Origin of the sequence: Paenibacillus sp. GYB004 (genome assembly GCF_036577605.1) — a bacterium.
Classification (GTDB): Bacteria; Bacillota; Bacilli; order Paenibacillales; family NBRC-103111; genus Paenibacillus_AB; species Paenibacillus_AB oceani.
The window spans coordinates 57672-115342 of record NZ_JARBDB010000030.1 but is presented as its reverse complement, the minus strand read 5'-3'; the positions used below and the strand labels follow the sequence as shown (position 1 = coordinate 115342).

The 57671-nt window shown below is 53.7% G+C and carries 54 protein-coding genes and 1 riboswitch; of the genes, 48 read left to right on the top strand and 6 right to left on the bottom strand.

The annotated features are described in order from the left end of the window. Positions 1-67: 67 nt before the first annotated feature. The 40 genes from PV433_RS12595 (at position 68) to PV433_RS12400 (ending at position 42347) form a co-directional block, all read left to right on the top strand. The gene (locus PV433_RS12595; RefSeq protein ID WP_223837244.1) at positions 68-1288 is read left to right on the top strand and encodes a M16 family metallopeptidase; all 1221 of its coding nucleotides are present in this window, start codon (positions 68-70) and stop codon (positions 1286-1288) included. Then, complete coding sequence (gene dut / locus PV433_RS12590) at positions 1272-1721, top strand: dUTP diphosphatase (protein ID WP_332072476.1); 450 nt, start codon at positions 1272-1274, stop codon at positions 1719-1721. The genes PV433_RS12595 and dut overlap by 17 nt, the downstream gene beginning before the upstream one ends. A 163-nt stretch (positions 1722-1884) precedes the next feature. After that, the gene (dpsA, locus tag PV433_RS12585; RefSeq protein ID WP_190932425.1) at positions 1885-2781 is read left to right on the top strand and encodes a dipicolinate synthase subunit DpsA; all 897 of its coding nucleotides are present in this window, start codon (positions 1885-1887) and stop codon (positions 2779-2781) included. Beyond that, positions 2781-3383: a dipicolinate synthase subunit B gene (locus PV433_RS12580; RefSeq protein WP_332072628.1), complete on the top strand. Its 603-nt coding sequence runs from the start codon at positions 2781-2783 to the stop codon at positions 3381-3383. Before dpsA ends, PV433_RS12580 begins: the two co-directional genes overlap by 1 nt. A 43-nt stretch (positions 3384-3426) precedes the next feature. Further along, entirely contained in the window at positions 3427-4467 is a 1041-nt protein-coding gene (locus PV433_RS12575) for an aspartate-semialdehyde dehydrogenase (RefSeq protein WP_332072475.1), read from the top strand. 83 nt (positions 4468-4550) lie between these two features. Then, positions 4551-5771 (top strand): aspartate kinase, encoded by a 1221-nt coding sequence (gene dapG, locus PV433_RS12570; RefSeq protein ID WP_332072474.1) that lies wholly within the window; start codon positions 4551-4553, stop codon positions 5769-5771. A 342-nt stretch (positions 5772-6113) separates the two neighbouring features. Further along, complete coding sequence (gene dapA, locus PV433_RS12565) at positions 6114-6992, top strand: 4-hydroxy-tetrahydrodipicolinate synthase (protein WP_332072473.1); 879 nt, start codon at positions 6114-6116, stop codon at positions 6990-6992. An 882-nt stretch (positions 6993-7874) separates the two neighbouring features. Next, complete coding sequence (locus PV433_RS12560; protein WP_332072472.1) at positions 7875-9551, top strand: ribonuclease J; 1677 nt, start codon at positions 7875-7877, stop codon at positions 9549-9551. 208 nt (positions 9552-9759) lie between these two features. Continuing rightward, complete coding sequence (locus tag PV433_RS12555) at positions 9760-10497, top strand: ClpP family protease (protein ID WP_332072471.1); 738 nt, start codon at positions 9760-9762, stop codon at positions 10495-10497. Beyond that, complete coding sequence (locus PV433_RS12550; RefSeq protein ID WP_190932432.1) at positions 10494-10712, top strand: YlzJ-like family protein; 219 nt, start codon at positions 10494-10496, stop codon at positions 10710-10712. Before PV433_RS12555 ends, PV433_RS12550 begins: the two co-directional genes overlap by 4 nt. A 227-nt stretch (positions 10713-10939) precedes the next feature. Continuing rightward, on the top strand, positions 10940-13504 hold the full coding sequence (locus tag PV433_RS12545; protein WP_332072627.1) for an FtsK/SpoIIIE family DNA translocase: 2565 nt from the start codon (positions 10940-10942) through the stop codon (positions 13502-13504). 231 nt (positions 13505-13735) lie between these two features. After that, positions 13736-14536, top strand: a complete 801-nt coding sequence (gene sleB, locus PV433_RS12540; protein WP_332072470.1) for a spore cortex-lytic enzyme — start codon at positions 13736-13738, stop codon at positions 14534-14536. A 138-nt stretch (positions 14537-14674) separates the two neighbouring features. Continuing rightward, the gene (gene yfmF / locus PV433_RS12535) at positions 14675-15955 is read left to right on the top strand and encodes an EF-P 5-aminopentanol modification-associated protein YfmF (protein WP_332072469.1); all 1281 of its coding nucleotides are present in this window, start codon (positions 14675-14677) and stop codon (positions 15953-15955) included. 3 nt (positions 15956-15958) lie between these two features. Continuing rightward, positions 15959-17245, top strand: coding sequence for an EF-P 5-aminopentanol modification-associated protein YfmH (yfmH, locus tag PV433_RS12530; protein WP_332072468.1), 1287 nt, complete (start codon positions 15959-15961; stop codon positions 17243-17245). Continuing rightward, positions 17242-17991, top strand: coding sequence for an elongation factor P 5-aminopentanone reductase (gene ymfI, locus PV433_RS12525; RefSeq protein WP_332072467.1), 750 nt, complete (start codon positions 17242-17244; stop codon positions 17989-17991). Before yfmH ends, ymfI begins: the two co-directional genes overlap by 4 nt. A 110-nt stretch (positions 17992-18101) precedes the next feature. Further along, the gene (locus PV433_RS12520; RefSeq protein ID WP_190926529.1) at positions 18102-18350 is read left to right on the top strand and encodes a DUF3243 domain-containing protein; all 249 of its coding nucleotides are present in this window, start codon (positions 18102-18104) and stop codon (positions 18348-18350) included. 151 nt (positions 18351-18501) lie between these two features. Continuing rightward, positions 18502-19269 (top strand): DUF3388 domain-containing protein, encoded by a 768-nt coding sequence (locus PV433_RS12515; RefSeq protein WP_190926531.1) that lies wholly within the window; start codon positions 18502-18504, stop codon positions 19267-19269. A gap of 52 nt (positions 19270-19321) precedes the next feature. Further along, positions 19322-20221: a helix-turn-helix domain-containing protein gene (locus PV433_RS12510; RefSeq protein WP_332072466.1), complete on the top strand. Its 900-nt coding sequence runs from the start codon at positions 19322-19324 to the stop codon at positions 20219-20221. 89 nt (positions 20222-20310) lie between these two features. Beyond that, complete coding sequence (locus tag PV433_RS12505) at positions 20311-20472, top strand: hypothetical protein (protein WP_190926535.1); 162 nt, start codon at positions 20311-20313, stop codon at positions 20470-20472. Positions 20473-20580: 108 nt separating this feature from the next. Beyond that, a complete protein-coding gene (locus PV433_RS12500; protein ID WP_332072465.1) occupies positions 20581-21072 on the top strand; it encodes a YajQ family cyclic di-GMP-binding protein in 492 nt (163 codons plus the stop codon). A gap of 260 nt (positions 21073-21332) precedes the next feature. Further along, positions 21333-22661 carry a 30S ribosomal protein S12 methylthiotransferase RimO gene (gene rimO / locus PV433_RS12495; RefSeq protein WP_190926538.1) on the top strand — a complete coding sequence of 443 codons (1329 nt, stop codon included), beginning with the start codon at positions 21333-21335 and terminating at the stop codon, positions 22659-22661. Next, on the top strand, positions 22658-23236 hold the full coding sequence (gene pgsA / locus PV433_RS12490) for a CDP-diacylglycerol--glycerol-3-phosphate 3-phosphatidyltransferase (protein WP_190926540.1): 579 nt from the start codon (positions 22658-22660) through the stop codon (positions 23234-23236). Before rimO ends, pgsA begins: the two co-directional genes overlap by 4 nt. 106 nt (positions 23237-23342) lie before the next feature. Beyond that, a complete protein-coding gene (locus PV433_RS12485) occupies positions 23343-24593 on the top strand; it encodes a competence/damage-inducible protein A (protein ID WP_332072464.1) in 1251 nt (416 codons plus the stop codon). 315 nt (positions 24594-24908) lie between these two features. After that, on the top strand, positions 24909-25961 hold the full coding sequence (gene recA / locus PV433_RS12480; protein ID WP_332072463.1) for a recombinase RecA: 1053 nt from the start codon (positions 24909-24911) through the stop codon (positions 25959-25961). Between the two features lie 96 nt (positions 25962-26057). Next, positions 26058-26750 carry a RecX family transcriptional regulator gene (locus PV433_RS12475; protein ID WP_332072462.1) on the top strand — a complete coding sequence of 231 codons (693 nt, stop codon included), beginning with the start codon at positions 26058-26060 and terminating at the stop codon, positions 26748-26750. Between the two features lie 78 nt (positions 26751-26828). Continuing rightward, the gene (locus PV433_RS12470) at positions 26829-27800 is read left to right on the top strand and encodes a Gfo/Idh/MocA family protein (protein ID WP_332072461.1); all 972 of its coding nucleotides are present in this window, start codon (positions 26829-26831) and stop codon (positions 27798-27800) included. Positions 27801-28133: 333 nt separating this feature from the next. Beyond that, on the top strand, positions 28134-28760 hold the full coding sequence (locus tag PV433_RS12465) for a chromate transporter (RefSeq protein ID WP_332072460.1): 627 nt from the start codon (positions 28134-28136) through the stop codon (positions 28758-28760). Positions 28761-28787: 27 nt separating this feature from the next. Beyond that, the gene (locus PV433_RS12460; protein WP_332072459.1) at positions 28788-29324 is read left to right on the top strand and encodes a chromate transporter; all 537 of its coding nucleotides are present in this window, start codon (positions 28788-28790) and stop codon (positions 29322-29324) included. After that, on the top strand, positions 29317-30522 hold the full coding sequence (locus PV433_RS12455; protein ID WP_332072458.1) for an ROK family protein: 1206 nt from the start codon (positions 29317-29319) through the stop codon (positions 30520-30522). Before PV433_RS12460 ends, PV433_RS12455 begins: the two co-directional genes overlap by 8 nt. Positions 30523-30795: 273 nt before the next feature. Beyond that, complete coding sequence (gene rny / locus PV433_RS12450; protein ID WP_190926556.1) at positions 30796-32337, top strand: ribonuclease Y; 1542 nt, start codon at positions 30796-30798, stop codon at positions 32335-32337. Positions 32338-32472: 135 nt separating this feature from the next. Further along, the gene (locus tag PV433_RS12445; RefSeq protein ID WP_332072626.1) at positions 32473-33270 is read left to right on the top strand and encodes a TIGR00282 family metallophosphoesterase; all 798 of its coding nucleotides are present in this window, start codon (positions 32473-32475) and stop codon (positions 33268-33270) included. Positions 33271-33550: 280 nt separating this feature from the next. Beyond that, positions 33551-33811, top strand: coding sequence for a stage V sporulation protein S (locus PV433_RS12440; protein ID WP_006211249.1), 261 nt, complete (start codon positions 33551-33553; stop codon positions 33809-33811). A 139-nt stretch (positions 33812-33950) separates the two neighbouring features. Then, positions 33951-34901 carry a dipeptidase gene (locus PV433_RS12435; RefSeq protein ID WP_190926558.1) on the top strand — a complete coding sequence of 317 codons (951 nt, stop codon included), beginning with the start codon at positions 33951-33953 and terminating at the stop codon, positions 34899-34901. A gap of 215 nt (positions 34902-35116) precedes the next feature. Beyond that, complete coding sequence (locus PV433_RS12430; protein ID WP_190926560.1) at positions 35117-36847, top strand: 2-oxoacid:acceptor oxidoreductase subunit alpha; 1731 nt, start codon at positions 35117-35119, stop codon at positions 36845-36847. A gap of 1 nt (position 36848) precedes the next feature. Next, the gene (locus PV433_RS12425) at positions 36849-37718 is read left to right on the top strand and encodes a 2-oxoacid:ferredoxin oxidoreductase subunit beta (protein WP_190926561.1); all 870 of its coding nucleotides are present in this window, start codon (positions 36849-36851) and stop codon (positions 37716-37718) included. A 138-nt stretch (positions 37719-37856) separates the two neighbouring features. Beyond that, positions 37857-38429: a phosphate propanoyltransferase gene (pduL, locus tag PV433_RS12420; protein ID WP_332072625.1), complete on the top strand. Its 573-nt coding sequence runs from the start codon at positions 37857-37859 to the stop codon at positions 38427-38429. A gap of 100 nt (positions 38430-38529) precedes the next feature. Next, on the top strand, positions 38530-40065 hold the full coding sequence (miaB, locus tag PV433_RS12415) for a tRNA (N6-isopentenyl adenosine(37)-C2)-methylthiotransferase MiaB (protein ID WP_442951512.1): 1536 nt from the start codon (positions 38530-38532) through the stop codon (positions 40063-40065). Between the two features lie 41 nt (positions 40066-40106). Next, positions 40107-40607, top strand: a complete 501-nt coding sequence (locus PV433_RS12410; protein WP_442951511.1) for a YlbF family regulator — start codon at positions 40107-40109, stop codon at positions 40605-40607. Positions 40608-40897: 290 nt separating this feature from the next. Continuing rightward, positions 40898-41797 carry a diacylglycerol/lipid kinase family protein gene (locus tag PV433_RS12405; RefSeq protein WP_332072457.1) on the top strand — a complete coding sequence of 300 codons (900 nt, stop codon included), beginning with the start codon at positions 40898-40900 and terminating at the stop codon, positions 41795-41797. Between the two features lie 37 nt (positions 41798-41834). Continuing rightward, entirely contained in the window at positions 41835-42347 is a 513-nt protein-coding gene (locus tag PV433_RS12400; RefSeq protein WP_332072456.1) for a low molecular weight protein-tyrosine-phosphatase, read from the top strand. A gap of 67 nt (positions 42348-42414) precedes the next feature. On the opposite strand, the gene PV433_RS12395 is transcribed toward PV433_RS12400, so the two are convergent. After that, a complete protein-coding gene (locus tag PV433_RS12395; protein WP_332072455.1) occupies positions 42415-43818 on the bottom strand; it encodes a hypothetical protein in 1404 nt (467 codons plus the stop codon). A gap of 210 nt (positions 43819-44028) precedes the next feature. Here PV433_RS12395 and PV433_RS12390 point away from each other — a divergent pair, with 210 nt between their 5' ends. Continuing rightward, the gene (locus PV433_RS12390; RefSeq protein ID WP_332072454.1) at positions 44029-45531 is read left to right on the top strand and encodes an FAD-dependent oxidoreductase; all 1503 of its coding nucleotides are present in this window, start codon (positions 44029-44031) and stop codon (positions 45529-45531) included. A gap of 70 nt (positions 45532-45601) precedes the next feature. Here PV433_RS12390 and PV433_RS12385 read toward each other — a convergent pair whose 3' ends face one another. Beyond that, complete coding sequence (locus tag PV433_RS12385) at positions 45602-46465, bottom strand: helix-turn-helix transcriptional regulator (RefSeq protein ID WP_332072453.1); 864 nt, start codon at positions 46463-46465, stop codon at positions 45602-45604. Between the two features lie 309 nt (positions 46466-46774). Between PV433_RS12385 and PV433_RS12380 the strand changes: the two genes are divergently transcribed. Then, positions 46775-48112 carry an ABC transporter substrate-binding protein gene (locus PV433_RS12380; protein ID WP_332072452.1) on the top strand — a complete coding sequence of 446 codons (1338 nt, stop codon included), beginning with the start codon at positions 46775-46777 and terminating at the stop codon, positions 48110-48112. A gap of 125 nt (positions 48113-48237) precedes the next feature. Beyond that, positions 48238-50661 (top strand): glycosyl hydrolase family 28-related protein, encoded by a 2424-nt coding sequence (locus PV433_RS12375; RefSeq protein WP_332072450.1) that lies wholly within the window; start codon positions 48238-48240, stop codon positions 50659-50661. A 62-nt stretch (positions 50662-50723) separates the two neighbouring features. On the opposite strand, the gene PV433_RS12370 is transcribed toward PV433_RS12375, so the two are convergent. Then, a complete protein-coding gene (locus PV433_RS12370) occupies positions 50724-51590 on the bottom strand; it encodes a helix-turn-helix transcriptional regulator (RefSeq protein ID WP_332072448.1) in 867 nt (288 codons plus the stop codon). Between the two features lie 224 nt (positions 51591-51814). On the opposite strand from PV433_RS12370, the gene PV433_RS12365 reads away from it, so the two are divergent. After that, positions 51815-53182 (top strand): ABC transporter substrate-binding protein, encoded by a 1368-nt coding sequence (locus PV433_RS12365; protein WP_332072447.1) that lies wholly within the window; start codon positions 51815-51817, stop codon positions 53180-53182. A 75-nt stretch (positions 53183-53257) separates the two neighbouring features. On the opposite strand, the gene PV433_RS12360 is transcribed toward PV433_RS12365, so the two are convergent. Together PV433_RS12360 and PV433_RS12355 are read right to left on the bottom strand one after the other, a co-directional pair. Further along, a complete protein-coding gene (locus PV433_RS12360; protein ID WP_332072446.1) occupies positions 53258-53572 on the bottom strand; it encodes a DMT family transporter in 315 nt (104 codons plus the stop codon). After that, positions 53569-53913 carry a DMT family transporter gene (locus PV433_RS12355; RefSeq protein WP_332072445.1) on the bottom strand — a complete coding sequence of 115 codons (345 nt, stop codon included), beginning with the start codon at positions 53911-53913 and terminating at the stop codon, positions 53569-53571. The genes PV433_RS12360 and PV433_RS12355 overlap by 4 nt, the downstream gene beginning before the upstream one ends. A gap of 82 nt (positions 53914-53995) precedes the next feature. Continuing rightward, positions 53996-54094, bottom strand: a riboswitch (guanidine-I (ykkC/yxkD leader). A gap of 210 nt (positions 54095-54304) precedes the next feature. Between PV433_RS12355 and PV433_RS12350 the strand changes: the two genes are divergently transcribed. The 4 genes from PV433_RS12350 to PV433_RS12335 are packed head-to-tail and all read left to right on the top strand — an operon-like array spanning position 54305 to position 56614. Then, positions 54305-54820, top strand: a complete 516-nt coding sequence (locus PV433_RS12350; RefSeq protein ID WP_332072444.1) for a mismatch-specific DNA-glycosylase — start codon at positions 54305-54307, stop codon at positions 54818-54820. Between the two features lie 17 nt (positions 54821-54837). After that, positions 54838-55332, top strand: coding sequence for a metallophosphoesterase family protein (locus PV433_RS12345; protein WP_332072443.1), 495 nt, complete (start codon positions 54838-54840; stop codon positions 55330-55332). A 38-nt stretch (positions 55333-55370) separates the two neighbouring features. Continuing rightward, positions 55371-56174: a PP2C family serine/threonine-protein phosphatase gene (locus tag PV433_RS12340; RefSeq protein ID WP_332072442.1), complete on the top strand. Its 804-nt coding sequence runs from the start codon at positions 55371-55373 to the stop codon at positions 56172-56174. A gap of 41 nt (positions 56175-56215) precedes the next feature. Beyond that, positions 56216-56614, top strand: coding sequence for a hypothetical protein (locus PV433_RS12335; protein WP_332072441.1), 399 nt, complete (start codon positions 56216-56218; stop codon positions 56612-56614). A 50-nt stretch (positions 56615-56664) separates the two neighbouring features. Here PV433_RS12335 and yiaK read toward each other — a convergent pair whose 3' ends face one another. Further along, on the bottom strand, positions 56665-57669 hold the full coding sequence (gene yiaK, locus PV433_RS12330; RefSeq protein ID WP_332072440.1) for a 3-dehydro-L-gulonate 2-dehydrogenase: 1005 nt from the start codon (positions 57667-57669) through the stop codon (positions 56665-56667). Positions 57670-57671 lie beyond the last annotated feature (2 nt).

Here is a 57671-nt window from a genome sequence, read left to right as displayed (position 1 = left end):
CGTTTCCATATTAAGGGGGAGCCCCATCTTGATCAAAAAGACGCTGAGCAACGGTTTGCGGGTCGTCATGGAACAAATCCCGACCTACCGTTCCGTATCGTTCGGAGTATGGGTAAAGACCGGGTCGCGTTATGAAGACGGACCGAACAACGGAATTTCCCATTTTATCGAACATATGCTGTTTAAAGGAACGGAGCGGTATACGGCTAAAGATATCGCAGAAATTTTCGACGGGATCGGCGGCAACGTGAACGCCTTTACGGCGAAGGAGTACACGTGTTATTATGCGAAAGTTCTCGATACGCATCTGCCTATCGCCGTGGATGTACTTTCCGACATGTTCTTCAATTCGAAGTTCGATCAAGCCGAGCTCGATAAGGAGCGGAACGTCATCCTGGAAGAAATCTCGATGTACGACGATACGCCGGACGATCTGGTTCACGACCTGATTGCAAAAGCCGCGTACGGCGATCATGCGCTCGCCTATTCGATTCTCGGCACGGAAGCCAACTTGAAGGCGATTCAGCCCGCTCATCTGCGGCAGTATATGAAGGAACATTACTCGATTCCGAATACGGTCATCGGAATGGCTGGAAATATCGACGACAGCGTTACCGATTTGCTGGAAAAGCATTTCGGATCGTTTCACAATAAGGGGACCGCTTATGAGCTGGACGTTCCCCAATTTGTCGGCCAATCTTTATTTCACGCCAAAAAAACCGAACAAAATCATATCTGTCTCGCATTGCCGGGCTGCTCGCTGCACGATCCGATGCTGTACCCGATGATTCTGCTTAACAATATGATCGGCGGCGGAATGAGCTCGTACTTGTTCCAGGAAATTCGCGAGAAGCGCGGGCTTGCTTATTCGGTCTATTCGTACCATACGGCGCATGTCGACAGCGGCATGTTTACCATTTATATGGGGACGGCGCCGAAGCAGACCCAGGAAGTGCTGAATGTTACGATGGAAGTACTGCGAGGCGTCGCGCAGAACGGTTTGTCCGACGAGGAGCTTCGCAAAGGAAAAGAGCAGCTGAAAGGAAGCTTTATTCTAAGTCTGGAGAGCACGAGCAGCCGGATGAACCGACTCGGTAAAAACGAGCTCATGTTCGGCAAACATTACACGCTTGATGAAATTTTGGCCCGAATTGATTCCGTCTCGCAGGAAGATATCCGTACGCTGGTCAACCGGCTGTTCGGACAACCGTTCGCCTTGGCGATGGTCGGCAAATCGGACAAACCGATCCAGTCGTTCAGGAGGGATTCCCTTGTCATACCTAGTTAATGTCAAACGCCAACCCGACTGCGAAGATGTACAGCTGCCTCAGAAAATGTCCGAGCTCGCCAGCGGCTTCGATCTGTATGCCGCCGTAGCCGAACCAGTAACGCTTCAGCCAGGGGAGCGGTCTCTTATACCGACCGGCATCGCCATTGCTATGCCGCCGGAACTCGAAGCGCAAATTCGTCCGCGCAGCGGACTTGCCTATAAGCACGGCATCACATGCCTGAATACGCCGGGAACGATCGATGCGGACTATCGCGGGGAAATTAAAGTGTTGCTGATTAATCTTGGACAAGTACCGTTTACAATCGAACGGAACGAAAGGATCGCCCAAATGGTGTTTCAGACCGTGCCCGCCGTCAAGCTGGAAGTGGTGGACGATCTGGATGATACGGCGCGCGGGGCCGGCGGATTCGGTCATACCGGAACAAAATAACGCATTCCAGATGTAACGATCGTCGCTCCTGAACAAGGAAGCGGCGATTTTTTTGTTGGCGGCGGGCGGAAGCGCGAAACGTCAGTAGGCAGCTTGGGCTGTAACCCATTCCTGTGTCCGCGCATAAGATGTTCTATACTTGCGGCACGAAAGGGGTGTAAATATGCTGACCGGCATTCAAGTCACCTTGATCGGCGGGGATGCGCGCCAATTGGAAGTGATTCATAAGTTTTCCGAGCTGGACGCGTCCGTCACCCTGATCGGATTTGACAACTTGCAGCATCTGCACAGTGGAGTTACAAGATCGGCCCTAACGGTAGAAGCGTTGGAAAAATCCGACGCGGTCATTTTACCGGTAGTGGGAACTGACGATAACGGCGTTGTCGATTCGATTTTCTCGACGTCCGAACTTTTATTGGCCGATGAACATATCGCGGCGCTGCCCAAGCATGCGAAAGTGTACACCGGTATGGCAAAGCGTTATTTGAAGGAGCTGTGCTCCAAGCAGGGCATCGAACTGGTCGAACTGCTGGACAGAGACGATGTGGCGATCTACAATTCGATTCCGACGGCGGAAGGCGCCCTGATGATGGCAATTCAGAACACCGATATTACGATCCACGGTTCGATCTGTATGGTGCTCGGAATCGGACGGACCGGGATGACGATGGCGCGGACGTTGAAGGGACTAGGCGCTACCGTCAAGGTGGGAATCCGCAAACCGGAGCATTTTGCACGGGCGTGGGAGATGGGTTTTACCCCGTTTTACTTGTCTGAATTGTCACATCAGGTGACGAATATCGACTTGCTTTTTAATACGATTCCGACTATGATAGTCACAGCGCAGATTATTGCCAACATTCCGCACCGCGCGGTCATTATCGACCTTGCGTCGAAGCCTGGCGGGACCGATTTTCGATTCGCCGAAAAACGGGGCGTGAAGGCAATGCTCGCACCCGGACTTCCCGGAATCGTCGCACCGAAAACAGCTGGACGCATCATTGCGAACACCGTAAGTCAGCTGATCATGGATGACGTATACTCCGGGAGGAATGCGTGATGGAATGGAATGGGAGAACGGTCGGCTTCGCCTTGACCGGGTCGCATTGTACGTTTGCCGAAACGATGCCGCATATTCAACGGTTCGTTGATGCGGGAGCGAAGGTCGTACCGATTGCGTCCAATACTTTAATGACGACAGATACCCGATTTGGCACATCGGAAAATTGGCAGAAACAATTGAAAGAAATAACCGGAAATGATATTATCTCTTCGATTGTCGATGCCGAGCCTCTGGGTCCGTCGAAGCTGCTGGATGTTATGCTGATTGCGCCTTGTACGGGCAATACGACGAGCCGGCTCGCCAATGCGATGACGGACAGCGCGGTTCTGATGGCCGCCAAAGCGCAAATGCGCAACCAAAGGCCGTTAGTGCTTGCGATATCGACCAATGACGGACTTGGATTAAACGCGGCGAATATCGCCAAGCTGCTGGTCGCCAAAAATATTTATTTCGTCCCGTTCGGTCAGGACAATCCCGTGCAGAAACCGAATTCGCTTGTGGCGCGCATGGATCTGATTATGGATACGTGTGCGGCTGCGATGCAGGGCAAACAGTTGCAACCGTTATTGATCGAAAGGTTCCAGGACATTATTTCTTGATCATCCTGTCTTCCCAACACTGCCCAAGGAGAGAAATCAGGTCATGTCGAGCCAAAAACGATTCAATGTCGCTGTAGTCGGATCTACCGGTGCGGTAGGCGAGCAAATTATCCGCCTGCTGGACGAACGTAATTTCCCGCTTCATGAGCTGAAACTGCTCTCGTCCGCGCGTTCCGCCGGAAAGAAGGTCCGGTTCAAAGAACGTGAAATTACGATCGAGGGAGCGACTCCGGAAAGTTTTGAAGGAATCGACATCGCTTTGTTCAGCGCTGGCGGAGACGTCAGTCGCGAGCTCATTCCTCATGCGGTAGAGCATGGAGCGGTATGTATCGATAATACTAGCGCATACCGGATGGACCCGGATACCCCGCTAATCGTCCCGGAAGTCAATATCGATAAAATCAGCGATCATCGGGGCATTATCGCCAATCCGAACTGTTCGACGATCCAGATGGTGGCCGCCTTGAAACCGCTGTACGATCGATATGGCATCTCGCGCATTATCGTTTCGACGTATCAGGCCGTATCGGGGGCCGGAGCGAAAGCGATTCAGGAAATGCTGCGCCAGTCCAAGGAAGTGCTGGAAGGCCGCGAGGCGGCTCCGGAGCTTTTACCGGTTGGTTCTTTGCCGGTTAAACATCAAATCGCTTTTAATGCCATTCCGCAAATCGACAAGTTTACGGAAAACGGCTTTACTTATGAAGAAATGAAAATGATCAACGAAACGAAAAAAATGTTGGATGACGAATCGCTTGAGGTAACGGCTACCTGTGTCCGTATTCCGGTTGTGTACGGTCACTCGGAGTCGGTTTATGTCGAACTTAAAAGCGATTTTGACGTGGAAGAAGTAAAATCGCTTCTTGCCGCCGCTCCGGGAATCGTACTGCAGGACAACTTGCAACAGCAGCAGTACCCGCTCGCTACGGAAGCGGCCGGCAAGCTCGACACATTCGTTGGCCGCGTTCGCCGCGATCTCTCCAATCCGCGTGGGCTGAACCTATGGATCGTGTCCGACAATTTATTGAAGGGCGCAGCTTGGAATGCGGTGCAGATTGCCGAATACATCGCCATCGAGCAGCATTAATGAAATAAATATGGAATACCGAAGCGAAATGTTTCGATCTGACTGTAAGCAGATCGAAACATTTCCGGCTTGGAGGGAAACCAATGCGCATATTGGTGCAGAAGTTCGGCGGAACTTCCCTCTCTGACGCCCGAGCCAGAAGCCATGCCATTCGGCATATCAGGCGAGCCTTAGCCGAATCGTTCCACTTGGTCGTAGTCGTATCCGCAATGGGCAGAAAAGGGGAACCTTACGCCACCGATTCATTGCTAGAGCTAGCCCGCAGTAATGGAAATTGCCTGCCCGCAAGGGAAAGGGATCTGTTAATGCACTGCGGCGAGATTATATCCGCAGCCGTATTATGCAGTCTGTTGGAAGCGGAAAACGTATCGTCCGTCGTATATACAGGAGCGCAAGCCGGAATTCGGACGAACGATCGGTTCGGCGACGCCCGGATCGATTCCATTCAGCCGTCCCGAATCGTTCAGGCATTGTCCGAAAACAGAGTGGTCATCGTCCCCGGTTTTCAAGGGGAGACGGCCCAGGGCGATATTACGACACTCGGAAGAGGCGGCAGCGATACGACGGCTACGGCGCTGGGCTCAGCGCTGCGAGCCGAACGAGTCGATATTTTTACCGACGTTGAAGGCGTGTTTACGGCGGACCCGAGGATCGTATCCGAGGCCAAGCCTATCGATAAAGTCACTTATGCCGAAATATGCAATATGGCTTATCAAGGTGCCAAAGTGATTCATCCGCGCGCCGTAGAGATCGCCATGGAAGCCGGCGTACCGATCCGGGTACGGTCGACGTTCTCTGAAGACGAAGGGACGCTTGTCACCCGGGCAGTCGAGACCGAGCTGTCGGATCGGAGGCTCCGGGACCGGTTCGTTACAGGGATCGCCCATGTCGCTCCGGTGACCCAGATCAAGGTTGCCGCGCAGGACGGACAATATGACTTGTCTCTGAACGTGTTCAAGGCGATGGCGTCGAATCAGATCAGCGTTGATTTTATTAACGTGAACGTCTCCGGCGTCACCTACACCGTATTTGAACACGAGGCCGGACGTGCGCTCGACGTTCTGGGCAAGATGGGATATTCGCCCGAGTTCTTTACCGGATGCGCGAAAGTGTCCGTAATCGGCGGAGGTATGAACGGCGTTCCGGGAGTGATGGCGAGAATTGTCGAGTCCTTGACGGAGCGTGACATACCGATTTTGCAATCGGCGGATTCGACCGCGACGATCTGGGTTCTTGTGAAAGAAACGGATATGGTCCAGGCGATCCAAGCTTTGCACCACGCTTTTATGCTTGATAAACCTTAAGTGTTCTTAGTATGCTTGAGATGCCGGCTTTGCTGAAGCGAAGTTTTGCAGATGCTTACGATGCCAACTTTGCTAAAGCAAAGTTCTGCTGATGCTTACGATGCCAACTTTGCTAAAGCAAAGTTCTGCTGATGCTTACGATGCCAACTTTGCTAAAGCAAAGTTCTGTTGATGCTTAAGATGCCAACTTTGCTAAAGCAAAGTTCTGTTGATGCTTACGATGCCAACTTTGCTAAAGCAAAGTTCTGTTGATGCTTACGATGCCAACTTTGCTAAAGCAAAGTTCTGCTGATGCTTACGATGCCAACTTTGCTAAAGCAAAGTTCTTAGGAGGAATATAAAGTGAACTTCGGAAGAGTCATTACCGCCATGGTGACCCCGTTCGATTCCGAGCTTCGAGTTGATTGGAATCAAGCGAGACGTCTGGTCGATTTTTTGATTGAGGAGCAGAAGTCCGACAGTCTGGTGGTATGCGGAACTACGGGCGAATCCCCGACCTTGACGGAGGAAGAGAAGCTGGAGTTGTTCCGTCTGGCTGTTGATCAAGCGAAGGGACGCTGCAAAATTATTGCAGGAACCGGCAGCTACGATACGGCCCATACGATTCATCTAACCCGCGAAGCGGAAAAAGCGGGCGTTGACGGGGTTTTGCTTGTCGCCCCTTATTACAATCGCCCATCCCAAGAGGGAATATACGAACATTTCAAAGCGGCTGCTCAAGCGACGAAGCTGCCGGTCATGCTGTACAACATTCCGTCCCGTACGGGCATCACCGTGTCAGCCGCAACAACCTTGAAGCTGGCGCAACTGCCGAACGTAGTGGCTACGAAAGAAGCGCATTCGGATTTCGATCTGATCTCGGAATTGACGGCCAATGCGCCGGAAAGCTTCCGGGTATACAGCGGTGACGATATTCTCACTCTCCCTATGCTGTCCGTAGGCGCTTACGGGATCGTCAGCGTCGCCAGTCATGTGATCGGCAAAGAGATGCAGGAGATGGTAGGAGCTTACGTCGAAGGAAATGTGTCGAAAGCTGCACAATTGCATGCGAAGCTGCGCCCCGTCTTCGGCGGTTTGTTCAGCTGTCCGCACCGCGTGCCGAATCCGGTTCCGGTCAAGTATGCGCTCAGCCTGTTTGGCATGCCGGTGGGCGAAGTCCGGCTGCCGCTCGTGTCTGCGACAGAGGATGAGCAGCGTTTCATTCGCGCGTTGTTCCAATAAATGTTCGAAAGTTCGACCGGTGCCGATACGCATCGGTTTTTTTATATGCCGGAAGTTCAAGTTCTTTACCGTGCTAAAGGGTAGGGAAGAGGTTTCTTTACTTAGCGTTTATGAAAGTATGCTACTCAGGTTCGATGACTAACGAATCGTATCGTGCTTATGGCTGGAAAACGACATTATTCCAGACGTAACGAATCCGAGGATCGTTATCGAACCGAAAGTGGAAAAAAACGATCCGATTTGCGGGAATAACCATACAAGAGTTCGTTGCAAATTCAAACGTCTGCATTCGGCTCTGATAACGATTGCTGGGTTCGTTAGCCACCATATCACCGCATGAAGATAAAGAAGCTAGCCAAAATCACACTGGGTGTGAATTTGGCATGAACCACGACCAAAATCACACTGGGTGTGAATTTGGCATGAACCACGACCAAAATCACACTGGGTGTGAATTTGGCATGAACCACGACCAAAATCACATTCGGGCCTCAATTGAAGTTGTGTTGTTACCGCCAAGTCTAAACAAGACAATACGACTGAGGCGAGCGGCTAAAGTGCGAGTGCTCATTATTTTCCACGCGCATACGTAAGGTTTCACGTCAAAATACCGTCCGGACGCTTCTTTTCCGGACGGCTTTTTCATTTTGGAGTAAGCTAAATATCGAGCCGAAAGGTGCCGCTCCAGGCTGCCCGGTCACGCCCGATCCTTGCCCGTCCGGCCTCCCGCACGGCTTGCGGCACTCCCCGTTGTATTCGTTTTCGCCTGACTTGTATTCCGCCATCCGGTTCATGTATAATAAATGACAAGTGACTGGTTCGGGTTATCTTTGGTTCGGGAATATAAAGATCGTCGTCAATATAAATTTAGGAGGTATAGTCTTGTCTAAGAAAAATATAGATAAATTATCGATTTTCGCTCTGGGCGGCGTGGGCGAAATCGGCAAAAATATGTATGTCGTGCAATATGCTAACGACATCGTCGTTATCGATTCCGGTTTGAAATTTCCGGAGGAGGATATGCTCGGCATTGATATCGTTATCCCCGATATCTCTTATTTAACGGAGAACCGCGATAAAGTCAGAGGGATCTTGATTACGCACGGCCATGAGGACCATATCGGCGGTTTGCCTTATGTACTCAAACATTTGAACGTACCTGTGTATGGGACGAAGCTTACGCTCGGACTGATCGAAGGCAAGCTGAAGGAAGCGAATCTGCTCGGTGAAACGAAACGAATTCTGATTAACTCGGATTCGGAAGTGCAGCTCGGCGCAATTAAAGCTACATTCTTCAGAGTGAATCACAGCATACCGGACTCGGTAGGCGTCTGCCTGGATACACCCGAAGGGCTCGTCGTTCATACCGGTGATTTCAAATTTGACCAGACTCCGGTCAACCAGCAATATGCCGATTTGCATAAGATGGCAGCGATCGGCAGCCGGGGCGTTTTGGCGCTTTTATCGGATAGCACGAATGCGGAGCGTCCTGGCTTTACGGGCTCCGAACGTACGGTCGGCATCGAACTGGAGGAAGTGTTCCGCAAGGCGAAGCAGCGCGTAGTCGTAGCGACTTTTGCTTCGAACGTGCATCGCCTCCAGCAAGTAGTCGACGCGGCGGAAGCTACCCGCCGGAAGCTGACGGTAATCGGAAGAAGCATGGTCAACGTCGTAAACATTGCAAGCGAACTCGGCTATTTAAATATTCCGGACGGCATGCTGATTGAGCCGGAAGAAGTGAACAAGCTTGCCGCAGACCGGGTCGTCATCTTGTCTACAGGCAGCCAAGGCGAGCCTATGTCCGCGCTTACGCGGATGGCGCGCGCCAATCACCGCAAGGTAGACATTTTGCCTGGGGATACCGTCGTGATCGCGGCGACACCGATCCCCGGCAACGAGCGGTATGTTGGACGGACCGTCGACGAATTGTTCCGTATCGGAGCAAACGTAATTTACGGTCCAGGATCGGTTTCCGGAGTACACGTTTCGGGACACGGCAGCCAAGAAGAGCTGAAGCTGATGCTGAACATTATGAAGCCGAAATATTTCATTCCGATTCACGGCGAATACCGGATGCTCCGTCAGCACGCTTTGCTTGCGGAATCGGTAGGCATTGATCGGGAAGATATCTTCATCGTGGATATTGGCGATACGATCGAAATTCAAAGCGGTGTCGCCCGGAGAGGGCCTCGCGTTTCCTGCGGAAACGTGCTTATCGACGGTCTTGGCGTCGGAGACGTGGGGAACATCGTACTCCGCGACCGGAAGCTGCTGTCGCAGGACGGAATTTTGGTTGTCGTCGTAACGCTCAGCAAGCAGGACGGTACGATCTTGTCCGGCCCCGATATTATTTCCAGAGGATTCGTGTACGTTCGCGAATCCGAAGGATTACTCGACGAAGCGAACCGTATTGTCAGCAGCACGTTGAACCGGCTGATGGTAGAGAATGTAAACGAATGGGCTTCGCTCAAAACCCATGTAAAAGATGCGCTTGGACGATTTTTATATGAACAAACCCGAAGAAGACCAATGATTTTGCCGATCATTATGGAAGTGTAATGACACGACAGATCTAGTCACTGAACCCGAAGATACCCGAAACACGAATTTTTTCGAAGCTATTCCGGCTTAAGACGGAATGGCTTTTCTTTTTTTATTCAACGGCTTCGATTGCAGGGAGACTCCGTAACAACAAGGTATTTTTTCCTTCGGATAAAAATCCCGGACCCAATCATACTATGAAGGACACGATAAGGGAGGGTTCGCCATGCCGGATAAGCCGATAAATGAGCAAGAGCAGCCGGACGTAGCCGAAGAGAAAAGAAGAAGTGCGACGGTCGAAACGATCCAGCAATTAGGGCAGACGACGACGCCTGCCGGGACAGAATCGAATATTTATTGTATGACGATCATCGGACAAGTAGAAGGGCATCTCGTGCTGCCGCCGCAAAATAAAACGACCAAATACGAGCATCTGATCCCGCAACTGGTCGCGGCGGAACAAAATCCGAAGATTGAAGGTATTCTGATCATATTAAATACCGTCGGCGGCGATGTGGAGGCCGGACTTGCGATAGCGGAAATGATAACGTCGATGTCCAAACCTACAGTAACCCTAGTGCTCGGCGGGGGACATAGTATCGGCGTTCCGATCGCGGTTTCGTCCAACTATTCCTTAATCGCGGAAACGGCGACGATGACGATTCATCCGATCCGACTGAACGGCCTCGTGATTGGAGTTCCGCAAACGTTCGAGTATCTGGACAAAATGCAGGAACGGGTTCTCCGCTTTATCACAAGTCATTCCAACATTACAGAACACAAGCTCAAAGAGTTAATGTTCAAAACCGGCGAGCTTACGCGCGACATCGGGACGACCGTGATCGGAATCGATGCGGTCAAGTACGGGCTGATCGATGCGGTCGGAGGCGTCGGTGAGGCGATCCGGCAATTAAATATGCGAATCGATCAATATCGCAGCATGAAAGGAAGGATCGTACAATGATCTTATACACGGAAGTTCCACTCGATACCGTGTTGGACGGCTTGAATGATTCCCGCCCCGCTTCCCAGGAAGTGACCGTCGGCGGTGTTTTGATGCAAGTGGAAGCCGTCTCGCCCTTCCAAGGAAAGATTGTGCGCCTGTTATCGCCGGACCCGATGCATTATTTAAATCCCGCTTACGCCCCCGGGCAATTGATCGAATTTAAACCGGTTTGAGACCGCCAGATAAGGAGCGCGTTATCATGCGCTTCTTTTTTTTTGTGCGAACAAGTGTTTTTATTTGCGCCGTTTTTTGGAAAGTATGATATAATAGCTACCGGAGAAGTTGTCTGATCCGTCTTGATTGCTTGTCCGCGGAGGGATCTTTTTGGCGTTGTCAGGATTATGACGATGACCGCTTGCTAGCTGCTGCCATCTGATGCTGATATACGGAGGTGTGGACACTGGCCAAAAGAAGAAAAAAGAGCGGCTCGCTCTCGACACAGCTGAAGTTCGAATTGTACGGCATCCTGATCCTCATCTTCTCGGTAATCGCTTTGTCTCACCAAGGCTCCGTCGCGAGGTCGCTTATGTATTTGTTTCGATTTTTCCTCGGAGTTCTCGATTGGGTCGTGCCGGTCATTTTCGTATACATAGGGTTGTATGTGATGATTCGCAGAAATTGGCCGCGCGGCTGGACGGCGCGCAAGTCGGGATTTTTGCTCGTGATTCTCGGCTTCCTGATCATGAACCATATTACGATGTTTCAATTGCTTAGTCCGAACGGGGACCAGCTCTCCTCCTCGTGGATCGTAAGCCAGACATGGGCCAGCTTGATCGACGGGCTAAGCCCGCAAAATGAAGCGGTGCTTGCCAATCAGGTGGGAGGCGGTATGGTCGGGGCCGTTCTGTACGCTTGCTTGTACTTTTTGTTCGATAATCTCGGAGCCCGGCTGATCGAGTACGCTTTATTCGCGATCGGCTTCGTGCTGATCACCGGTATCTCCTATGTCGATCTCGGAAGCAAGGCCAAGCGTCTGTTCCGCGGCAGCGGAGGCCGGCTGCGGGATACGTTCTCGCATATGTTTGAGTTGCTCAAAAGCCCGGAGAAACCGAAGCCGGTTCGTACCCGCAAGGCGGTCAGGCCGCAAATTCCGCTGGACGACGATTTCGACGACGAGATTACCGGACCTGTCGTGATCCGGGAGAAGAAAAAGCCGGTCTTTTTCCAAATGCTGCAGCGCAAGCAAACCGCACCTGCAGGACCGGATATCGACGAGGAGGATGACGGGCAGATCGTATATCCGGCCAATGGGAAAGAAGACGGGAACGTTCCCAAGCCGGACTATGATGACGATATGGATAACCGCGGGACGGAGGCGGATTCCTCGATTCCGTTAATCCGCGATTTTCAAGAGCATATTGCGGAGCAAGAAACGCCGGAGCGGCTTCCTCCAGCCATCCAGGAGCCCCCGGCGCTGCCGCAGCCTGCCGTCACGGCCATGCAGCCTCCTTCCAATCAGATCAAGATCAAACTGCCGGTGGAGGCAGACGAGGCCGGAGATATGACCTTCCACAAAGAACCGGAGCGGCCTCCGGCCAAGCCTTACGAACTGCCGGCTTTCTCGCTGCTTGCCAAGCCGAGCGGTTCGGGCAAAGGAGGGGACTCCGTCGACTTCAAGACGATCGCCCGCAAGCTGGAAACGACGCTCGAAAGCTTCGGAGTCCGCACGAAGGTGCTGGAGGTGGTCAGAGGGCCGTCGGTCACCCGTTATGAGATTCAGCCGGATGTCGGCGTCAAAGTAAGCAAGGTTGTCAGCTTAACCGATGATATCGCGCTTGCGCTCGCTGCCAAGGATATCCGGATGGAAGCGCCGATTCCCGGCAAATCAGCGATCGGCATCGAGGTTCCGAATCCGGAAATCGCCGTCGTTACGATGCGGGAAGTGATGGAGAGTCCGGTGTTTCAGGAATCGGCCTCGAAGCTGTCGATCGCTTTCGGCCGCGACATTTCCGGACAAGCGATCGTCGGCAATCTGGCCAAGATGCCTCACTTGCTCGTAGCGGGAGCGACAGGCTCCGGGAAGTCGGTCTGTATCAACGGGATCATAACGAGCATTTTGTACAAAGCGAAGCCGGACGAAGTGAAGTTTCTGATGATCGACCCGAAGATGGTCGAGCTGAATATGTACAACGGCATTCCACATTTGCTCGCACCGGTCGTAACTGATCCGAGAAGAGCGTCGCTGGCGCTGAAAAAAATCGTCGGCGAGATGGAGAAACGGTACGACCTGTTCTCCAAGTTCGGCACGCGGAACATCGAAGGTTATAACACGATGCCTGAGGAGAAAAGGGAAGGCGAGCCGCTGCCGTATATCGTCGTGATTCTGGACGAGCTCGCCGACCTGATGATGGTCGCCGCAAGTGATGTCGAGGATTCGATCTGCCGCCTCGCCCAGAAAGCGCGTGCCGCAGGCATCCATCTGATTATCGCGACCCAGCGGCCATCCGTAGACGTTATTACCGGTCTGATCAAGGCCAACATTCCTTCCCGGATCGCATTCGGCGTATCGTCGCAGGTTGACTCCAGAACGATTCTCGATATGGCGGGAGCGGAAAAGCTGCTAGGCCGCGGGGATATGCTGTTCCTGCCGGTCGGCGCATCCAAGCCGATTCGCGTGCAGGGAGCGTTTCTGTCTGACCAGGAGGTCGAGTCCGTCGTTACGTTCTGCAAAACCCAGGAAGAAGCGATCTACCGGGAAGAAATGGTTCCCGAGGTGGAAGAAGCGTCGGCGGAAGAGGAGCAGGTCGAGGATGAGTTGTACGATCAAGCGGTCCAGATCGTGCTTGAAGCCAAGCAAGCCTCGGTCTCGCTGCTGCAACGGCGGATGCGCGTAGGTTATACGCGGGCGGCCCGGCTGATCGACTCGATGGAGGCCAAAGGGATTGTCGGTCCTTATGAAGGCAGCAAGCCGAGAGAAGTGCTCGTCTCCTTGGAGCAGTATCAGCACAGCCGCATATCGTCCTAGATGCAAGAGGGCTGTTCTCCTAAGTCGTTTTACGATTTTGTAAGCCCCGCTTAGAACCGAGTTCCCTTAAGAAAAAGGACCTCAGCCTCCACGTTACCGTGGAAGTCTGAGGTCCTTTCGTTTGGATCATCGGGACGTTTTTAGACTCCTTTCATTGCATAATCCGGCACCAGCTTTGTCATAATAAGGCGTGAATCCGACTGCAATATGACAAAGGGAAGGTAGACGGACATGAACAAGCGACTTGTGGTCATAACGATATGTACCGTATTGTTTTTGCTGGCAGGCATGCAAATCAAGAGCAAATACTACTCCGAACAAACGTTTGGAAACTGGGAGATTCGGTACGGCGCCAAAGGAGGCGACGTCTACGAGCTTCAGGGCAGGCTGAAAATGCTCGGGTATTACCATGGCGATGTGGACGGCGACTTTGGCTACAGTACGCTGCAAGCGGTCAAAAACTTTCAGTACAAATTCGGAATGAAGGTAGACGGCCTGGTTGGCAGCAAGACCAAATTAAAACTGTGGGAAGCGACGAAGGAATGGTCGCCGGACCGCACTCCCCGCAAGGGCGGGGAACAAGCGGCTCCGGCAGCGCCGGCTCCGGGAACGGCGGCCGGAGGCGGCGCAGGTGCAGGCGCCGGACAAAAGCTGCCCAGCTCGAACAATCTCGGGTTGTCCGAGCAGGACCTGAACCTGATGGCAAACGCCGTATACGGGGAAGCGAGAGGCGAGCCGTATGTCGGGCAGATTGCCGTAGCCGCCGTTATTTTAAACCGGGTCCGGTCGGCGAGTTTTCCGAACACCGTATCAGGCGTTATTTTCCAGCCGGGGGCGTTTACGGCGGTAGCGGACGGACAGATCTGGCTAACACCGAACGATACAGCCAAAAAAGCGGTACAGGACGCTTTGAACGGCTACGATCCTTCCGGCGGGTGCCTCTATTACTTCAACCCGGAGACCGCCACCTCTAAATGGATCTGGACACGGGTGCAGGTCAAAAAAATCGGCAAACATATCTTTTGCAACTAGTCCGAAACGAGGAAGCTGGAGAAGAAGTAACCGGTCAGGTTGCTTCTTCTGTTTCTAGAAGAATATAATGGAAAAGAGGTCGATACAATGGCAGTAGATACACGGCATCCATCACAAGCGGAAGGGAGCAAGTTGCCTTTGAATAAGTCTGCATTCGAAAGGGATACCGTGGGAAACGTGAGATTGCACGTTCTGCCGACGGATCAGTTTAAGACGTACGCTATCTCGGTATACATAGGACGTCCGTTGAATGAATCGTCCGTAACGCCGGTAGCGCTCACGCCGTTCGTTCTTCGCAGGGGCACGTCCAGCTTGCCCGAAACCAAGCAGTTCCGGGAACGCCAGGACGACCTGTACGGAGCCGGCTTCGGCTTCGATATTTACAAAAGAGGCGGCTACCAGATCGTCCAGTTCCGCATGGATATGATTCATGACGACTTTGTCTCGGACTCCGGCTCGATGCTGGAGCAGGCTCTGCAATTCGTCGGTGAGGCGATTACCGATCCGGTATTGGAGAACGGCGCCTTCAGAACCAAATATGTGGAAGCGGAGAAAGATACGCTTCGCAAACGAATCGAAGCCATCATTAACGATAAAATCCGTTATGCCGCAGAGCGCTGCATGGAGGAGATGTGCAAAAACGAGCCGTACCGGCTCCACCCGCTCGGCAAAGTAGCCGATTTGGCGGCCATTACGCCCGAATCTTTGTACGCTTCCTACAAACAGTGGCTTGCGGAATCGCCGATCGACGTATACGTGGTGGGCAATACGACGCTGGCCGAGGTTAAACCGCTTGTCGAAGCGGCTTTTAAGTGGAATCGTCCGCAATCCGTCGCATATAACCAAAAGCCCGAGCACCGGCAGGTGGAGCAGGTCAACACGGTAGTCGAGCGTCTAGATGTAACGCAAGGCAAGCTGAATATGGGGCTTCGCACTTATGTAACTTATTCGGACGACGATTATCCGGCGATGCTGATGTATAACGGAATTTTAGGCGGTTATCCGCATTCCAAGCTGTTCTTAAACGTCAGGGAAAAGGAGAGTCTCGCTTATTACGCTTCTTCCCGTCTGGACGGCCACAAAGGCATTTTAACGATTCAGTCCGGGATCGAATTCGCCAACTATGAAAAAGCGGTAGACATTATTCAGAAGCAGATCGCCCAAATGAACGAAGGCCAATATAGCGACCTGGAGCTGTCGCAGACGCGCGCCATGATCTCGAACCAGCTGCGCGAAAGCCAAGATTCGGCGTATGAGACCATCTCGCTGGACTTCAACAATCAGCTCTCCGGCAAGGTGCGCTCGGCAGCCGAGTTGATCGAACAGATCGGGCGGGTGGACGTCGAAGCGATTCGCCGCGTAGCCCAAGGCGTTAAGCTCGACACTGTATACTTTTTGAGAGACCGGAAGGGGGAGTGACGCATGCAAACGATACCGTTTACCCGACTGAAAGAGACGCTTTATTACGAGCAACTGCCGAACGGACTCAAAGTATACGTCCTGCCGAAGCCCGGATTTCATAAAATTTACGCGACGTTTTCGACCAAGTACGGTTCGATCGACAACCATTTTCAAGTCGAGGGCAAGCAGGAAGTATCCGTTCCGGACGGAATCGCTCATTTTCTGGAACATAAGATGTTCGAAGAGCCGACCGGCGACATTTTCGCCACGTTCGCTTCCCAGGGCGCTTCGGCCAACGCGTTCACCAGTTTCGACCGAACGGTTTATTTGTTCTCGGCAACCGAGCAGGTAACCGAAAACCTGACGACATTGATCAATTTCGTGCAAAACCCGTACTTTACCGAGCAAAACGTCGAGAAAGAAAAAGGAATCATCGGCCAAGAGATCAACATGTACCGGGACAATCCCGATTGGCGCGTTTATTTCGGCCTGATCGAGGCGCTGTACAGCAAGCATCCGGTGCGGATCGACATTGCCGGGACGATCGATTCGATTGCGCAGATTACTAAGGATACGTTGTACGAGTGTTACCATACGTTTTATCATCCGAGCAACATGAGCCTGTTCGTTGTCGGAGGCGTCGAAGTCGAGCCGATTATGCAGCTGGTCCGCGACAACCAGGCAGCCAAAACGTTCCCGTCACAGGGCGACATCCGCCGCTTCTTCGAGGAAGAGCCGGGTCAGGTAAGCGAGCGCGAAAAAGTGATCGAGCTCCCCGTATCGCTCCCGAAATGCCTGTTCGGCTTTAAGGAGCTGAGCACTGAAGGGGAGAAAGGCGGGCCGCTGAAGCGGGAAATGACGACGAAGCTCGTGCTGGACGCCCTGCTTAGTCCGAGTTCCCAGCTGTACCGCGATTTGTACGACGACGGGCTGATCTCCGATACGTTCGGTCACGAATACAACTGCAATTCCAACTACGCGTTCTCCATTATCGGAGGCGATACGAAAAATCCCGACGAGCTTGTACAGCGGGTGAAGGCGGCTCTGGAACGCGCCAAGTCCGAAGGAATCAGTGCAGAGTCGTTTGAACGAAGTAGAAAAAAGAAAATCGGCGGATTTTTGCGCATGATGAACTCACCGGAAGCGATGGCCAACGAGTTTACGAAGTATGAATTTAAAAATACGAGCCTGTTTGACGTGCTTGGCGTATACGAGTCGGTTACGCTGGAAGAGGCCAATGAGAGACTGCGCGAGCATGCCGATTTCGACCGGTTTGCCATATCGATCGTGCGGAGCCCGCAAGGATGATTAAGCCGTTCTCTGAGACGACCGTGCTTATTACTGGCGCGAGCCGGGGCATTGGGGCAGCCATCGCCCAGCGCTTCGCCTCCGTCGGTATGAAGGTCGTCATCCATTACTTACATTCTCACGAAACGGCCAACGAAACGGCGCGGGCCTGTCTGAATCTCGGTGCGAACGTATTGACGGTAACGGCGGACGTACGCTCGAAGGAACAGCTGCAGCGGATGAAGGAAAAGATGGAGAAGCACGGAATGGTGCCGGATATACTGGTCAACAATGCGGGGGTCGCCCACTACGGACTGCTGCAGGACGTTTCCGAGGATGAATGGGTGCATGTGATGGACGTTAATTTGAAAGGAATGTTCATGTGCACCCAGCTGTTTATGGATTCGATGATCAAGCAAAAGTACGGGCGAATCATTAATGTTTCGTCCGTCTGGGGCATATCCGGCGCTTCCTGCGAGGTCGTCTATTCCACCGCCAAAGGCGGGGTGAACGCATTTACGAAAGCGCTGGCCAAAGAGCTGGCGCCTTCGGGCGTCACCGTCAACGCTGTCGCCCCGGGAGTCGTAGAGACATCAATGAACGACAAATGGAATACGGCCGAGAAAGAAGCGCTGCAAAACGACATTCCCGCCGGCAGATTTGCGCATCCCGATGAAATCGCTTCGCTGGTCTATTTTATCGCTCTTCCCGAATCGGGGTATATCACCGGGCAAATCATCAGTCCGAACGGCGGCTGGCTAACCTGAGCCGGACGTTTTCCTGAAGTTGGACAAGCAGCGTTCGTATACGGACTCCGCAATCGGCACATCCTACAATTGTTGCATCGTAACTTACAGCGACAAGGAGGAAACCGATCATGGCAACTGTATTGAAAAACTTCGAGCGCTGGAAAGAGTTTTTGTCCGAGCGGGTCGAGCAGGCGCACAGCGCAGGCATGAGCGACGAAACGATTGCCAAGCTCGCCGCCCAGCTTGGAGAATTTCTGGCCGACAAGATCGATCCGGAAAATAAAGAAGAACGCATGCTGAAGGAACTGTGGGACGTAGCGGACGATCAAGAGAAAACGACGCTTGCCCGCCTGATGGTAAAACTGGTTCGCGCCTAACAACCGAACAGCGGTTGGAAGTCCGAAGCCTCCTCTAGCAGGGGGCTTTTACCGCGTAACGGAACTTTTTAGACACAGGCTAGGAGGATAATGACGAATATTGTAGAATAGTTTTGATAAGGGTCGACAACTGGCGGAAAGGTGAGAGCAGATGGAAACGAAACAGTGGTACATGGAATACAAAATACATAAAAACCGTCCGGGTTTGCTTGGCGATATCGCATCTCTGATGGGGATGCTGGAGATCAATATATTAACCATCAACGGCGTCGAAGACCGGACCCGCGGTATGCTGCTGCAGACGAACGACGACGAAAAAATTGAATTGATGGGTAAGATGTTGAAAAAAGTGGATAATATTACTGTATCGGCACTTCGCGCACCGAAGCTGGTCGATATTTTGGCCGTTCGTCACGGCCGATACATCGAACGCGACTCCGACGACCGCAAGACGTTCCGGTTCACCCGCGACGAATTGGGACTATTGGTCGACTTTCTGGGCGAGCTGTGCAAGCAGGAGGGCAATCAGGTCATAGGGCTGCGGGGAATGCCGCGCGTCGGCAAAACGGAATCGATCATCGCCGGAAGCGTATGCGCCAAGAAGCGATGGACGTTCGTATCCTCGACGCTGCTCAGACAGACGGTACGCAGTCAAATGTCGGACGACGAAATGAATCCTTCCAACGTGTTCATCATCGACGGAATCGTATCAACGATGCGCTCCAACGAGAAGCATCATATGCTGCTCCGCGAGATTATGGCGATGCCTTCGACCAAAGTGATTGAACATCCGGATATATTCATTCGCGAATCGGAGTATACTTATGATACGTTTAATGTTATTGTAGAACTTCGGAATACGCCGGAAGAGGAAATATCGTACGAGTCGTTCACGAACTTCGACAACGACGGGTTTTAACACCCGCCCATTCTTTCCCGCACCATGACAAACCCCAGGAGGTGATTGAACAGTGTCGGATTTGGGACAGCTGCTGAAAAAAGCGCGTCTGGATAAAGGAATATCGCTCGACCAGCTTGAGGAAACGACAAAAATCCGAAAGCGGTATTTGGAAGCGATCGAGGAAGGCGATTACAAAGTATTGCCGGGCAATTTTTATGTTCGCGCCTTCATCAAAAGCTATGCCGAGACGGTCGGGCTGGACCCGAATGAAGTTCTCGAGCAATACGGGAAAGCGGTGCCGGCGACGGAGGTCGAACCGGCCGTAGAGCCGATCCGCCGGAAGCGGAGCAGTACGCGCAATACGGAGAAACTCAGCAAATGGGCGTCCAATATTTTGATGCTGTCGTTCATCCTGCTTATATTGGGCATCATTTACTACTTTATCGGGACGTCTTACAGTGGGAACGATCCTAAAAAACAAGTGGACCCGAGCGATAAAATTACGGACAAGCTTCCGGATAAGAATGCCCCGTCCGTACAAAATACGGGAGACGCTGCAGCCGGTGGCCAAACGGACACCGGCCAGCCTCCCGAAGGTTCGGTCACCCCGCCGCCTGTCAATCTCCCCGAGCCCGTCGTTACGTTTACCCGCTCTGTAGGCAATATCGACTACTATACGGTGACGAATGCCGATAAACTGAATGTGAAGCTGGTTATTAACGGAGAAGAGTGCTGGCTCAGCATCAGCAAGATTATCCCGGCCACCGCCGATCGTAAGCAGGAGCATCAATCGATCGAGTCGAAGCTTTACAAAAAAGGCGATACCCGCGATTGGACGTCCGATCAAAGCGTCTACTTGAATATCGGATTTCCTCCTGCTGCCGAGATTACCGTCAACGGAGTCCCGATCCAGCTCGGAACGGTCAAAGCCTCCAAAAAAGTGCAGATCGATTTGGAAAAACCGATGTAACGGGCAGCGCCCGGGGAAGAATAAACCGCTCTTATTCCGGCAACCCTACGATTACGTATCGACTTTATCGCGAAGCGAGGGAATCGACAATGGGAACAAGCTGGGTAGTCACCATCTTGGGCGTGATCGTAAGCCTGGTTGGCTGGTACTTGACCCCGAACGTATGGGGCTACGGAATATTAGGCTTTGGCGTCGCTCATATCATCCTCGGCGTATTGGATATGTTTCGAACGCCGGATCGAGCGCGTTAACGATCTTCATGCCGATCGGCATCCCCGGGGCACCTGCGAAGGTGTCTTTTTTTCGTAAGCACCGATTGTTATAATGGAGGAAACGATGGGAAGGCGGGATTGGATTAGATGAGCTCCGAGAATTCGTTCGACGTCGTCTCGGCGATCGACATGCAGGAATTGAACAATGCCATACAACAAGCCGAAAAGGAAATCGACAACCGCTTCGATTTTAAAGGCTCCAAAAGCAGCATCCAGCTTGACAAAAACGAACTGGTCGTCATCTCTGACGATGAGTACAAGCTGAACAGCGTGCTGGACGTTCTTCATTCGAAGATGGTCAAGAGAGGGATATCTCTTAAAAACTTGCAATACGGCAAACTGGAGCCGGCCGCTTCCTCCACCATCCGTCAGCGGATCGGGCTGAAGCAGGGGATCGGTCAGGAACATGCCAAAAAAATTAATGTGCTGCTGCGGGATTCCAAGCTGAAAGTCAAAAGCCAGATCCAGGGCGACCAAATCCGCGTTACCGGCAAAAACAAGGACGATCTGCAAAAAGCGATTCAACTGCTGAGGCAATCCGATATCGATCTCGACCTGCAGTTCGTCAACTTCAGATAAGTTTTGTGCATATGGCAGCCGGCCTTACTGTTACAAGTACGGCTTTTTGCCGTATATGCGATTTTTCGGCCTAAAACCGGCGTATCTTCTATTTTTGACACTTTCAAGCAGAGTGTATTATACTTGTGTGTATGTTATGCAGGGCACGTTACTGCTGCGCTCCGTAAAAGCACTGTCCGCTATAGCAGGCTTTCGATACGAGCGCGCGCACCGCAAAATGAAAGATTACGCTTTCGAATAGAGCTTGGGGGAACTAGTTCATGACAGAAAAAGTAAAAGTCGTTACGCTTGGCTGCGAAAAAAACTTGGTGGACTCGGAGATCATGTCCGGCCTCATTCATGAACGCGGCTACTCGCTGGTCGACGATAAGGAAGACGCAACCGTCATTATCGTCAATACGTGCGGATTTATTGACGCCGCCAAAGAAGAGTCCGTCAATACAATCCTTGACTTGGCCGAATTGAAAGATACGGCCAGTCTGAAGGCGCTGATCGTCTCCGGATGCCTGACCCAGCGTTACAAAAAAGAGCTGATGAACGAAATGCCGGAGATCGACGGGATTGTCGGAACCGGCGATTTCGATAAAATTAACGATATTATCGATGAAGCGCTTGCAGGGAGAAAACCGATTCTGATCGGCAATCCGGCATTTAATTACGAGAAGGCGTTGCCGCGCAGAGTGACCACTCCGCGTTATACGGCGTATGTCAAAATTGCCGAGGGCTGCGATAACGCCTGTACGTTCTGCAGCATTCCGATCATGCGTGGCAAGTTCCGCAGCCGCTCGATCGAATCGGTTGTCGCCGAAGCGCAATCGCTAGCGTCGCAGGGCGTTCGGGAGATCAGTCTGATCGCGCAGGATTCTACCAACTACGGAACCGACCTGTACGACAAGTTCATGCTCCCGGCCCTGCTGGACCGTGTCAGCGAAGTGCCCGGCATCGAGTGGGTACGGCTTCATTATGCGTATCCGGGCTTCTTTACAGACGAGTTGATCGAAACGATCGCATCCAATCCTAAAGTTTGCAAATATATCGACATGCCGCTTCAGCACAGCGAGGACACGATCCTGAAACGGATGCGCCGTCCGGGCCGTCAGCGCGACGCTCGGGAACTGGTCGCCAAAATCCGTGCCCGCATGCCCGACGTGGCGATCCGCACATCGGTAATCGTGGGATTCCCGGGCGAGACGGAAGAGGACTTCGCCAACTTGTGCGAGTTTGTCAAAGAGATGAAGTTCGACCGGCTCGGCGTATTCTCCTACTCGCAGGAGGAGGACACTCCGGCTTCCAGACTGCCGGATCAGCTTCCGGAGGACGTCAAGGAATTCCGGGCGACGACGCTGATGGAAATCCAGCGTGAAATATCCCGCGAAGAGAACGGCAAGCGGATCGGGCAAGAACTGAATGTGCTGATTGAACGGTACGACGGGCGCAACGACGTATACATCGGTCGCTCGGAATACGATGCTCCGGACGTGGACGGCGAAGTGTTCGTTTCAAAATGCTCCGCCGGGATCGGCGAGATGCAAAAGGTGCGGATTACGCACTCCTTCGAATTCGATTTGTCCGGGGAGGGGATCGCGTGAATCTGGCGAACCGCATAACAGTGGCGAGAATATTTCTCGTCCCTGTCATTATGTTTTTCCTGCTTGTGAATCTCGATCTGCCTCCTATCCGGATTGAACAGTTCAGCATTACGTACAACCAGATTATCGCGGTTCTTATCTTTATTATTGCGGCCAGCACGGATAGTCTCGATGGCTATATCGCGCGCAAGCACAAGCTGATTACGAACCTCGGCAAGCTGCTCGATCCGCTGGCGGACAAGTTGCTCGTCAGCGCTGTGCTCGTATCGCTGGTTGATATGGGCAAGCTGGATGCATGGATCGCAATCGTCATTATCAGCCGGGAGTTTGCCGTAACCGGGCTCCGTTCGATTTGCGCGGCGGAAGGTATCGTGCTGGCGGCCAGCAAACTTGGGAAATGGAAGACGGCTGCCCAAATTACCGCCATTATTGCCTTGCTCATTAACAATTTTCCGTTCGCGTTCCTCAATATTCCGTTCGACTTGATTGCGAGCTGGATCGCGGCGATCATTACGATTTATTCCGGAATCGATTATTTCGCCAAAAACTGGCACGTAATTCAATTCGACCATTAAACGGCTTGCAAACAACCGGTCGGTTTACCGCACCGGGTTGTTTTTTGGGGAGATAACCGGAGCCGGCCGGCTGGGAAGGCTTGGCGGCAGGAGAGGGAGAACGGATATGAGAGCGGAGATTATCGCGGTAGGCACGGAGCTGCTGCTCGGCCAGATTGTCAACACGAACGCCCAATACATAGCGCAAGGCTGCGCAGGCATAGGACTGAATGTGTATTACCAGACGGTCGTCGGGGATAACCGGGAGCGGCTGCGGCAGACGTTCGAGCTGGCGGCCTCGCGGGCGGACTTCGTCATCGTGACCGGAGGGCTGGGCCCGACGCAGGACGATCTGACGAAGGATGCTCTTGCGGAACTTCTTGGATTGTCGATATCGATTCATCAACCGTCGATGGACAAAATCGTCTCGCTGTTCCGCGCTCGAGGAACGGAAATGGTGGAGAGCAACGCCAGACAAGCCAATCTGATCGAAGGCTGCGAGCCACTCTCCAACGACAACGGGCTTGCGGTAGGCGTCGCTTTGACGCATGAGGGGACGCATTATGTGCTGCTTCCCGGCCCGCCGAAGGAAATGAAGCCGATGTTCGACCGGTACGCGATCCCGTGGATCAGCTCGGTGATGGGTGAGGAAGCGGCTCCTCTGCACTCGAAAATGCTCAAGTTCGCCGGGATCGGCGAGTCCAACCTGGAGCACCGGCTGATCGACCTGATCGAAGGCCAGCAGGACCCTACGATCGCTCCTTATGCGAAGGAAGGCGAAGTGAGCATCCGGCTGACGACGCGGGCCGTGACGGCCGAGGAAGCGCAGCGGAAGCTGGCGGCAACCGAACGGGAAGTCCGGAGCCGGGTCGGAGATCACATCTACGCCGATTCGGATGTGCCGATCGAACGTGTGATCGTATTGCAGCTTGCCGAAGCAGACAAAACGCTGGCGCTTGCCGAAAGCTGTACGGGAGGGCTGGTCAGCGAGATGATCACCGAAGTAGCCGGCAGTTCTGCCGCTTACAAGGGTGGGATTGTCTGTTATACGAACGAAATCAAGCGGAACCTGTTAGGTGTGCCGGCGGAACTGCTCGAAGGCGCCGGCGCGCCCGGCGCAGTCAGTGCCGAGACAGCTGTGCTGCTCGCCGAGCAGGTGATGGAGAGAATCGGCTCGGATTACGCGATCTCGGTTACGGGAGTAGCGGGGCCTGCTGAATCGGAAGACAAGCCGGTAGGGCTCGTCTACATCGGCATAGCCGAGCGCGGACGCGGCGCCGAAGCGGAGAAGCTTCAATTGTCGGGCAATCGCGAATCGATTCGGCTGAAGGCGGCCAAGCACGCTTTATACCGGCTGTGGCAGCGTCTTAAAAAGTAAGCCGCGAGCGTCGTCTGCTCGGAGGCCCGGCAAAGTTTGTGTTGCCCGGGACGAGATCATGCGATATACTTGCAGTATTGTAGCGGAAGCACCGTAACATGGCCCTGGTAGCCTTGTTGCGGTGTTTTTTTGTCCGTTCGAAGGTCATACGCTTATCAGGCGGATACGTGCGAATACGGCTATTTGGCGGGACTGGAGATGGCCGCAGCGACTGTTCGCAAAAAAAATGCGAATGTATGTTCGAAAAAATACTTGGCAAATGGGCGAAAAGAAGGTATCATAAGCTATAGAAACGATAAAAAGGAAGTGAGTAGGTTGTCAGATCGCCGCGCTGCGTTGGAAAATGCCCTGCGTCAAATTGAGAAGCAATTTGGCAAAGGATCGATTATGAAACTTGGTGAATCCACCCACATGCAGGTGGAGACCATCCCTACCGGAGCGCTTGCGCTCGATATCGCTATTGGGGTTGGCGGATTTCCGAGAGGAAGAATCATCGAAGTTTACGGACCAGAATCGTCAGGTAAAACGACAGTGGCGCTGCATGCGATCGCCGAAGTGCAGCGGGCCGGAGGCCAAGCCGCCTTTATCGATGCCGAGCACGCTTTGGACCCGTTGTATGCAAGCAAGCTGGGTATTAACATCGACGAATTGCTGTTGTCACAGCCGGATACCGGCGAGCAGGCGCTTGAGATCGCGGAAGCGCTCGTTCGCAGCGGTGCGGTCGACATCATTGTTATAGACTCCGTAGCCGCTCTCGTACCGAAAGCGGAAATCGAAGGCGAGATGGGCGACTCCCACGTCGGCCTGCAAGCCCGGCTTATGTCCCAGGCGCTCCGGAAGCTGTCTGGTGCGATCAACAAGTCGAAGGTTATCGCGATCTTTATTAACCAGCTCCGTGAGAAGGTCGGCGTTATGTTTGGTAACCCGGAAACGACTCCGGGCGGACGCGCGCTGAAGTTCTATTCTTCCGTCCGGCTGGAAGTGCGCCGTGTCGAGACGATCAAGCAAGGCAATGACATGGTCGGCAACCGGACGCGGATCAAGGTAGTTAAAAATAAAGTTGCTCCGCCATTTAAGCAAGCCGAGGTGGACATCATGTACGGGGAAGGCATCTCCCGCGAAGGCAGCATTGTGGATATCGGAACGGAGATGGATATCGTTAACAAAAGCGGCGCTTGGTATTCCTATGACGGCGAACGTCTTGGCCAAGGCCGCGAAAACGCAAAGCAGTTCCTTAAAGATAACCCGCAGATCGCTGCCGTTATCGAACAGAGGATCCGTGAGGCAAGCAATATGAACCAAGTTGGCGCTCAGATGGTTTCGTCGGATGACGACGAGGACGAAGATGAGCTGGCAGCGTTCGAATAACATCATGTGACGACTGCATAACCGGATGCGCACCTTTGAATTTTGATAAGGTGCGTTTTCGGTTTTTGCGCTGTTTGGCTATCGGAAGGAGGCAGCATGAACAACACGGAATCCCTCATTACTGCTGTCGAAAGGCATCCGAGGAGGAACGGCCGGTATCTCATCTATCTGGACGGACAGCATGCGCTAACGGTCTACGAGGAAGTGCTGATCAAGCACCGGCTGCTGAAAGGGGAGCGGGTCGAGGCGGACAAGCTGCGCCGCGTGCTGGAGGACGAGGAGCAGCAGAGGGCATGGTCTGACGCCTTGAAGCATGTCGGCCGCCGGCCGAGGTCGGAGAAGGAGGTCCGGCAGTTTCTAAAGCGCAAGGAATATACGGAACCGCTGATTGACCGGATTATACAGCGGCTGAAGGAGCAGAGGTATCTCGACGACGCCGATTTTGCGGTATTATGGACGGAGCAGCGGATCTACTCGCAGAAAAAGGGCAGCAGATGGGTCAAGCAGGAGCTGCAGCAAAAGGGTGTCGCCCCTGCAACGATTCAGGAGGCGCTTGATCAAGTTCGTCCGGACGAAGAAGAGCGGATCTGCTTCGAGCTCGGCTTGAAAAAGTGGAAGCTGACGAGCGGAACCTCTCAGGACAAAAGGCGGAAGACCGCTGGTTTTCTGATGCGGCGCGGGTATTCGGCATCTATTGTGGGCAAGGCCATCCGGCGTATTGTAGAGGAGGCTGCGGACGAAGACGAGCGCAGTGAAGACTCGGAGCTGTGGGAATGGCCGGAAGAATAAGTATGGTTAAGCGGCGGCTTTACAGGCAGGGAAGCATCAACGTTAAGCGAAAGCGGATAACGGAGCGGAGGAATAAGGATGGAGAATACGATCCGGTGGGGAATTGTCGGCTGCGGGAACGTAACGGAAGTCAAAAGCGGGCCGGGCTTTCAGCAGGCGGCGGGGTCGGAACTGGTCGCCGTGATGAGGCGAAACGGAGAGCTGGCGGAGGATTACGCCCGGCGGCACCGCGTAGGCAGATGGTATGACGATGCGGATAGACTGATCGGAGACCCGCAGGTGGACGCCGTATACGTGGCGACTCCGCCTGCGTCGCACAAAGAGTATGTCCTCGCCGCAGCTGGGGCGGGAAAGCCCGTATACGTAGAAAAACCGATGGCGATGAACGCGGGCGAATGCGAGGAGATGATCGAAGCGTGCCGGAAGGCGGGGGTACCGCTGTTTGTCGCTTACTACCGGAGAGCGCTTCCGCGGTTTCTCAAAGTGAAGCAGCTGCTGAGCATGGGCGCGATCGGGGAAGTTCGGTTCGTTACGACCGTACATACCAAAAAGCTGACCGAAGATCCCGGCAGCTTGCCGTGGAGAGTTAGGCCGGAAATTTCCGGGGGCGGCCATTTTTTTGATCTGGCGAGCCATACGCTGGATCTGCTCGACTTTTTGCTGGGACCGATCCGGGATGCGGCCGGAAGAGCCGGCAATCAAGGGAAGGCGTATGAGGCGGAAGATGTCGTAAGCGGGACGTATGTGTTCGAATCGGGCGTGCAGGGAACGGGAGTATGGTGCTTTACCGCTTATCAGGGGGGCGAAATGAATGAAATCGTCGGCTCGCAAGGCAAGCTGACGTTCTCCACCTTCGGCAGCGAACCGATCCGGCTTACGACTGCGGACGGAATCGGAGACTATTCGCTGGAGCATCCGGAGCATATCCAACAGCCGCTCATTCAGACGATCGTAGACGAGCTGCTGGGCAAGGGACGTTGTCCAAGCACCGGCGAATCCGCGCTGCGGACCGCCAAAGTGATGGATGAGCTCGTTAAGATCCGCAGCTGAACGGGACCGGATGCCGACTCGATTTTGTCTTGTTGTTCAACTTTATCTCATTTCCGAGAAAGCTGTCGGGGAAGCGATTCCTTGGATGGCTTTTTTTGTTGTATGCGGAACTGCGATTTCTGTCCGGCATGTACAACCTTGGACCGGCCAGGCTCAAGCTCAGAAAACCACATTTTTATTATTTCAATATGGTGTAAAGTTATTCGATACGTTCTATGAATTCTGGGCGGATGTCCAGTGTCCGAGCGACCTTTTCAAAAAAGGCCAATATCTTTATTCCAAAATGGTATAAAGTGAGGTATAATGAAATTGTCTAGGGGAGGACGGATTACAATGGGGAACTTACGGAGTACTACGAAGCAGCTTGGGCCCATATTTTGGACATTTCTTAAAATCGCTCCGGTTACGTTCGGGGGCGGCTATGCGATGATCCCGGTTTTGGAGAAGGAAGCCGTTCATAAACAGGGCTGGATCAAGCAGGAGGAAATCGGCGACGTGCTGGCCGTATCACAGACGATACCCGGTGCCGTCGCATTAAACGCCGCCTCGTTCATCGGTTACCGGGTCGCGGGCATAAGCGGCGCCGTTATGGCCGTAATTGGGATGATGCTGCCGACCTTTCTGATCGTGACGGGACTTGCGACGCTGCTCCTGTCGCTGCAGGATAACGTGAAAGTGGCAGCCGCGCTGCAAGGAATGAAGCCTGCAGTGGTGGCGATGATCGTATACGCCGGATACCGCGTGTCGAAGACCGCTCTAACCGATAAATGGACGACCCTGATCGCGATTGCAGCCGCCGCTGTGCTGTTGCTCAAGTTCGTTTCGCCGATACTCGTTATTTTGCTCGGCGCTTTGGCGGGAATCGGGATCGGATTGTGGAATAATCGCCACGGAGGGGGCCGCAGACCGGCCCAAGGCCCGTATAGAGAGCCCGACTACTTTATCGGAGAGGGCATATAGGGCGGTGGAGAGGGGAGGAATAGCGCGATGCTGGCGGAGCTGTTCGTCACATTTTTATTAATCGGATTCGTATCGGTCGGCGGCGGCTATTCGATGGTTTCGGTAATCGAGCACGAAGCGGTTACGCAGGGATGGATGAATGCGGACACATTTTCTGGTATAATTGCAGTAGCGGGAGCATCGCCTGGGCCGATAGCGACCAATATAGCCATTATGATCGGCTATTACACGCAAGGCTGGGCAGGTGCAGCCGTTTCCGCGATCGGGATGACGCTGCCATCGCTGCTGCTCGTTATTGCGGCGGGCATGCTGTTCGCCAAATTTCACCGTCACGGGATAGTGGAATCGGCGTTTTACGGACTGCGGCCGATAGTCGCAGCGCTAATTTTTTATGCGGCCTACAGGCTGCTTCTGAACGGCGGCGCCATCTTTGCGTTCGACTGGAATACGGTTTGGTTTCTCGCCATATTCGCCGGCGCTTTTATCGCCCTTATGCGCTTTCGGGTGCATCCGCTCGCGGTAATTGCCGTATCCGGTCTGGTGGGTGTAGCGGTGTATGCCTAATTTGGAGGATTGGATTCCGAACCGGAAGGCAAAACAGATTTTCGCGGAAATCCGGAGAAAAGGAATCGTTTCAAAATTTGATTTGCTGGAGCTGGACGGACTGACGTCGAGCACATTGACGAGGATGTTGGAGGAGCTCGCCACATCGGGATGGATCGAGGAAAGCGGACTCGGCGAGTCGTCCGGTGGAAGACGGCCGCTGCTGTACAGGCTGAACCAGCATCGCGGATACGTATTCGGGCTGGACGTCTCCAGAGCTTCGACCCGGCTCGTCCTGTGCGATTTGCAGCTTGAGAAGCTGGATTCCGTCTCCTGGCAGATGACGGACCGGCTGACCCCCGATTTGCTGCTCGGCGAAATTGCCGGCGCTGCCAAACGGATGATTCAGAAGCATGCGCTCGATCGGGAGCGCTTTTTGGGTTTGGGCATCGCCGCAGTCGGCCCGGTTGACCGGACCAAGGGGATGATGCTGAATCCGCATTCCTTTCCGGCGGAAGGATGGAGCCAGGTGCCGATCGGCCCGAGACTCGAGCAGGAGCTGGGCGTTCCCGTGCTGCTCGATAATGGGGCCAATACCGCATTACTGGCCGAATATTGGGCCGGATCTCCGCAGCAGTACCGTCATCTGCTGTACGTCCGAGCCGGGGTCGGCATTCGCTCGGCGATGATGTCGAACGGTCAGCTCGTATACGGGGCGGTAGATATGGAAGGATCGGTCGGGCATATGATTATCCAGACGGACGGCCCGCCGCATCCGGAACGCCCGCACGTATACGGCTGCCTCGAATCGTTCGTTTCCATTCCGGTGTTGGAGAAGCAGGCGGCCGTCCGCTTGAAGCAAGGCCGCAGAAGCGTGTTGGGCGACTGGGTCCAGCACCCCGACGAGGTTGAATTTCAGCATTTGCTGAAAGCTTTATCGGCCGACGACAGGCTGGTTACCGAGCTGTTTACGCAAGCCGCCACTTTTTTCGGGATTGGACTATCCAATCTTTTGAACATTTTGCACCCGGAGAAAGTGATTCTAGGCGGGCCGCTCATTACGACCAACGAGCTGTTTTACCAGATCAGCACCCAGGTAGCGTTAAAAAATACGTTGTATTATCCGACCTACCCGGTTACGTTCACAAGAGGCAAGCTGTCGGACGACGCGCTGGCGGTCGGAGCGGCGGCGATGGTGATCGATCGGCTGACGCTTTGAAAACGTTTCATCGGAGCGCTCCCGAGTTGCTTGACAAGCTTCTTTCGCAAAAGCTAAAATGAGGGTGTACACGCCGTTTTCGCCGGATTACGCCCTTTTTTCCTTTTATGCAGGTTTTCGCCGCCCCTTACGGCGGAAATCCGCGGAAAGCGTGTCGTTTTGACCGGTCTTGCAACCGGAGGTCATGGATTGAACGAAGTGGAAAGCAACCGGAATAAAAAACCGAATATCCCAAGCTAACCCCTTGGAGGCTTCAACGAGGAGGTGAACAAGATGGACATTGTCATCACGATCGTGATCGCTCTCGTTGTTGGCGCTATATGCTTTGGGATTGGTTATTTTATCCGCAAGTCCCTCGCTGAGGCGAAAATCTCCAGTGCGGAAGAAGCTGCCCGTCAGCTGATCGAAGCGGCTAAGAAAGAAGCCGAAGCTCAGAAGAAGGAAGCTGTACTGGAAGCGAAGGACGAAATTCATAAACTTCGCGCCGAAGCTGAAAAAGACATTCGTGAACGTCGGAATGAAACTCAACGGCAAGAAAGACGATTGTTGCAAAAAGAGGAAACGCTGGATAAAAAAATGGAATCCCTCGAGCGTAAAGAGGAGCAAGTCGCCAACAAAGAGAAGCGGATTGACGAGACGCAATCTCAAATTGACCAGCTGTACCGTTCCCAAGTAGCCGAGCTGGAGCGCATATCCGCGCTGACGATGGAAGAGGCGAAGCAACTCATTTTGTCCTCCGTCGAGCAAGAGGTGCGGCATGAGACGGCACAATTGATCAAAGACATCGAGAACCAGGCGAAGGAAGAAGCCGAGAAACGTGCGCGCGAGATCATTACACTAGCGATTCAGCGCTGTGCCGCAGACCATGTAGCGGAAACGACGGTATCTGTAGTGGCGCTTCCAAACGAAGAGATGAAGGGCCGCATTATCGGACGCGAAGGCCGCAACATTCGTGCGCTGGAGACGTTGACGGGGATCGACCTCATCATCGACGATACGCCGGAGGCGGTCATCTTGTCCGGCTTCGATCCGATCCGGAGAGAAATTGCCCGGACTTCGCTTGAAAAGTTAGTAGCGGACGGACGAATCCATCCGGCGCGAATCGAAGAGATGGTAGAGAAATCGCGCAAGGAAGTGGACGAACGGATCCGCGAGTATGGCGAACAGGCAACGTTCGAGACAGGCGTTCACGGACTGCATCCGGATCTGATCAAAATACTCGGCCGGTTGAAGTTCCGTACGAGCTACGGGCAGAACGTCCTGAAGCATTCGATGGAAGTCGCTTATTTGGCCGGACTGATGGCAGGCGAGCTGGGAGAAGACGTCACGTTGGCGAAACGGGCCGGGCTTCTTCACGACATCGGCAAAGCGCTTGACCATGAAGTCGAAGGCTCTCATGTCGAGATCGGCGTCGAGATCGGCAAAAAGTACAAGGAACACCCGGTCGTCGTAAACAGCATCGCTTCCCACCATGGAGACTGCGAGGCAACCTCCGTGATCGCCATGCTGGTCGGCGCGGCGGACGCCTTGTCGGCTGCCAGACCGGGCGCGCGCAGAGAGACGCTGGAGACGTACATCAAGCGGCTCGAGAAGCTGGAGGAGATTACCGAATCGTTCGACGGCGTCGAGAAGTCGTACGCCATCCAGGCGGGCCGCGAAGTTCGCGTTATGGTGCAGCCAGAGAAGATCGACGATACGGAAGCGTTCCGGTTGGCACGCGATATTACGAAGAAGATCGAAAGCGAGCTCGATTATCCGGGTCATATCAAAGTGACGGTAATTCGCGAGACGCGGGCCGTCGAGTACGCAAAGTAATAGACGAACAACCAGCATCCGAAACGAAAGCGAGAAGTGGCTATCCGGCCACTTCTCCTTTGCTTTTGCCGGGGGGCCGTAAGAGGCCCGCTGACGGTTATGGCCCGCCCGGTACCGATGAAGGAGGAGAGTTCCATACGCATCTTGTTTATAGGGGATATTGTTGGAGGCTCCGGCCGCAGAGCGGTGAAGACGCAGCTGCCCGAGTTGAAGCGCAAATACGATCCCGCCTTTATCGTAGTGAACGGTGAGAATGCGGCCGGCGGCCGCGGCATCACGGCGCAAATCGCCAAAGAGCTGTTCGAGCTCGGCGTTCATGGCATTACGATGGGGAACCATACTTGGGACAACAAAGACATCTTCAATTTTATCGAGGAGGAGGCCCGGATCGTCCGTCCGGCCAATTATCCGCCCGGCACACCGGGCGAAGGAATGACGATTCTGAAAAACAAGGCGGGCAAAGAGCTGGCGATCGTCAATTTGATGGGCCGCACCTTTTTGCCTCCGCTGGACTGCCCGTTTCAGACGATCGATTCGATCCTCGATAAGCTCAAAAAGAAGCAGAAGCATATATTCGTCGACTTCCACGCGGAGGCGACTTCCGAAAAAATCGCCATGGGCTGGCATCTCGACGGGAAAGTGTCGGCGGTTGTCGGGACACATACCCATGTGCAGACCCACGACGAGCGAATCCTGCCGCAAGGGACCGGCTACGTGACCGATGTCGGCATGACCGGAGCCAGGGACGGCGTGCTCGGCATGGAGCGGGAAGCGGTGCTGCAGAAGTTCAAAACCCAGCTGCCTGTCCGGTTTACGGCTGATGAAGGCAAATGGCAGCTTCACGCCGTCGTGATCGACCTGGACGCAGAGAGCGGGATGGCCAAAAAAATCGAGCTGGTCCGCCGGTTCGAGACGGAGATGATTTTCGAATAGATGGAAGCAGCGGGAAAGGGACGCGGGGCGAATAGTCATTACCGGCAGAAGCCGGCGCCCCTCCTTCCCGGTCTCCGTCTCCGTAACTTGACGCAACACAGCTAGTGAATGCGGTGGCGGTCTGAGGTGCGGGAGCGCCATGTATCCAACAATTGCGCGAATTGACAGAAACTTTTGAAATTTAATGTGGTTTACTACTTGCCGGAAGAAGGAATTATTCCAGAACTGCACGAATAGTGTAGTAGTGGAATTCATCCAACATTCCCGAGGAGGTCTAGCCATGGAAGTATTAAAAGTTTCAGCAAAGTCCAATCCCAACTCCGTTGCGGGTGCATTGGCCGGCGTATTGCGCGAGCGAGGCGGGGCGGAACTTCAAGCCATTGGCGCTGGAGCGTTGAATCAGGCTATCAAGGCTGTAGCGATCGCACGAGGATTCGTAGCACCGAGCGGCGTAGATTTGATTTGCATCCCGGCCTTCACGGATATAGTTATTGACGGCGAAGATCGCACCGCGATCAAGCTGATTGTCGAACCGCGTTAGAACGCGAAGCTTGCAAGCAAGCCTATAGTAAAACGATTGATATAAAGCTCCTGTAAGGGGCTTTTTTTGCGGCCCGCGAAAAGGTTGCGTTCGCATACATACGGAAAGTCGATTATCCGAAATCGGGAAGGGGACGGACATGATGACGGTTATTGATGCGCATTGCGACGTTTTAAGCAAGCTTCTGCTTGATCCGACGATCTGTTTTGCAGGAAACGACTCGCGGCTGGACGTGACAAAGGATAAGCTGCAGCAGGCAGGTTCGGCGATGCAATGTTTTGCGATATGGATATCGGAAAGCTTGCCGGAATCGAATATGGAGCAGATAAGGACTTGTGCCGAGCTGTTTCACAGTCGGATTATCGAGCAAGCCGGGATGGTAGCCGTCCGCTCATCCGAAGATTTGCAGGCGGCGGTGCGAGCGGGGCGCCCGGGAGCGCTGCTGACACTGGAAGGCGCGGATGCGCTGAACGGCCGTGTCGACCACGTCCGGGAGCTGTACCGGCTCGGCGTCCGGATGCTCGGGTTGACCTGGAATTTTGCGAACTGGGCTGCAGACGGCGTATCCGAGCCGCGAAACGGCGGATTAACGATAAAAGGGCGGCGCCTTGTTAAAGAATGCGATTCCTTGGGAATAATAATAGATGTGTCTCATTTGGCCGAACGCAGCTTCTGGGAAGTTGCCGAGTTAAGCGGGAAGGCTTTCGTCGCCTCGCATTCCAACGTTTTCGAGTTATGCGTGCATGCGCGCAACCTGAACAAGCGGCAAATCACGTGTATCGCCGAACGCGGAGGCGTGATCGGCATCAACTTTTTTCCACCGTTTGTAAGCGCAAACGAATCGGCGACGATCGATGAGGTGGTCCGGCATATCGAGACGGTTTGCGAATGGGGAGGCGAGCGGGCGGCTGCGCTGGGAGCTGATTTCGACGGAATCGGCAAAAAGGTGCCGGGCTTGGAAGACCCGTCCGGCTACGCCCGGCTCGAGGAAGCGCTATCGAAACGGATGTCCGCGGAGCTTGTGGAGCGGGTCATGTTTCGCAATTGGTATGAATATTTTGTGACGGCCCTGCCAAAATCAGAATGCTAGTCGGCAGATCAATCTAATCCCGAGATGGATTCGATCTAATATAGCTATGTTTCAATTATGTACAAATCGCTTGCATTTTCCTGTCCGAAAGCATAAAATCTTTTAAGAATGCCGAGGTCTCATTAACGGTGTAGCGCTTTCAAAATGTTAGGTTTTGCGATGATTCGAATCTATCATCCCATCACCGAAGGACACAGTTTAAAGGAGTGGACGTTGTGATCGAGCAGTTGTCATGGAAAGTCGGAGGGCAGCAAGGGGAAGGCGTTGAAAGTACGGACCGCATCTTCTCCACCGCCTTAAATCGTCTTGGCTACTATCTGTACGGCTACAGACATTTCTCTTCCCGGATTAAGGGCGGACATACGAACAACAAAATCCGGATCAGTACGAAGCCGATTCGGGCGATTTCCGACGATCTGGACATATTGGTCGCGTTCGACCAAGAAACCATCGATTTGAATGCGCACGAGCTTCGCGCGGGCGGCGTTGTCGTCGCTGACGCCAAGTTTAATCCCACATTGCCGGAAGGTATAGACGCACGTCTGTTCCCAGTTCCGATTACCGCGATTGCGGAAGATTTGGGAACGGCGCTGTTTAAAAATATGGCGGCATCCGGTGCCTCTTGGGCATTGCTCGGATTGCCTCTCGAAGTGTTCAACAAAGCCGTCGAAGAAGAATTCGGCCGTAAAGGTCCTGCCGTTGTCGAGAAAAACGTCGAAGCGGTTAAACGCGCGGCGGACTTCGTCATCGAGCTGGCCGGCGGTCCTTTGGAAGAGTTCAAGCTGGCGGAAGCGGACGGATCGCAGAAGCTGTTCATTATCGGAAACGACGCGATCGGACTTGGCGCGGTAGCCGCCGGCTGCCGTTTCATGCCGGCATATCCCATCACACCGGCTTCCGAGATTATGGAATATTTGATCAAGCGCCTGCCTAAGTTCGGCGGCACTGTCATCCAAACCGAAGACGAGATCGCAGCCGTCACGATGGCGATCGGCGCCAACTACGGCGGCGTGCGCGCGCTGACCGCTTCCGCGGGTCCCGGACTATCGCTGATGATGGAAGCGATCGGCCTTGCCGGCATGACCGAGACGCCTGTCGTTATCGTCAACACGCAGCGCGGCGGTCCGAGCACGGGTCTTCCGACCAAGCAGGAGCAGAGCGACTTGAACGCGATGGTATACGGAACTCACGGCGAGATTCCAAAAATCGTCATCGCCCCTGCTACAGTTGAAGATTGCTTCTACGACACGATTGAAGCGTTCAACCTGGCGGAGAAATACCAATGCCCGGTAATTATTATGACCGACCTGCAGCTCTCTCTCGGCAAGCAATCTTCCGAACTGCTGGATTACAACAAAATCGTCATCGATCGCGGCAACCTGGTGACCGACGTTCCGAAGCAGGAGGACGGCAAGCTGTTCAAACGGTACGAATTTACCGAAGACGGCGTTTCCCCTCGCGTACTGCCTGGCGAACCCGGCGGCTTGCACCACGTTACCGGCGTAGAGCATGACGAGACCGGCCGTCCGTCGGAAAGCCCGATCAACCGTCAGAAGATGATGGACAAACGTCTCGCCAAGCTCAAAAGTTTGAAGCTTGCGAACGCAGTCGTATCCGACGCTCCGCACGATAATGCGGACCTGCTGATCATCGGTATGGGATCAACAGGCGGTACGATCGACGAGGCGAGAGCAAGATTGGCTAAGGAAGGAATGAAGACGAACCATTCGACCGTCCGTCTGATCCATCCGTTCCCTGTGGACGAAGTGGCCGCTCAGATCGCCAAAGCGAAAAAAGTCGTCGTTATTGAAAACAACGCCACAGGTCAGCTGGCTGAGCAAATCAAGCTGCATGTGGGACACGATAAAATTACGAGTATGCTGAAATACGACGGAACGCCGTTCCTGCCTTCGGAAGTTTACAAACATTGCAAGGAGCTGAACTAAGATGGCGACATTAAAAGATTTCAGAAATAACGTAAAGCCGAACTGGTGCCCGGGCTGCGGCGACTTCGCCGTACAAGCTGCGATCCAGAGAGCGGCTGCAAACGTCGGTCTGGAGCCTGAAAACTTGGCTGTCGTATCCGGTATCGGCTGTTCCGGCCGTATCTCGGGCTACATTAACTGTTACGGCTTCCACGGCATTCACGGACGCTCGCTGCCGATCGCACAAGGGCTCAAGATGGCTAACCGCGAGCTGACGGTTATCGCTTCCGGCGGTGACGGAGACGGCTTCGCCATCGGTCTTGGCCATACGGTTCACGCGATCCGCCGCAATATCGATATGACCTATATCGTCATGGACAACCAAATTTACGGGCTGACCAAAGGGCAAAACTCCCCGCGCAGCGCGAAAGGGTTCGTCAATGCGAAATATACGCCGCAAGGCTCGATCGAGTCCGAGCTCGCTCCGCTCGAGATGGCTCTTGCAGCAGGCGCTACTTATGTCGCCCAGTCGTTCTCCAGCAACCTGAAGCAGTTGACGGCCGTCATCGAAGCGGGCATTCAGCATAAAGGCTTCTCGTTCATCAATATTTTCAGCCCATGCGTAACGTTCAACAAGTTCAACACATATGAGTGGTTCAAGGAAAACATCGTCGACCTCGACGAAATTCCGGACTACAACCCGAACGACCGCGTTATGGCGATGACGAAAATTATGGAAACGAACGGTATGCTGACCGGGATTATCTATCAAAACAAAGAAAAGCAAAGCTACGAGGAAATGGTTCCGGGCTTCAAGCCGGAAGCGCTCGCCAAGCAAAATATGAAAATTACGGAAGCCGAGTTCGACAAGCTTGTCGCCGAATTCCGTTAAGAAGCGTGAACGAAAGACATGTGATTACGGTCACATGTCTTTTTTCTACATTAGCTTATAATGGAAAGCGAGAAGTGAGATACTAGAGTATCGCATACAGATCAGAGCCGCATCTCAGAGAGGAGCTTTACGATGAGCGTGGAGAAAATCGTTCCGGTCGGGGTATCCGCCCGTCATATTCATTTATCGCAGGAGCATATTGATACTTTATTTGGTGCGGGCTACGAACTGAAGCCGATGAAGCCGCTGTCCCAGCCGGGCCAGTTTGCAGCAGAAGAGACGGTAGCCGTATTTGGACCGAAAGGGAAGTTCGAGAAAGTCCGGATTTTGGGTCCAGCGCGCAAAGCGTCGCAAATCGAAATTTCCAAGACGGATTCGTTCCAGCTCGGCATCGATGCTCCCGTGAGGGAGTCCGGCAATATCGAAGGGACACCGGGCATTACAGTGAAAGGCCCTGCGGGTGAGGTCGTGCTTGAACGCGGCGTCATTATCGCAGCCAGACATATTCATTTTCATACGAAGGAAGCCGCCGAATGGGGCATCCGGGACAAGCAGCTGCTGCGGGTAAGAGTCGGGGGCACCCGTCCTCTAGTCTTCGAAGAAGTGATCGCCAGAATTTCCGACCAGTTTGCGCTCGATATGCATATTGATACGGATGAAGCGAACGCTGCCGGCATCAAAAATGGCGAGACCGCTGTTATATTGGATTGATTAGCCGAAGGGGATTCCCCCACTCGGCTTTTTGTTTTTTTGTCTAGCTCCCCCAGCATTTATTTTGTCAGAAAGGGAGGAATAATGGTATAATGGAATAATGACTGGACGCGGAAAGGAAGTGGAATTGTTGAAAAAGGAATTGACCCTCTTGGACGAGAAACAAACGAAGTCCGACAAGGACTATTCGATATATTTCCAACCGCCTTCATTAAAAGATGCAAAAAAGCGGGGCAAAGAGGATATCGCCGTTCACTACGAGTCGGCTATTCCGGAAGACATGAAGACGATCGGCACCGGCAAGAAATATTTGATCCGTACGTACGGCTGCCAAATGAATGAACACGATACCGAGGTTATGAAGGGCATGCTGGAGGAGATGGGCTACGAGTCGACGGAAGAGAAGCTCGATGCCGATATCATCCTGCTGAATACGTGTGCGATCCGGGAGAACGCCGAAGATAAAGTGTTCGGCGAGCTCGGCCATCTGAAGACGCTGAAGCAGCAGAAGCCTGGGCTTATTTTGGGCGTATGCGGCTGTATGTCGCAGGAAGAATCGGTGGTTAACCGGATCATGCAAAAGCATGCGTTTGTTGATATCATCTTCGGCACGCACAATATCCACCGGCTGCCGGTGCTTCTGAAGGAAGCGTATTACGGCAAAGAGGTGGTCGTCGAAGTATGGTCCAAAGAAGGCGACATCATCGAGAACTTGCCCAAAAAACGCGAAGGCATGAAAGCATGGGTTAACATCATGTACGGCTGCGACAAGTTCTGTACGTACTGCATCGTGCCGTATACACGCGGCAAGGAACGGAGCCGTCGTCCGCATGACGTGCTGGCGGAGATCCGCGATCTGGCGCGGCAAGGGTTTAAAGAAATTACGCTGCTCGGCCAAAACGTGAACGCATACGGCAAAGACTTTGACGATATCTCGTATTCGTTCGGCGATTTGATGGACGACGTGCGCAAGATCGATATCCCGCGTATCCGCTTTACGACGTCCCACCCGAGAGATTTCGACGATCGGCTGATCGAGGTGCTGGCGAAGCGGGGCAATCTGGTGGAGCATATTCATTTGCCGGTCCAATCCGGCAATACCGAAGTGCTCAAGCTGATGAGCCGTAAATATTCGCGCGAGCATTATTTGGACCTCGTCCGTAAAATACGCGTTGCCATTCCGGACGCGATGCTGACCACGGACATTATCGTCGGATTCCCGGGCGAGACGGAGGAGCAGTTCCAGGACACGCTCTCGCTCGTTCGCGAGGTTCGGTACGATTCGGCTTTCACCTTCATCTACTCTCCGCGTGACGGCACGCCTGCGGCGGCGATGGAGGATAACGTGCCTGAAGAAGTCAAGAAAGACCGCTTGAAGCGTCTTAACGATCTATTGAATGTGATCAGCCGCGAGCAGAATGAGCAGCTCCGGGGGCAGACGCTGGAAGTGCTCGTCGAAGGCGAGAGCAGGACGAACCCGGATGTGCTGGCCGGACGGACGAGAACGAATAAGCTAGTCCATTTCCGCGGCTCGAAAGAGTTAGCCGGTCAATTCGTCCAAGTGACGATTACGGAGCCGCAGACATGGGTTCTCAAGGGCGAGCTGGTCACTTCACAGCCTGCCAAAGTCGTTTAATCCAAATTCGATATACGAATAGAAACGTAGGAGTGAATAGAATGGCAGGACAGCACGGGGCACATACCCACGATCACGACCATAATCACGAGCATGGTCATTCTTGCGCCAATCCGCCTCACGATATGGAGAGCTACAGTAAGACGGATTTAATCGTACGTGACGATATCATGGCCAAAGCGAAAGAGCTCGCTCACCTCATTTCTACGACGGATGAAGTCCTTATGTTCCAAAAGGCGGAGAAACAGGTTCAGTCCAACACCGAAATTCAGGATTTGATCAAGCTGATCAAAAAACGGCAAAAAGAAGCGGTTGCATTCGAGCGATTCCAAAACCAGAAGATGGTCGACAAGATCAACGGAGAGCTGGAGGAGCTGCAGGACAAGCTGGACGATTATCCGATCGTCACGCAGTTCAAGCAGACCCAGGAAGATATCAATTATTTGCTGCAGCTCGTCGTTGGCGTTATCCGCGATACGGTATCCGAGAAAATACAGGTCGAGGAAGGTTCAGTCGAACCCGCCAGCAGCTGCAGCGATTGATCGGATCGCCTTTCCGTCCCCGTCCACTTGCTAATCGAAGTGACGGGTCAAACGTCACCGTGTACAAGGGGTTACTTCGGATCATTGCCGTCGTGACCCTTTTTTTATGAGCTGAATTATACATTTTCAGCCAAAGTGAATCCTTTCTGCCCGCAAGAAAAGCTACCCTTACAAAAGGTCATTCCAAGTGGATAAGCTTGTTTATCGTTTAGGAGCGTTACTTGCGGTCGCAGCATTGATCTGTACGGAGCTGGTTCGGATTCTGAAAGCGATGGGAGGCAGCCGGACCCGTGATATGGTTCGTCATTAACCGGCTATCCGGAAACGGTAAAGGCAAGAAAGTATGGCGGGAAGTGGAACGGGCGCTGGACAGGCTCGGCATTGAATACGGCCGAACGTTTACGCAAAAACAGGGACATGCGGAGGAGATCGCCCGGGAACTGGCTAATAAGCCGGGTATCTCCGCGATCGTCGCTATAGGCGGTGACGGAACCGTCCATGAGGTTGCGAACGGAGTCGCGGGGACGAGCGTGCCGGTCGGCTGCATTCCCGCCGGGTCCGGAGACGATTTCGCACGCAGCCTCGGATACCCGCTGTTATGGGAAGGCGCGCTGGAGCGCGTATTGAAGCTTAACAGCCGCCGGATCGATGCCGGCTTGATCAATGGCAGACTGTTTGCCATATCGGCGGGAATCGGTTTTGACGGCGAAGTGGCCAAGCTGACGAACCGGTCCTGGTACAAACGTTGGTTCAATCGAATCCGAGCGGGGCGGATCTCTTACGTTGTCACTGTTCTACGTTTGTTGATTACGTACAAGCCCTGCCGTGTGCGTCTGGATGTCGATGGGATCACCTCCGAGCACGACGGCGTCTGGCTGATGGCGATCGCCAATATGCCGGGTTACGGCGGGGGCATGAAGATTTGTCCGGATGCCAAGGATGACGACGGATGGCTCCATCTGTGTCTGGTGGAAGGGATATCGCGTATGGAATTGCTGCGTTTTTTCCCGCGGGTGTACGACGGAACGCATGTGACGCATCCGGCTGTACGGATGTTGGCCGGGAGGAAGATCCGGATGGAGAGCGGCACGCCGATGACGATTCATATGGACGGAGAATTCGGAGGGGAGACGCCGGCTGGAACACCGGTCGCGATCGAAGTGCTTCCGGATCGTTTGCTTGTCATTTGAAAATAATGGAATGTTGATAGAGGGAAGGAGTATGATTATGATTCACGTATTGTTCGTATGTCTGGGCAACATCTGCCGTTCTCCGATGGCGGAAGCGGTACTTCGGCACCAAGTAAAGGAAGCGGGTCTGGAGCAGCAGATTCAGATAGACTCTGCAGGAACCGGCGATTGGCACATCGGTCATCCCCCGCATGAAGGGACCCGCAAGCTGCTGGACAGCAAGCGTATCTCATGGAACGGGATGACGGCGAGGCAGGTTAAGCCGGAAGATTTTGCCCAGTTCGATTATGTAATCGCCATGGATAATAGCAATTTAAGCAATCTGAAGGAGATGTTGGCACAGCATACCCGCGAGGGTTCCGGAGCCTCGGAGCAACCAGACGGCGGAGTAAAGTCCAAAATGTTTCGTCTCCTCGATTTACTGCCGGAGCGCAAGCTGGAGAACGTGCCGGACCCTTATTACACCGGCAATTTTGACGAAGTGTATGAGATGGTCGAGGCGGGCTGCCGCGTCCTGTTGAAGCAGATCCAAGACGAGTTGAAGCCGTAATCCGCCACTCTTGTACGTTGTATGCACCAAAGCTCCGGTATATAACCGGAGCCTTTTTCATAGCAACTCAAATCAGGAACATGGCGGCGATCGTCGTGACGACGAGTCCGATAACGACCGGCTTCAGATTGCGTCTGGCCAGCTCAAACGGGTCTACGCCGCAGATAGCCGCTGCCGGGATAAGCGCCCAAGGTACGATCGTTCCGCCGCCAACCCAGATCGCAGCGATCTGGCCTAACGCCGTTAACGTAGCGATACCGGAGCCGATCGCGGCGGCGAACAGGTTGGCGATCGAGCCTGCCAGCGAGATACCGGAGAAGCCGGAGCCGTCCAGGCCCGTAATCGCTCCGACGACTGTCAGCGTGGCGGCGCTGACGCCGGTATTGATCGGCACCGTCTGGGCGAGCGCAAGACCGAGATCGTTGACGATGCCGTGGGAGCCGTCGGGCAGCGTATTGCCGAAAATGTCGGCAAAGGCGGAGTCGCCCAAATAAAAAAACGCGGCGATCGGAATAACCGGACCAAACACTTTAAACCCGAACAAAAAGCCGTCGATCAATTGCGTCGTCGTACGCTCCAGGCCTGCCTTGCGGCTCGATAACAGGGAGAGCACGATCATGACGAGCAGCGCGGTGCCGCCGATCAGGGCGGTTGCGTCTCCGCCTTGCAGATCGAGCTTAAACATGGCGACGATATCGAGGGCGAACAGAAGCGGAATCACGACTGCGGCAATTTTTCTGACGGCGGGGGACAGGGGACTGTCGATTTTGGCCGCCTCGGATTCAGGAACGGTTGTCGCTTTAAGGCCCGTATCCATCGTCAAGCTGCCGTTGCGCATGTCGCGGCGCATATACCAGAAGGCTACGGCGGTCGTAACCGCACCCATGATGATCACGAGCGGAATGCTGGCTTGAATGACGTCCGCTACCGGGATGCCTGCCGCATCCGCGGTCAGCTTGGGCGCTCCCTGTATGACGAAGTCGCCGGACAGGGCGATGCCGTGGCCGAACAAGTTCATTGCCACCGCGACTCCCAGCGCGGGCAAGCCTACGCGAATCGCAACGGGCAGCAGCACGGCGCCGATCAGCGCCACGGCCGGGGAAGGCCAGAAAAACCACGAAATGATCATCATCACGATGCCGATAACCCAGAAAGCGAGCGCCGGCGAACGAATCAGCCGGGTTACGGGCGAAATCATCACTTCATTAATGCCCGTACGGATCAGCACTTTGCTCAAGGCGACAATGAGCGAGATGACCAGAATCGTGCCGATTAATTCTTTAATAGCATAAATAAATCCGGAAAAAACACCGCCGACCGATTGGCTGACAGACTGGGTGGCAATCAGGCCGAGCGCTAAAATGCCGACGACGCACACGGCCGTCGTATCGCGCCGCATCACCATAAAGCCGATAATGAGCAAGACGAAGGCGAGGTAAACCCAGTGCAGCGATATAAGTGTGACGTCCATTTGGCGGTACACCTCCACGTAAGGGGTTACAACTGTACTTCAGTGTATGCGCCGCCGCAAAATGTGTGTTTGCGGAGCTGGAAGCCTGCACCCGTCTACGCCCGTCTTCCCGTGCCGGAATAAACCGGGCTCTTTTGGCCGAAAACGGAAACCAATCGGCCTTCCATTCGTCTATATATCTGGTAGCGTATATGAATAGAGGGGGATATTATGAAGCGGTTATCTTTGGCCAGGTTCGGCCTGTTGCTGGCAGCTTTGTGGGTATTTGCGGCTTGCGAGCGAGATACGGAACCCAAGCGTGCAGCGTCCGATCCGTCGAAGCCCGATGTCGTCGTTTTCGGTTCGGAGATGGAAGGGATGTATTTGGCGAGAGCGGCCAAGGACGAAGGGCTGTCCGTGATCGTCATCGATCCCCGGGAGAAGCCCGGCGGCCAGCTGATCCAAGGCGAGATGCATTATTTGGACGAAGCGTTCGAAGGCAGCGGCAAATCGCTTCTGCAGGGAAGAGTTAAGCTGCTTTTCGATGCGTACAAAAAGGGAGACATCCGGAAAAAAGAAGAATTCGTCGCCTACTTCAATCAATTGTCCGACGGCATACCGATCGAATCCGGGATATCCATTACGAACGTAGAGATCAAGGAAGATCCGGCGACGAACAAGCGGCGCGTGGAGTCGGTCTCCTACCGGACAAAGGACGGTACGACCAAAACGGTTTCAGCCCGCTACTGGGTGGAAAACACCGACTTTTCCGCCTTGACGAGCAAGCTGGGGTTACAGCGGATTCCGGGCATCGAGACGGTGTTCGGCGGCACGAAGGATTACATGGCGTCGTCGCTCATGATGAAGTTCCGCAACGTCGACTGGGCCAAGTTCCAGCAAGAAGTGAACAAGCTCGGCAAAAAAGGGATCGAGGAAAAGTACGGCGCGGAAACGACCGTAACCGATACGTTCACATGGGGATTCGGCAATGTGGGAGGGCGGTTTAAGCCAAGCAGCAGCGATGTTTTTCTGCGCGGTCTGAATACGGTAAATCAGCGTGACGGCGACGTGCTGATTAACGCGCTGCTGTTATATGACGTTGACCCCTCCAGCGAAGAGAGCGTGCGCCAAGCGATCGAACTCGGCAGACGCGAGACGGAGCGGGTGCTCCCGCATTTGCGCCAGGAGCTTCCGGGCTGGGAGAAGGCGGAGATTAACGGTTACCCCGAATATTTATATGTCCGGGATTACGACCGGTACGAGACTGAATACGTGCTGCAGGCGACCGATCTGATGAGCGGTACGATGTATGACGATAACGTCAGCATTGCCGGGTATGCGCTCGATCTGCAAGGGACGAAAAATCATCTGTGGGGCAGCCGCAAGGGGGTCCCCGACAAATACGGCATGCCACTAAGATCGTTTATCCCGAAAGGATATTCGAACGTCATAACGGCTGGCAAAAACGTAGGCGCGTCGGCAGTCGCTTACGGAAGCGCCAGAATTCAGCCGAATACGGCGCTGGCCGGCGAAGTGATCGGCATCCTGCTCGCAAGGCTTGACGATAAGCGCGTCCTGTCGGAGCTTTCTGCCAAGGAGATGAAGGAGCTGCACAGCTATGTGCAGAAAAAACACGGTATCCGGCTGAGCGGAGTGACCGGAGCAGACAAAATCAAACATCTGACCGATGAGCAGCGGCGCCAGCTGAACGAAGGCAAGCTTGTCATCGAATAAAATTATTGAGCTTCCGGCTGTCTGCGATCCGATCGCAGGCAGCTTTTTGGCGTTTCTATCCATCCTAAAATCATTTGCGGCCCGACATGCGGCGGTATTGCGAAGGGGATAAGGAAACCGTCTGTTTGAATACCCGGTTGAAGTGGGCCAAATTTTCGAATCCGACCTGTTCCGCGATATGAAGCACCTTTGTATCGGTTTCGCGCAGAAGCCGTTTCGCTTCGCCGATTCGGATGTAAGTCAAATATTTGATAAATGAAAATCCGGTTTTTTCTTTGAAAATCCGGCTGATGTAATGCGGGCTCATATAAAACGTTTCGGACAATTGCTTCAGCGTTACCGGGCTCATGTAATGGGTATTGATGTACGCGGCGATTTCCGTAATTTTTTGGTGAATCGGCGTATCGAACGGCGAAATTTCCAGATCGTACCGTTCCATGCATCGCGATATGAACAGCAGCATCTCTGTAACAAGCAGCTTCACCTGCAGCGAATGGGCGGTCGGCTGCTCCTTCAGATCCTGGATGATGCGGAAAACGAAGCCGTCCAGTGTCAGCAAATCTTCGGACTTCAGCCGCAGCGTCCGAACGCCGGACAAGTACGGACGAAGCAGCACTTCTCTATACGTTCCGCCAAGCATACCGTCGAACAGGTCGTCCGAAAATTGAATGAGGAACCGGTCGTGATGCGGGGTTCCTGCCGCCATCGTCCGGTGCAGATCATATTTCGGTACGAAGACGAGGTCTCCTTTTTGAATGGGATACAGACGGTCTTTGATGAAAAAGTGACGCTTTCCGGACATCAAGTAATACAGCTCCAACGTTTCGTGCATATGGTTGTCCGGCATGTCGAACGTTGCATAATATTGCGAATAACCGACAAGCAAGTTGTCCTCGAGTAAAACGTGATGTTTCTGCGGGGGGGTAACGATCATGCGGGTCCGATTCCTCCTTTACGAATACTGTAGCAGAATGGAATGGAATCAACAACAAAAATTGCATAGGTAGATGCAATAATTGCCGTTTTTGACGCAGAACCATGCATCATTAATACGGTATGATCGATTCAAGAACCAGTGAATGCGCTTTCGCCGAGGGGAGGGAATAAGCGGTTGCGGAGTTCGACCGCAGAGGACAAATATGATTTTTCCCTTACGTCCTCTAAGTAAATCCAACGTAACCCAAGAAAGCAAAAGTGATGAATACGAAAATCAACAGATCCGACAGGGAGGTATACCAATCAGATGAGACAAAAAAAAGCGATCACGCCGGCCGTTTCCTTGATGATGCTGTCGACGCTTGTGCTGGCAGGATGCGGGGGCAAGGAAGAACCGGGTTCGAATCCGGGCACGCCAACACCCGTGCACCAAAAAAGCGAACCGGCCGAGCTCGTATTTTATACGAACAACGGCGACTCCGAGGAAAGCTTCAACCTCCGGTTCGGCGATTCGATCCGCAAAAAGTTTCCCGAGCATACGATCAAGTTCATCAGCAGCGCCAACAAAGGACCTACTTTGGCCGATCTGATTGCAAGCGGTCAGCAGATCGATATTTTTTTCCAGTCGATCGGCAATTTCGAGAGCTGGGTGCTCGATACGGGAATCCAGTACGACATGAGCGAGCTGATCCAAAAACACCAGATCGATATGAACCGTTTCGAGCCGACGATTGTGGATGCGCTCCGCCAAGCGGCCGGAGGCAAAATTTACGGGCTTCCGGTGTTTAACAACAACATGGTGCTTTATTACAACAAAGACATCTTCGACAAATTCGGAGTCGCCTACCCGAAGGACGGCATGACATGGGACGAAACGCTGGAAATCGCCAAAAAGCTGACGCGAAGCGAGGGAGGCAAACAGTACCAGGGCTTTACGACTTCACCGATCCATCTGATCCGGATGAATCCGTATTCGCTCGGTACGGCGGACCTGAAGACCGATACGCCGCTGATCAACAAAGACGAGAAATGGAAACGACTGTACCAGACGCTGTTCATCGATCCGGCAAACGATGAAGGGTACCGCGCCGGACTGGCCCAACTTACTTGGCCGTCAAATGTGAACGAGTTTATGAAAACCCAGACGTCTGCGATGTTCGCTTATTTGTCCAGTTATTATATGATCTCCCCTACGGAACTGAGGGCGATGAACTGGGATATGGTTTCCCTACCGACCTTTAAGGACGCTCCGAACATAGGATCGCAAGCGTATCCGAGTTACTTCGGCGTGACGGCGATGAGCAAATACAAAGATCAGGCGATGGACGTGCTGAACTATATGACGTCCGATGAAGCGCAGACGGAACTGGCCAGGAAAGGGATCATCCCGGTCGTCACCAATGACGCCGTCCGTAAATCACTTGGCCAGGATTCCGAGTTCAAAAGCAAAAACTTGCAGGCCATATTCCGCAACAAATTCGCACCGATTCCGCCGAAAGCGCCCTACGACTCGAACCTTGTTACGCTGTATGGCAAATATGTACTCGAAATGGAGCGAGGAACGATCGATATTAACACTGCATTCCGGAAAGTTGAGGAGGAGTCGGTGAAAGCGATCGCCGAGTATAAATCCAGGACGAAATAAGATCAGACCAAGACCAAGCCAAAACCAAACGAATGCGAACCGGATAAGGTTACACTGCAGCGGGAGACGATAGGCCGGATGGTCGTCTCTCAGCGGTTCCCTACCTATTAAAGGAGGTTGAGATGATGTCAAAGCAAGCTGCCCAAATAAGCAGGCGTAAAATGCTGGCCGCACTAGGAATGGCCGGGGTTGCAGGAGTGGCCGGAATGAGCTTGAGCGCCGCCGAATCGCATGGACAATCGGTGACGTCGCTCGTGTACGGCAATACGGGCGGAGGAGAACCGAATCCTGAACATGTCGTAACATTAACGCTCGAACAGCTGCGAAGCCGTACGAATGTATCACCCGAACTCGTTTATCTGGTCCGTTACAACGGGCATGAGGGAATATTTGTGTGCGATCCGGCCGATACCGTTTCTGTAGACAATACAGCGACTGTTGTTGTAACCGCTTCAGGTATGAGGCTAAAGCGGTTGTACGAGGGAGCGTTAAACGCCGCCTGGTTCGGAGCGGAAGGAAACGGAGCAACCGACGATACGGCTGCGATTCGCAGCGCGCTTTTTACGATTCGGGACAACGGCGGCGGCAAGCTTGTAATACCGAAAGGAACGTACATCATAAGCGGGACGCTGAACGTATACTCGAACACGGTTTTGGAAGGGGACGGCGAGGCGACGGTTCTTCTGGCCAAGGCGGGACAAGAAGGCTTTTCATTCATGTTATTAGGGTATACGGGGCTGTTTACGTGTAAACATGCGCAGATCCGTAACCTGGTGCTGGACGGCAACATTCAGAACCGGCCGGATATTCAGCGAGGAAACGGCTGCCTGTTTTTAGGCAACGAAGCGCAGTACAATCTGGTGGAGAATGTCACGATAAGAAATTTCGGAAACAACGACAGAAGCGGCAATTTTTATACGATCGAAGCAACCGAACAGGATACCGGAGATTGTCACTCCAACGTCATCCGCAAATGCCGGTTTGACGACCCGTCCCGGATGTCGGGCTTTGCGGTCCGCTACTTTACTAATTTTACGAACGTAAACTTGAGCGATCATCAATTTACGAAGTTTGTCCGAAATAACCTGGTTGAAGATTGCGTTTTCGAAGGGTTTACGTTTAATGTGATCGAGTTGGCCGGCCCGGCCACCATTTACAATACGATCCGGCAATGCACGATCCATGATACGAACGCGGTCACCTGCATCGAATCGGACAAAGGAGGCTCCTACAACCGGTTTGAAAATAACGATATTATGAAAATGTCGGGTCCGTTGGAAGGCGTCAAGGTTGACTCCGAGACACCGCAAACAATAGCAATGCGTGCCCAAGGGGTCATTTATACGGGATTGAACCACGCAGGCGTGCAAGTTACAATCGAGCGGTATGCGCGAGGCAATCTATTCATCGGAAACAAAATAAGGAACGTGCCGAAAGGAAAAAGCTCCTCGGGAGGACTGCTTCTGAGCAGAGCGATCGATACGACTGCGGTAGGAAACGACTTTCAGTCGATTGTCAGCGAGAACCTGACGGACATTCATTCCTGCATTATGCTTGATGCTTACGTGGAACGGGCGACGATCACCGGCGGGACGATCTCGGACTGCAACGCCGGAATTATTACGACAGCCGGGATGAACTACTTGTACAAGGACATTACGATCAGCAATCTATCATCCAAAACAAAAGGCACGTTTTACCGCTCCTATACCGGCGGCAATAAAAAAGGATTTACTTTAATCGGAAATCAGGTGGAGATCGAAACCGTGAACGTATCCGCCATCGATTTGACGGAAGAGGACATGCTCATTACGGGCAACCGGCTCAGCGGCGCGGGCGGCTGGGGATTCGGCGTGATGGTCCGGCCCAACTCGAAGCCGACTATTGCGGGAAACCGGATATCCGGCTTCACTTCAACCGTCCGGCCGCTTCCGGACAGCGCGTTCTCTCGTTCGGTCGTTGCGGACAATACGGCGTTGAATTTGACCGGTGCACCGGTCGATCCAATTCAGACGACCAAATCGGCCATGCCCACAACGGGAAGCTGGGTACGAAACGATATCGTGTACAATCAAAATCCCGTTCTTCTCGGAACGGCGCCGGACGAATATTTTGTAAGCTGCTGGGTGCGCCTGACGACCGGGTCTGAGCATATAGCCGGAATCGATTGGACGGAGCAACGGGTGTACGTACAGACGTTGCCGAACTCCGAAGCTCGGGGGCAAGTGCTGCCGGTTAAGCAAATAACAGGTTCGGCCTACACCGCTTCCCTTAACGACTATCAGATGGAAGTCGACGCAACGGCCGGACCGTCGGTGATCCAGCTGCCGAAAGCGTCCGAGCATCCGGGACGCACCTTCCTGATCATCAAGGCGAGCCCGGGACGGAACAAAGTAACGGTTCAGGCTGTTGAGCACGATACCGTAGGCGGGACCCGGTCGATGAAGCTGCAGTCGAGAAACGAATCGGTCACTCTGATGTCGAACGGTGTTAACCGCTGGCATGTCCAATCCCGCTATTCGCCGGACGACGAAAACGACGACGACTGACCGCGATAAGTGTCAGCAAACCGGCTGTCCGTAAGGGCAGCTATTTTCGTTCCGGTTGCTTGTCAGGAGGACAAGTGGCTGCCCGACATCCGGCGATATTGCGAGGGGGACAGCTGAACCGTTTGTTTGAACACCCGGTTGAAGTGGGCCAGGTTCTCGAAGCCGACCTGATCGGCGATCTCGAGCACTTTCCGGTCCGACTCCCTCAGAAGCCGCTTCGCTTCTCCGATCCGCACGTAGGTCAAATATTGGATGAAAGAAAAACCGGTTTTTTCTTTGAAAATCCGGCTGATATAATGCGGACTGAGTGAAAACGTCTCCGACAACTGAGCTAAAGTAAGAGGGCGCATGTAGTGCGTGCTGATATAGGCGGCAATGTCCGATATTTTCCGATGGATGGGCGGATCGGATTCGGAGTCGTCCTCGGCGTAACGTTCCAGACAACGGGCCAGAAACAGCAACACGTCGATCGCAAGCAGCTTCACCTGCAAAGCATGCGCGGTTTGCGGGTGTTTCAAGTCCCGGATGATCCGGTATACGATCCCGTCCAAGACGAGCTGCTCCTCCGGCTTCGGGCGAAACGTCCGTATCCCGCGCAAATAGGGATGGAGCAAGATCTCGTCGTAGGACTCGCCGATCGTTTCCCGGAACAGCCGCTCGCTGAATTCAATTAGAAACCGGTCGTGATGCGGAGTGCCCGCGGCTAACGTCCGATGCAGCTCGTATTTCGGAATAAAGACGATATCGCCTTTCCGGAGCTGGTACAGACGGTCTTTAATGAAATAGTTCCGCTCCCCGGACATGAGGTAATACAGCTCGAACGTGTCGTGCATATGGTTGTCCGGCATATCGAATGCTCCGAAATATTGCGAGTAGGCGATAAGCAGCTCGGCTTCCTGCAGCTTGTAATGTTGGGCCTGTATGTTCAATACCGCTCCTCCTTTCCTCTTACTGTAGCATCCCTCCCATAGAAACGACAACAAAAATTGCAAGGTTTATTGCAATTTAAGCAATAATCCATGCAGAACCCTGCATTCTTTATCAGGTAAAATCGGTATAGATTCAAAATGAATCCACTTCGCAATAGTTGCGAGAGGAACGGTCACAAGGGGTATCGGTTCATCCATTAATCAAACAAAAGGGGAGTCCGCAAATGAACAATCGAGGAAATCGTACAGGGAGAGCGGCTGTCGGAGGAATGACGGCTATGGTGATCGCTTCCATGTTGGTATTGTCAGGATGCGGTGGAGACGCGGGCGCGCCGGCCGGTCCGTCCAAAGATCAGCCAAACGCGGGGGAACAAACGACGAAGCCCGGCGCGCCGGCGGTCGATACGAGCCCGGTTACGCTGAAAGTGTTTTTCGGCACAGGGTTCGAGGACAAAGATATTCAAAACCTCATTGCGGACCCGGTCAAAAAGAAATTTCCGTACATCTCGATCAAGACGTACAGGCCGGGGCAAGGCACCAGCATCCAAGAGCTGATTGCCGCAGGGGACACGCCGGACATCGTCTTTACCTGGAACGGAGATCTCGGCTTGTTCAAGGAGCTCGGTCTGCTGGAGGATATGAGCGGGCTCTCTTTGAAGCATGGCATCGATATTAACCGGTTTGAGCCGGTCGTCCTCGATGCGATCCGCTCCATGTCGAATAACAAGGAACTGGCGGCGCTGCCGTTTGCGGTTAACTTTAACGCGCTGTATTATAACAAAGATATTTTCGACAAATTCGGCGTTGCCTATCCGAAAGACGGCCTGACCTGGGAAGAGCTGATTCCGATGGCGGAGAAGCTGTCCCGGATCGAGGACGGAACGACTTACCGCGGGCTGGACCCGGAAAATATTAATCGGATGTCCATGCCGCTCTCGCTTACGATGGTGGATGCCAAGACGAATAAAGCGTCCGTTAATAACGAAGGCTGGAAGTCGGTGTTCGAGCTGGCCAAGCGGATCTGGTCGATACCGAACAACAAGCCGGGAACGTTAAACGCCACAGGCCGGACGCAGTTTATGAATGACAAAAACGTCGCTATGCTGCCGGTGCAAAATATTTTGAATCTGGGACTCGAAGCGGCGGCGGCCAAAGGCTTGAACTGGGATATGGCGCAATACCCGAGCTACAAAAACAGCCCGAACGTATATGGTCATGTGGATACGCATATTTTCTCCGTAACGAAGCCGAGCAAATACAAGGATCAGGCGATGCAAGTATTAAGCGTAATTACGTCCGATGAAGTGCAGCTGCTAAGCACCCGCACGACGGCCAGACTGTCGCCGCTGAAAAATACCGAGCTGAAGAAGCAGCTTGGCGCGGACATGGCTTTCCTGAAGGGCAAACATTTGGAGGCGATCTTCAAAAGCACGCCGGCCCCGGCACCAACCTTTTCGTTGTACGAGTTCCAGGCGCGCGCGATCGTCCAGAAAACGTTTCAGTCGTACTTTGACGGTACGGATCTGAATACGACGCTGCGCGATGCGGAGATGCAAGTGAATCAGATGCTCGAAGCCAGCGTAAGAAAATAACCGTCCCTTCTGAAAAGTCCGGAAACTGCCGATTCTCGCAGCAGCTCCGGACTTTTTAGGTCCCGGATCGCCTCGTTACGACACCAGCTTCAGCCCGACAGCCGCACCCAGCACCATTGTAATAAATAAGATCCGTTTGAAGTTTTTCGGCTCCCCGTACAGCATCATTCCGAGAATCGCCCCTCCCGAAGCTCCGATTCCGGTCCAGATCGCATACGCCGTCCCCATCGGCAGCGTAGTCATGGCGATCGCGAGAAACAGGAAGCTCGCCCCGAACCCTGCGGTCATCAGCATAAAAGCAGCCGCATTGCGATCTTTATGAAGCTTGTTGATCATCGCAACGCCGAACATCTCAAAAATTCCGGCAAGAATCAGAAATACCCAGTTCATGCGGCATCCGCTCCTTTCTCTTTACTGTCGCCCGTTACCAGCTTCAATCCGATGACACCCGCCAATAACACGACGATCAAGATCATTTTGGCCACTTTAAACGGCTCGCCGAAAAAAAGGATTTCGGAAAGCACAGTGCCTGCGGTTCCCATCCCGACAAAAACGGCGTATACGGTGCCGACCGGAAGATGACGCCCGGCCATGATCATCATATAAAAGCTGACGATAATCGCGACGATCGTCCCGGCCCATTCCAGCGCGCTGTCCGCATGCTTCAATCCGATCACCCAAAATACTTCAAAAAAAGCGGCTATAAATACTTTGACCCAGTTCCTGTTCATGTTGTTCGCCTCCTTATGGTAGTATAGACCAGAAAAACAAAAAACCCGGGAGATAACCGCATTCGAAATTCGAATGCAGTTATTCTCCCAGGATTTTATCCTTCCGTGGCACAGCGGTGAAGCTGCGAGTTTTCCCTCGGACCTGACCAGACGAAGCTGCGGAACCCTAGAAAACTTAATATGAACTTGCTTCTCATTATACACACTTCCGGGGGAAGTTCAATAGAACAATGGAAGGAATACCGTCCTTTTCTGTTCATGGAAAATGGACTTGCCTTTAGACATACTTCCAGTGAAGCTTCTTGCTTTTATTTCAATCAAGCGTGGTTCATTGTGGTATAATAGAATGAATTTATCCGGCCTGAGGCCGGCAGAGGAGGCGGCAGCCAACGTGAAACCGATTCCCGATCATTTGGACCACTGCCTTTCGATCTTGTTCATCGGTTACAATCCGAGCGTACGTTCCTCCGAAACCGGTCATCATTACGCGAATCCGAGCAACCGGTTCTGGAAACTGATCCACGAAGCCGGACTCACCCCGCGCAAGTATAAGCCGGAGGAAGACGGTGACCTGCTGAAGCTCGGTTACGGGTTCACGAATATCGTCGCGCGTCCGACGAAGACGGCGGCCGAGATTACGAAGGAAGAATACAAGGCCGGACGCTTGAGGCTGATGGAGACGATCCAGCGTTACCGGCCCAAGGTTGCATGTTTCGTCGGCAAAGGCGTATACGAGCAGTACAGCGGAAGGACCGGAATCGAATGGGGGCCGCAACCGGAATCGCTCGTTCCGAACGTCGTGGAGTTTGTCGCCCCGTCGTCCAGCGGACTGGTCCGCATGAGATCCGAAGAGATTACGGCCATTTTTCGCCAACTGACCGTTTATTTGAAGGAAAGCACGGGTTAAGGAAAGGCGGACGCGTTATGATCATCGGAGTTGTATCCGACACGCACTTGACCGGACGCAGCCGCAAGCTGCCTCCCGATCTGATCGAAGGGCTGCGCCTGGCAGACGCGATCCTGCATGCGGGCGACTGGATGACGCTGGACGTATATGAGGAGCTGTCCAGAATCGCTCCGGTGCAAGGGGTAGCCGGCAACGGCGACGGCGAAGAGATCATCCGGCATTTCGGCATGAAGCGCGTCGCGGTCTGCGAGGGCATCCGGATCGGCATCGTGCACGGCCATGAAGGGCCGGGGCGAACGACGCCCGAACGGGCGAGGCGGGCGTTTCTCGAAGATCCGCCGGACATCGTCGTATTTGGTCATTCCCATATTCCGCTGAAGGAGCAAGCGGGTTCCGTGCTGCTGTTCAATCCCGGTTCGCCGACGGACAAGCGGCGTCAGCCGTTATACTCGTACGGCCTGATCCATATTGGTGATGGGGAGTTTACCGCAGAGCACCATTTTTTTTCGTAAGCGAAGCTGACATCACATTCTAGAGAAGAGGCGCTATCATGGAAATTGTTCACTATTCGAAGCCGAGTCCGCAAAAGCGTGAGGGAGAAGACGCACTGATTCTCAATCCGTCCTGCGGCATCTATGGAGTGCTTGACGGAGTTACGCCGATGGCATCTTTTACCGACGAGAACGGTCATAACGGAGCTTATCTCGCCGCCAATTTATTCAAAGCCGCGCTGGAGAGAGAACATATCGAAGGAAGCTTGACCGAAGCGATCGCCGAAGCGAACCGCGAGCTGAACCGCAAGATGGTATCGTACGGAGTCAACGTCCGGATTAAGCATGAATTGTGGTCGACCTGTCTGTCCGTCGCTCAGGTTACGGGGGAAGGGATTCGATACGCCCAGCTCGGCGACAGTATGGCGGTTGCTCGTTATGCGGACGGCAGCGTCAAGGTGCTGACGGAAAACCGGGTAAGCGGAATTAGCGCAAGAGCGAAAGCGAAGCGCGCGCGAGACCGTCAGAACGGGCTTCACGTTGAAGATGAAAGCTTTTTCGAAGAATTGAACAACCGTATGGCGTATCATCGGGGCATGGCCAACACGCCGGAAGGATACGGCGTCGCCAACGGGATGGCGGAAGCGGCCGATTACATCCAAACCGGCCTCGTACCGCAAGAAGGGTTGACGCATCTGCTGCTCATCTCCGACGGCATGTTCCACCCGGACTATCCGCTGGACAAAACGATGGAGCTGCTGCTGGAACTGGGCTTTGACCGTTACGTCGAACAGGTGGAAGCAGCCGAGCAGGCGAAACAAATGCGCCCCGACGACCGTTCCGCGGTTCTGTTTCGTTTCTGATAGGGGTTCCGGAGGAGAAAACAGCGGAGGAGGAGATGCGGATGAACCCGGACTTCATTAAGCTGAAGCCGCTGGAGGGCGAATTAAAGCTGTCGCACAAAAAGAGGCTGTTCGGCATCACGGTCTCGACGAAAGAAGTGGTGCTTCACAAGCCTCATGCGAATTATTATTTGCATTTAAGCGATATTGTCAGCATTACGCCCTTCGAATCGAAGCAATCGCCGAATCTGCGATTCGTAAACAAGCAGGCTTCCCAGCAAGAGATCGTTCAAGAGTCGGACGGTCCCCCGCATTACAACGTGTATGTGAAGCAGGCGACCCTCCATAACCGGAGCGGGTTATTCCCGCTGGGCAAGATGCGGTTTATTATTCCGATCCATCACGATCTGATGCAGGTGATCGCACAATTCGGCAAATGGGACGTAGCGCTGGATATGTAAAGATTCGCGGCCGGGTTTAAAAGGTGCCGTCCAGCTCTGCGGTCTGGAGATTAAGCGTCCAGCTCCAATACGCGCTGCCACATCGCTTCGTCGACCGGAATACCGTCTCTCATATTCCGCTCTCGGACCCGCAGCGTCTCTTCGCCAGGGTAGCGGGCTTTGCCGCCGCCTTCGTCAGGAGTCGCCTGATGCAAATCTTCGATCATCTCGTTGATTTTATCGCGAAGCGCGCTTTGATCCGGCAGCTTGCGCGTATCGATTGCGAGAAACAGCTGGGAGAGGTTGCGTTCCGCACCGAGCTTGCCCATATCCATCGAGGAGTTTCCTCCGGACAACATCGTAACGACCAGATCGAGTACGAACGATAAGGCCGAGCCTTTCCAGAAGCCGATCGGCATCGCTCTGCGGGTCTCCATAATAGCGGCCGCATCTCTCGTCGCGTGGCCGTCGCGGTCGAAGCCGCCGTCTACGGGAAGAGGCTCGCCGCTTTTGGCGTGGATACTCATCTTGCCGTAGGAAAATTGGGACATGGCAATATCCAGCACGACCGGTCCTTCTTCGCGGGGCACGGCGATGACGACGGGATTGTTGCCTAGCTTATTATCCTTGCTGCCCCACGGAGGCATGTTCGGGATCGTATTCGTCCAGCATATGCCGACGCAGCCGGCCTCCGCCGCCTGCCAGCCGTAGCTGCCCGCACGCATCCAATGGTTCGTGTTGCGGATCGCCACGCAGCCGATCCCGTGTTCCTGCGCGAGCTCGACCGCCCTTCCCATCGAGAAGTGGGCGTTCAGGTTGCCGGGACCGGATCGGCCGTCCCATCTTTCTACGATACCGATCCGCTCCAGCAGCTCCGGTTCCGCTCCCGGCTGAACATAACCCTTCCGGATAAAATCGATGAATAGCGGAAAACGGTTCAAGCCGTGGGAATAAACGCCGTCCCGACTCGCCTCGGCGAACAGGCTCGCGCAGAGCCCGGCCCGCTCGGGGGGAAAGCCGTTTTTGATCAGCACAGAACGAAATCGTTCGGTCATTTGTTCGAACGGAATACGCATGA

Coding starts and splice junctions, on each gene's coding strand:
- PV433_RS12595 (WP_223837244.1), top strand. CDS start 68: ATGGAACAAATCCCGACCTACCGTTCCGTATCGTTCGGAGTATGGGTA.
- dpsA (WP_190932425.1), top strand. CDS start 1,885: ATGCTGACCGGCATTCAAGTCACCTTGATCGGCGGGGATGCGCGCCAA.
- PV433_RS12580 (WP_332072628.1), top strand. CDS start 2,781: ATGGAATGGAATGGGAGAACGGTCGGCTTCGCCTTGACCGGGTCGCAT.
- PV433_RS12575 (WP_332072475.1), top strand. CDS start 3,427: ATGTCGAGCCAAAAACGATTCAATGTCGCTGTAGTCGGATCTACCGGT.
- dapG (WP_332072474.1), top strand. CDS start 4,551: ATGCGCATATTGGTGCAGAAGTTCGGCGGAACTTCCCTCTCTGACGCC.
- PV433_RS12555 (WP_332072471.1), top strand. CDS start 9,760: ATGCCGGATAAGCCGATAAATGAGCAAGAGCAGCCGGACGTAGCCGAA.
- PV433_RS12550 (WP_190932432.1), top strand. CDS start 10,494: ATGATCTTATACACGGAAGTTCCACTCGATACCGTGTTGGACGGCTTG.
- sleB (WP_332072470.1), top strand. CDS start 13,736: ATGAACAAGCGACTTGTGGTCATAACGATATGTACCGTATTGTTTTTG.
- yfmH (WP_332072468.1), top strand. CDS start 15,959: ATGCAAACGATACCGTTTACCCGACTGAAAGAGACGCTTTATTACGAG.
- ymfI (WP_332072467.1), top strand. CDS start 17,242: ATGATTAAGCCGTTCTCTGAGACGACCGTGCTTATTACTGGCGCGAGC.
- PV433_RS12520 (WP_190926529.1), top strand. CDS start 18,102: ATGGCAACTGTATTGAAAAACTTCGAGCGCTGGAAAGAGTTTTTGTCC.
- PV433_RS12515 (WP_190926531.1), top strand. CDS start 18,502: ATGGAAACGAAACAGTGGTACATGGAATACAAAATACATAAAAACCGT.
- PV433_RS12505 (WP_190926535.1), top strand. CDS start 20,311: ATGGGAACAAGCTGGGTAGTCACCATCTTGGGCGTGATCGTAAGCCTG.
- PV433_RS12500 (WP_332072465.1), top strand. CDS start 20,581: ATGAGCTCCGAGAATTCGTTCGACGTCGTCTCGGCGATCGACATGCAG.
- rimO (WP_190926538.1), top strand. CDS start 21,333: ATGACAGAAAAAGTAAAAGTCGTTACGCTTGGCTGCGAAAAAAACTTG.
- PV433_RS12485 (WP_332072464.1), top strand. CDS start 23,343: ATGAGAGCGGAGATTATCGCGGTAGGCACGGAGCTGCTGCTCGGCCAG.
- PV433_RS12475 (WP_332072462.1), top strand. CDS start 26,058: ATGAACAACACGGAATCCCTCATTACTGCTGTCGAAAGGCATCCGAGG.
- PV433_RS12470 (WP_332072461.1), top strand. CDS start 26,829: ATGGAGAATACGATCCGGTGGGGAATTGTCGGCTGCGGGAACGTAACG.
- PV433_RS12465 (WP_332072460.1), top strand. CDS start 28,134: ATGGGGAACTTACGGAGTACTACGAAGCAGCTTGGGCCCATATTTTGG.
- PV433_RS12460 (WP_332072459.1), top strand. CDS start 28,788: ATGCTGGCGGAGCTGTTCGTCACATTTTTATTAATCGGATTCGTATCG.
- PV433_RS12455 (WP_332072458.1), top strand. CDS start 29,317: ATGCCTAATTTGGAGGATTGGATTCCGAACCGGAAGGCAAAACAGATT.
- rny (WP_190926556.1), top strand. CDS start 30,796: ATGGACATTGTCATCACGATCGTGATCGCTCTCGTTGTTGGCGCTATA.
- PV433_RS12440 (WP_006211249.1), top strand. CDS start 33,551: ATGGAAGTATTAAAAGTTTCAGCAAAGTCCAATCCCAACTCCGTTGCG.
- PV433_RS12435 (WP_190926558.1), top strand. CDS start 33,951: ATGATGACGGTTATTGATGCGCATTGCGACGTTTTAAGCAAGCTTCTG.
- PV433_RS12425 (WP_190926561.1), top strand. CDS start 36,849: ATGGCGACATTAAAAGATTTCAGAAATAACGTAAAGCCGAACTGGTGC.
- miaB (WP_442951512.1), top strand. CDS start 38,530: ATGACTGGACGCGGAAAGGAAGTGGAATTGTTGAAAAAGGAATTGACC.
- PV433_RS12410 (WP_442951511.1), top strand. CDS start 40,107: ATGGCAGGACAGCACGGGGCACATACCCACGATCACGACCATAATCAC.
- PV433_RS12400 (WP_332072456.1), top strand. CDS start 41,835: ATGATTCACGTATTGTTCGTATGTCTGGGCAACATCTGCCGTTCTCCG.
- PV433_RS12395 (WP_332072455.1), bottom strand. CDS start 43,818: ATGGACGTCACACTTATATCGCTGCACTGGGTTTACCTCGCCTTCGTC.
- PV433_RS12390 (WP_332072454.1), top strand. CDS start 44,029: ATGAAGCGGTTATCTTTGGCCAGGTTCGGCCTGTTGCTGGCAGCTTTG.
- PV433_RS12385 (WP_332072453.1), bottom strand. CDS start 46,465: ATGATCGTTACCCCCCCGCAGAAACATCACGTTTTACTCGAGGACAAC.
- PV433_RS12380 (WP_332072452.1), top strand. CDS start 46,775: ATGAGACAAAAAAAAGCGATCACGCCGGCCGTTTCCTTGATGATGCTG.
- PV433_RS12375 (WP_332072450.1), top strand. CDS start 48,238: ATGTCAAAGCAAGCTGCCCAAATAAGCAGGCGTAAAATGCTGGCCGCA.
- PV433_RS12365 (WP_332072447.1), top strand. CDS start 51,815: ATGAACAATCGAGGAAATCGTACAGGGAGAGCGGCTGTCGGAGGAATG.
- PV433_RS12360 (WP_332072446.1), bottom strand. CDS start 53,572: ATGAACTGGGTATTTCTGATTCTTGCCGGAATTTTTGAGATGTTCGGC.
- PV433_RS12355 (WP_332072445.1), bottom strand. CDS start 53,913: ATGAACAGGAACTGGGTCAAAGTATTTATAGCCGCTTTTTTTGAAGTA.
- PV433_RS12345 (WP_332072443.1), top strand. CDS start 54,838: ATGATCATCGGAGTTGTATCCGACACGCACTTGACCGGACGCAGCCGC.
- PV433_RS12340 (WP_332072442.1), top strand. CDS start 55,371: ATGGAAATTGTTCACTATTCGAAGCCGAGTCCGCAAAAGCGTGAGGGA.
- PV433_RS12335 (WP_332072441.1), top strand. CDS start 56,216: ATGAACCCGGACTTCATTAAGCTGAAGCCGCTGGAGGGCGAATTAAAG.
- yiaK (WP_332072440.1), bottom strand. CDS start 57,669: ATGCGTATTCCGTTCGAACAAATGACCGAACGATTTCGTTCTGTGCTG.